This is a genomic window from Segatella copri (assembly GCF_019127135.1).
GTDB lineage: Bacteria > Bacteroidota > Bacteroidia > Bacteroidales > Bacteroidaceae > Prevotella.
Genome location: NZ_JAHOEA010000028.1, coordinates 1 through 52328, shown reverse-complemented (window position 1 = coordinate 52328; position 52328 = coordinate 1). Strand labels below are relative to the sequence as shown.

Annotated in this window: 38 protein-coding genes and 1 pseudogene; 23 read left to right on the top strand and 16 right to left on the bottom strand. The window is 45.5% G+C overall.

Translation table 11 applies throughout. From position 1 onward, the window contains the following. Positions 1–100 precede the first annotated feature (100 nt). The 8 genes from KSW37_RS08915 (at position 101) to KSW37_RS08880 (ending at position 9683) form a co-directional block, all read left to right on the top strand. A complete protein-coding gene (locus KSW37_RS08915) occupies positions 101–379 on the top strand; it encodes a hypothetical protein (RefSeq protein WP_217314164.1) in 279 nt (92 codons plus the stop codon). Positions 380–381: 2 nt separating this feature from the next. Continuing rightward, a complete protein-coding gene (locus KSW37_RS08910; RefSeq protein WP_217314165.1) occupies positions 382–723 on the top strand; it encodes a type II toxin-antitoxin system RelE/ParE family toxin in 342 nt (113 codons plus the stop codon). Between the two features lie 30 nt (positions 724–753). Next, complete coding sequence (locus tag KSW37_RS08905) at positions 754–987, top strand: dephospho-CoA kinase (RefSeq protein WP_217314166.1); 234 nt, start codon at positions 754–756, stop codon at positions 985–987. A 619-nt stretch (positions 988–1606) separates the two neighbouring features. After that, positions 1607–3427 carry a site-specific DNA-methyltransferase gene (locus KSW37_RS08900; protein ID WP_217314167.1) on the top strand — a complete coding sequence of 607 codons (1821 nt, stop codon included), beginning with the start codon at positions 1607–1609 and terminating at the stop codon, positions 3425–3427. Next, positions 3424–5778 (top strand): DEAD/DEAH box helicase, encoded by a 2355-nt coding sequence (locus tag KSW37_RS08895; RefSeq protein WP_217314168.1) that lies wholly within the window; start codon positions 3424–3426, stop codon positions 5776–5778. The genes KSW37_RS08900 and KSW37_RS08895 overlap by 4 nt, the downstream gene beginning before the upstream one ends. Before the next feature lie 38 nt (positions 5779–5816). After that, positions 5817–6032, top strand: coding sequence for a DNA modification system-associated small protein (locus KSW37_RS08890; protein ID WP_006848313.1), 216 nt, complete (start codon positions 5817–5819; stop codon positions 6030–6032). Positions 6033–6070: 38 nt separating this feature from the next. Next, on the top strand, positions 6071–8071 hold the full coding sequence (locus tag KSW37_RS08885) for an AAA family ATPase (protein ID WP_217314169.1): 2001 nt from the start codon (positions 6071–6073) through the stop codon (positions 8069–8071). Between the two features lie 28 nt (positions 8072–8099). Next, positions 8100–9683, top strand: coding sequence for an ATP-binding protein (locus KSW37_RS08880; RefSeq protein WP_217314170.1), 1584 nt, complete (start codon positions 8100–8102; stop codon positions 9681–9683). 163 nt (positions 9684–9846) lie between these two features. On the opposite strand, the gene KSW37_RS08875 is transcribed toward KSW37_RS08880, so the two are convergent. From KSW37_RS08875 to KSW37_RS08855, 5 genes are all read right to left on the bottom strand, one after another. Next, the gene (locus KSW37_RS08875; RefSeq protein ID WP_217314171.1) at positions 9847–10689 is read right to left on the bottom strand and encodes a CvfB family protein; all 843 of its coding nucleotides are present in this window, start codon (positions 10687–10689) and stop codon (positions 9847–9849) included. Between the two features lie 144 nt (positions 10690–10833). Beyond that, positions 10834–11583, bottom strand: a complete 750-nt coding sequence (locus KSW37_RS08870) for an ABC transporter ATP-binding protein (RefSeq protein WP_217314172.1) — start codon at positions 11581–11583, stop codon at positions 10834–10836. A 174-nt stretch (positions 11584–11757) separates the two neighbouring features. Then, positions 11758–13149, bottom strand: coding sequence for a rhamnogalacturonidase (locus KSW37_RS08865; RefSeq protein WP_217314173.1), 1392 nt, complete (start codon positions 13147–13149; stop codon positions 11758–11760). Between the two features lie 88 nt (positions 13150–13237). Beyond that, the gene (locus tag KSW37_RS08860) at positions 13238–14365 is read right to left on the bottom strand and encodes a glycoside hydrolase family 88/105 protein (RefSeq protein ID WP_217314174.1); all 1128 of its coding nucleotides are present in this window, start codon (positions 14363–14365) and stop codon (positions 13238–13240) included. 27 nt (positions 14366–14392) lie between these two features. Then, positions 14393–16969, bottom strand: a complete 2577-nt coding sequence (locus KSW37_RS08855; protein ID WP_217314194.1) for a glycosyl hydrolase — start codon at positions 16967–16969, stop codon at positions 14393–14395. 380 nt (positions 16970–17349) lie between these two features. Here KSW37_RS08855 and rhaD point away from each other — a divergent pair, with 380 nt between their 5' ends. Then, on the top strand, positions 17350–18159 hold the full coding sequence (gene rhaD, locus KSW37_RS08850) for a rhamnulose-1-phosphate aldolase (protein ID WP_118152199.1): 810 nt from the start codon (positions 17350–17352) through the stop codon (positions 18157–18159). Between the two features lie 128 nt (positions 18160–18287). Here the strand turns inward: rhaD and KSW37_RS08845 are convergent, their stop codons facing one another. The 4 genes from KSW37_RS08845 to KSW37_RS08830 all read right to left on the bottom strand — a co-directional run bounded on the left by KSW37_RS08845 (position 18288) and on the right by KSW37_RS08830 (position 23322). Further along, positions 18288–19319 (bottom strand): L-rhamnose/proton symporter RhaT, encoded by a 1032-nt coding sequence (locus KSW37_RS08845; RefSeq protein WP_217314175.1) that lies wholly within the window; start codon positions 19317–19319, stop codon positions 18288–18290. 100 nt (positions 19320–19419) lie between these two features. Further along, entirely contained in the window at positions 19420–20673 is a 1254-nt protein-coding gene (locus tag KSW37_RS08840; RefSeq protein ID WP_217314176.1) for an L-rhamnose isomerase, read from the bottom strand. Positions 20674–20840: 167 nt separating this feature from the next. After that, a complete protein-coding gene (gene rhaB, locus KSW37_RS08835; protein ID WP_217314177.1) occupies positions 20841–22340 on the bottom strand; it encodes a rhamnulokinase in 1500 nt (499 codons plus the stop codon). 106 nt (positions 22341–22446) lie between these two features. Continuing rightward, positions 22447–23322, bottom strand: a complete 876-nt coding sequence (locus tag KSW37_RS08830) for an AraC family transcriptional regulator (protein ID WP_217314178.1) — start codon at positions 23320–23322, stop codon at positions 22447–22449. Between the two features lie 799 nt (positions 23323–24121). Here KSW37_RS08830 and KSW37_RS08825 point away from each other — a divergent pair. After that, the gene (locus KSW37_RS08825; RefSeq protein ID WP_217314179.1) at positions 24122–27133 is read left to right on the top strand and encodes a DUF4450 domain-containing protein; all 3012 of its coding nucleotides are present in this window, start codon (positions 24122–24124) and stop codon (positions 27131–27133) included. Between the two features lie 110 nt (positions 27134–27243). After that, entirely contained in the window at positions 27244–29700 is a 2457-nt protein-coding gene (locus tag KSW37_RS08820) for a glycoside hydrolase family 2 TIM barrel-domain containing protein (RefSeq protein WP_217314180.1), read from the top strand. Positions 29701–30322: 622 nt separating this feature from the next. Here KSW37_RS08820 and KSW37_RS08815 read toward each other — a convergent pair. Further along, the gene (locus tag KSW37_RS08815) at positions 30323–30922 is read right to left on the bottom strand and encodes a hypothetical protein (RefSeq protein WP_217314181.1); all 600 of its coding nucleotides are present in this window, start codon (positions 30920–30922) and stop codon (positions 30323–30325) included. 140 nt (positions 30923–31062) lie between these two features. On the opposite strand from KSW37_RS08815, the gene ftsZ reads away from it, so the two are divergent. Next, positions 31063–32454, top strand: coding sequence for a cell division protein FtsZ (gene ftsZ, locus KSW37_RS08810; RefSeq protein ID WP_217314182.1), 1392 nt, complete (start codon positions 31063–31065; stop codon positions 32452–32454). A 131-nt stretch (positions 32455–32585) separates the two neighbouring features. Here ftsZ and KSW37_RS08805 read toward each other — a convergent pair whose 3' ends face one another. The 4 genes and pseudogenes from KSW37_RS08805 to KSW37_RS16000 form a co-directional block, all read right to left on the bottom strand. Next, positions 32586–34718, bottom strand: a complete 2133-nt coding sequence (locus KSW37_RS08805; RefSeq protein ID WP_217314183.1) for a cation:proton antiporter — start codon at positions 34716–34718, stop codon at positions 32586–32588. Positions 34719–34950: 232 nt separating this feature from the next. Further along, positions 34951–38103, bottom strand: coding sequence for an efflux RND transporter permease subunit (locus KSW37_RS08800; protein WP_217314184.1), 3153 nt, complete (start codon positions 38101–38103; stop codon positions 34951–34953). A gap of 20 nt (positions 38104–38123) precedes the next feature. Next, positions 38124–39179 carry an efflux RND transporter periplasmic adaptor subunit gene (locus KSW37_RS08795; RefSeq protein ID WP_218417509.1) on the bottom strand — a complete coding sequence of 352 codons (1056 nt, stop codon included), beginning with the start codon at positions 39177–39179 and terminating at the stop codon, positions 38124–38126. A 96-nt stretch (positions 39180–39275) separates the two neighbouring features. Next, positions 39276–39407 (bottom strand): annotated as a pseudogene (locus tag KSW37_RS16000) (IS1380 family transposase); the annotation flags it as partial. Positions 39408–39557: 150 nt separating this feature from the next. Here KSW37_RS16000 and KSW37_RS08790 point away from each other — a divergent pair. The 3 genes from KSW37_RS08790 to KSW37_RS08780 all read left to right on the top strand — a co-directional run bounded on the left by KSW37_RS08790 (position 39558) and on the right by KSW37_RS08780 (position 44100). After that, positions 39558–40685: an AraC family transcriptional regulator gene (locus tag KSW37_RS08790; RefSeq protein WP_217314185.1), complete on the top strand. Its 1128-nt coding sequence runs from the start codon at positions 39558–39560 to the stop codon at positions 40683–40685. Between the two features lie 444 nt (positions 40686–41129). Beyond that, positions 41130–42767 (top strand): hypothetical protein, encoded by a 1638-nt coding sequence (locus tag KSW37_RS08785; RefSeq protein WP_217314186.1) that lies wholly within the window; start codon positions 41130–41132, stop codon positions 42765–42767. A 46-nt stretch (positions 42768–42813) separates the two neighbouring features. Then, the gene (locus KSW37_RS08780; protein ID WP_153122299.1) at positions 42814–44100 is read left to right on the top strand and encodes a hypothetical protein; all 1287 of its coding nucleotides are present in this window, start codon (positions 42814–42816) and stop codon (positions 44098–44100) included. Between the two features lie 118 nt (positions 44101–44218). Here the strand turns inward: KSW37_RS08780 and KSW37_RS08775 are convergent, their stop codons facing one another. Then, positions 44219–44659, bottom strand: a complete 441-nt coding sequence (locus KSW37_RS08775) for an Hsp20/alpha crystallin family protein (RefSeq protein ID WP_153122300.1) — start codon at positions 44657–44659, stop codon at positions 44219–44221. 418 nt (positions 44660–45077) lie between these two features. Next, a complete protein-coding gene (locus tag KSW37_RS08770) occupies positions 45078–46289 on the bottom strand; it encodes a dicarboxylate/amino acid:cation symporter (protein WP_367397499.1) in 1212 nt (403 codons plus the stop codon). Positions 46290–46525: 236 nt separating this feature from the next. Between KSW37_RS08770 and KSW37_RS08765 the strand changes: the two genes are divergently transcribed. The 8 genes from KSW37_RS08765 to KSW37_RS08730 form a co-directional block, all read left to right on the top strand. Further along, a complete protein-coding gene (locus tag KSW37_RS08765; RefSeq protein ID WP_217314188.1) occupies positions 46526–48112 on the top strand; it encodes an ATP-binding protein in 1587 nt (528 codons plus the stop codon). Between the two features lie 453 nt (positions 48113–48565). After that, positions 48566–48865 (top strand): nucleotidyltransferase family protein, encoded by a 300-nt coding sequence (locus KSW37_RS08760; protein ID WP_022120702.1) that lies wholly within the window; start codon positions 48566–48568, stop codon positions 48863–48865. Between the two features lie 90 nt (positions 48866–48955). Continuing rightward, positions 48956–49111: a hypothetical protein gene (locus KSW37_RS08755; protein WP_006848289.1), complete on the top strand. Its 156-nt coding sequence runs from the start codon at positions 48956–48958 to the stop codon at positions 49109–49111. After that, on the top strand, positions 49105–49626 hold the full coding sequence (locus KSW37_RS08750; RefSeq protein ID WP_217314189.1) for a DUF6169 family protein: 522 nt from the start codon (positions 49105–49107) through the stop codon (positions 49624–49626). Before KSW37_RS08755 ends, KSW37_RS08750 begins: the two co-directional genes overlap by 7 nt. A gap of 161 nt (positions 49627–49787) precedes the next feature. Next, the gene (locus tag KSW37_RS08745) at positions 49788–50021 is read left to right on the top strand and encodes a type II toxin-antitoxin system HicB family antitoxin (RefSeq protein WP_217314190.1); all 234 of its coding nucleotides are present in this window, start codon (positions 49788–49790) and stop codon (positions 50019–50021) included. A 758-nt stretch (positions 50022–50779) separates the two neighbouring features. Beyond that, positions 50780–51130, top strand: a complete 351-nt coding sequence (locus tag KSW37_RS08740; protein ID WP_217314191.1) for a hypothetical protein — start codon at positions 50780–50782, stop codon at positions 51128–51130. Beyond that, a complete protein-coding gene (locus KSW37_RS08735; RefSeq protein ID WP_217314192.1) occupies positions 51127–51585 on the top strand; it encodes a hypothetical protein in 459 nt (152 codons plus the stop codon). The genes KSW37_RS08740 and KSW37_RS08735 overlap by 4 nt, the downstream gene beginning before the upstream one ends. A 13-nt stretch (positions 51586–51598) precedes the next feature. Further along, positions 51599–52328: DUF6175 family protein (locus KSW37_RS08730; RefSeq protein WP_217314193.1), on the top strand; the 730-nt coding region annotated here is incomplete at its 3' end.

Sequence of the window (52328 nt, the reverse complement as noted above, 5' to 3'; positions counted from 1 at the left end):
GGCTTTTTTGTGTCTTAAAGCGAAGAAAGTTGTTCTTTTCTTTGGCATTTCCAATTCTTTTCGTTAATTTTGTGGCGTTAATTTAAAAGAAAGGAATAAGATGGAAACGATTAATATTCAGTTTCAAGTACCTTCTACAGGTCAATATACGCTTGACGAATTTGTCGCCAAGCTCAAAGACTATGCAGAAAAATTAGCCGGTTCTATCTCCAAGTCAGGAAACAGTTACCAGGAAAGATTCATGAGCCAGGCAGAGCAGGAAGCCTATGTGGCAGAAAGCCTCAACCGTGCTCTTGATGAAATGGAAGCTCATAAGAAGAATGGGACTAAGCCGATGAGTTTTGATGATTTTATGGCTAAACTTGATGAGGAGGATTAGTTATGGAAGTTGAAATACGTGTTGGGAGTGAGTTCTTAATACAGTTTAAGCGTCTTTCTAAAAAATATCGTTCTTTAAAAAGCGATATTAAAGATTTGAAAGACTCTCTTGTAATTGATCCTTTTCAAGGTACTAGTCTTGGCAAAGGTGTCAGAAAGGTAAGAATGGCAATAGCTAGTAAGGGTAAAGGTAAGAGTGGTGGTGCAAGGGTCATCACTTATAATCTTTACCAGGAAGGAGATTCCATTATCATTGATTTGTTGACAATCTATGATAAAGGAGAAATCTCTAATATCTCTGATGAGTTTATCAGTTTTTTGCTTGATAAACGTAAAAATGGATAATACGCAGAAAAGAAATCTGGAAAAAAGAATATGGCAGCAACTGTTTTTAATCAAGCACAGCTTGAACTTTTAGATATGATGCAATGGGTAAAAAGCCCGGAGGTATTAGCTGAATTGAAGCAGGTTATTTCTGATTTCTTTGCCAAGAAGGGACAGGAAGAATTAGATGCAATGTGGGAGCGTGGGGAAATTACAGAAGAAAAGCTGAAGAGCTTTGAGACATTGCACGAAAGAACTCCTTATCGAGGATTAAGGAATTTGTAGATTATGTGATTGTGGAACTTTATTGTATTTCATAACGAGGATTGCCTTTTAGTATTTCAGATGCTGAAAGGCTTTTTTGTGTCTTAAAGCGAAGAAAGTTGTTCTTTTCTTTGGCATTTCCAATTCTTTTCGTTAATTTTGTAGCGTCATTTCCGAGATGGCTGGCAAAGGGATGCTGGCTGAGAAGTCTGGGGATTGGCTATATCTTTTAGAATTAGACGTTTACTACGTTTTGCTTCTGATACACTGAAACTTAGGAACTTTCAAATGGCATTCAGAGGAAAATGGCAGTGGACGCCTACTATAACGTGTATATATACACGGCACAAGTGCGCCCTTTCGTATAGGAAGGGTGTTCCTTGTGCTACATACATATATGCAATGTTGGCGTAGGTGTTGTCCTCTTGCTCCTGTCCTTGATGTTATCGGTTTCCTAAGGCCGCAGTGTACGGGGACATGAAAAGGAGTAATGACACCCCTGCGCCAATTCTTTTAGATAAATTTGTATCAACTTAGAAAGCAACAACTAACTTGTAACTTGTTGGTACAAAGACTAATTTAATCGGATTATATTTATCTGCTTTGGGGGTGAGCAAAGGGATGTAACGTCGTTATTCTTATGAACAAATACGAACTCGCAAAGAAGATAAATGAATTGGAGGGTCTTACGAATGATGAGAAATCGGAGTTAATCAAACTACTTCGTTCGCAAAAGAAGTATGGTTTGGTTTGGGAAGACAAGCCTGAGGATGCTGAGCAAAGAATGGTCAACGAACAGCCTGTGCTTGTTGAAGTGCCTGAACGTGCCATCCTCAGCGATGACGCTGAGGCTCCAAACCATATTCTTATTGAAGGCGATAACCTCGAAGCCCTTACAGCTCTTAGTTATACCCATGCAGGGAAGATTGATGTCATTTATATCGATCCTCCTTATAATACAGGTAATAAGGACTTTTCGTATAATGATACTTTTATAGATAGGGAAAATGGTTATAGACATTCTATGTGGTTGTCCTTTATGGATAAACGTTTGGAAATTTCCAAAAATTTACTCTCGTCAAGAGGTACTATATTTATTTCTATTGATGATAATGAATTGTCACAACTGAAACTGTTGTGTGATGAAATTTTTGGAGAGAGGAATTTTATTGCTTGCCCTGTTCGAAGACGTCGAAAATCTCAAGCGAATCTATCTAAAAACATTTCAACGATACATGAGTATGTATTAATTTACAGAAAGAATATAGAACATGAATTAAATAAAGTTGAGGCTAATTTGGATTTAGATAGCTTCAAAAATCCAGATAATGATCCAAGAGGTCCTTATACAACAATGCCATGTACTAATAGGGGAGGAACAAAATATAGTGTTGTGACACCAACGGGCAATGTTATAGAAGATGAATGGCGTTTTAAAAAGCAAACATATGATCAGTTGTTTGAGGATAATCGTATAGTCTTTCCGAGAGGAGGAAAAGGAAAACCTAGATATAAGTTGTTCTTGTCAGAGAAACAAAGAGGTGGTGTGATACCAAATAGTTGGTGGGATGAGTTAGAGTCTAATCAGGAAGGAGCTGCTTTGCTAAAGCAGATTTTGGGCGAGGATGCTTTTAGTAATCCTAAACCTGTTGGTTTAATAACTTTTATAGAAAAGCTTTCTACCTTAAAGGATTCTACCATCCTCGACTTCTTTGCAGGGTCAGGAACAACCTTGCATGCCACCATGCAACTCAATGCCGAAGATGGCGGTCATCGCCGTTGTATCTTGGCAACAAACAACGAGAATGGAATTTGTGAGAATGTAACTTATGAGCGAAACCGTCGAGTTATCCAAGGCTATATAACTCCTAAGGGAGAAAAAGTTCCAGGTTTAACCCGCAACAACCTTCGTTATTACAAGACAAAGTTTGTGCCTCGTGATAAGAGTCCGAAGAATCTGCGTAATTTGATGGCACTCTCTACAGATATGCTTTGCATTCACAACGATACATATATCGAGAAGCCATTTGTTGACAAGAACATTAATAATAAGATAGCTCGCTATTTCGAGAGCAATGATGGAAGTAAGCGAATGCTGGTGATTTATCGCGCTGAGGCTATTCAAGCCTTGGTAGAATTGATGAAGCAGGAATTCAAGAATGGCGAAAGTAAGGAGAACGGCAAACTCATGGTCTATGTCTTCTCGCCAAACGGCTATGCTTATGATGATGAGTTTGAGGATGTGGCAGATTACGTTTCGCTTTGTGCCATGCCTGATGCCGTATTGAATGCTTATCGCAGAGTTTTGCCAAAGAAGCGCCAAGCACAACTCCTGGATGATATTGCAGAAGAAACGGATTCAGAAGCGAGAACAGTCGAAGAATCGGATTTATTTCAAAGTCAAACATATACAATGGCAGCAAGTGAAATCAAAGATAACAGGGAAGGAGGTGACGAATGAAACAGATACAATATCAGCAGAAAGCAGTCAAGGAATTGGTAGATAAGACCATAGACCTACTTACTTATTCAGGTATGCGCCATACACTCGTATTCAAGGCTCCAACTGGTGCCGGCAAGACGGTGATGGCATCAGAAATGTTGCTCCGACTGAATGCTGAGTTGAGAGACCGTACGGATGTGCCTTATAAAGAATTGGCATATATTTGGATTGCTCCCAACAAGCTTCATGAACAGAGCTACTTTAAGATGAAATCCTTCTTTACGGAAGGACAGGAGTTGCATCCGGTCATCTATGACGACCTCGACCATTCTGCCGAAGGTTACATCCATCCGGGAGAAATCCTTTTCGTCAATTGGGAGAGTATCAATAAGGATAATGCCGTGATGATACGTGATACGGAGCAGAGTGCTTCGCTATATGATCTTACTCGCAGAACCCAGGAAGAACAGAATATTCCTATCGTCGTTATCATCGACGAAGAGCACATGTTTGCCAGCAAACTCGCCAACAAGACAGAGAAGGTGTTGAAGAACATCAATCCAAAAGTTGAGCTCCGTATTTCGGCAACCCCTGAGACAAAAGGCGATTTAGATGTGAAGATACCTAGAGAGGCTGTTGTTAGAGAAGGTATGATTAAACAGGGCGTGGTATTGAATCCTGCCTTGAACTTTACGGATCCGAATGGTTCTTTGAACCAGCATCTGGTGAGCCTTGCCTTGAAGAAACGTGAAGAGTTGGCTGAGGCTTATCGCAAGATAGGTGTTCATATCAATCCTCTGCTGCTTATTCAGTTGCCTAATGATAAGGATAAGATGGATAAGGATGATGAAAGCATCAAGGAAGAGGTGATGCAATATCTGGACACCATCAAGAATATCAATGTTGACAATGGCAAGTTGGCGATATGGCTCAGCAACGAAAAGGAGAATCTGGATGGTATAGAGAAACCGGATAATCTGACCGAAGTGTTGCTCTTCAAGCAGGCCATCGCTTTGGGATGGGACTGCCCTCGTGCCGCTGTGCTCCTCATCTTCCGAAAGATAGAGAGTTTTACTTTCACAGCTCAGACCGTGGGACGCATCCTTCGTATGCCTGAGCAGCATTTCTATGAGGACGACCGACTGAATTGGGGCTATGTATATACCAATCTCAGCAAAGACATCATCAAGATTGTGCAAGATGATATGGACTATATGTCGAATATTCATGCTGTTCGTCGAGAGAATCTATGCAATGTGGTGCTGCGTTCTGAATATTGTGAGCGTCCTGCCATTGCACGTAAGCGACTGGGACCAGATTTCAAGAAGGTACTTGCAAAAGTCTTTGAAGATATTCTTCTGGTTAAGAACCGCCAGTTATCTCTTTTCACGATAGATGACTTGGAGGGCAATGTGGATGAAGGAGATTCCGAAGATGTTGAGGCTGCAGAGAGCATTTATGCCAAAAACAGAAAGGCATGTGAGGATAAGATTACCTTTAAAGTAAGAAGCATTGGTATCGATTTGATAGAGGATGTCAGTATCACGGGCGAGACTGGTGAGACTCATGTGGATAAAAAGGCAAGATATGTCCGCACGATGCAGGAATTGAACAATTCATTCAATGCTTTCTGTGCCAAGTGTATCGGGTCGAAGTTTGAGAAGGTGAGTATCACTACATTGGCTTTTGCCTTGAAGGAACTGATGGAAGACCTGTTTGAACTCTTCGAGACGGATGCCGTGAAGGTGATTCTTTATCATGGTAATAAGGAGGTATTTGCAGATTTGATAGACCGTGCCTTGAATCGTTATCAGAAGATTCTTGAGGAACGACAGAATCAGCAGAATGCAAAGTTTTATAAAACTTATGACTGGGAGGTTCCAGTGGAACGACTCTATAAGGAAGAAAGTCATCACATCAAGGATAAGGTACGAGATCATGCTCTTCTGCCATTTGTAGAATTAAAGAATGCCTCTAAGCCTGAAGAGCGTTTCGAAGCTTTCCTGGAATCCAACAAGGAATATATTGACTGGTGGTATAAGAATGGTGATGCCGGCAGGCAGCATTATGCCATCAGTTACGAGAACAAGGAGGGGCATAAAGCCCTCTTCTATGTAGATTTCGTGATTCGCATGAAGAATGGTCAGGTTCTGCTCTTTGATACCAAGAGTGCAGGAAGTGATGTGGATGCAGTGGAAAAGCATAATGCCCTCATCGACTATATGGCGAGCGAAGAGAACAAGGACAAGCATCTGAAGGGTGGTATCATTATCGAGAGAAATAACAACTGGAAGTATTGTCCGCTGAAGATAGAAAACACTACAGACATCGTGGAGTGGGATAGCTTCTATCCGAAAGAATATAAATAAGTTATAAACGCTACATATTATAATAAGGTGTAATAACGATGGCAAAGGGACTAGATGGAAAATTCTTGCACTATGGCATCCGAAAGGAAGACCTCGATCTGATCAGGACGCTATGCGAGAAGCATGAGATTGACTTCGACTGGATGAGCGAGGAAATCCTGCGCAAATATCATGCAGCCAAGGTAGATAAGATAGAAATGAATGACGAGGATACTGAGAAGATTATCGCCGAGGCGATTTCTCAGATCAAGTAATGAATCAAGAATGAAGAACGAAGAGTGAAGAATAGATTATGATTATCAAGAGAATCAAAATCAAGAACTATAAGACTTATCTGAGTCTTGACTTGGATTTGTCGGTGAACCCCGATCAGCCCATCATCCTGATAGGTGGTATGAACGGTGGTGGTAAGACCACGCTGTTTGAGGCTATCTGCGGGGCTCTTTATGGACTGAAGATTCAGAACAAGGCTCATTTTCAGGAACTCTTGAACAATGGCGCCTTGGGAAAGGTGGAGCCTACCATCGTGCTTGAACTCTCTTTCGAAGGTATGGTGCTCGGACGCAAGCAGCAGTATCTGCTGCGTCGCACTTATAAGCTTAATCCTGCCAACAAGCCTGTGGAGAATGTGCTGCTCAATATGGATGGTACGCCTTTCTCCTATGGCACGGCTACGCCTCCGCAGCAGCGTGCCATCAACGAGCAGCAGGTGAATAAGATTATCAAGGCAAACCTGCCGCAGGAACTCAGCAAGTATTTCCTATTTGATGCCATGCAGTCGAGCGAGCTCTTGAAGGAGAATGTCTTTGCCCAAATCATCAAGGATAATATCCAGAATGTGATGGGATTCAACAAGTATCTGCAATTGAAAAATGCTGCCGAGCATCAGCAGCAGGAATGGGCGGCAAGGAGACTGGAGGCGCAAAAGGAGGCTGAAGAATATAATGGACTTTGCGAACAGCGCAACCAACTGGTGGCTTTGCAGGAGGAGAATACCAAGCACCAGGATGATAAGTACAAATATCTGGTTTCCATTCAGGCTGAATATGATGCCGCCAAGGAAGGTGCCAAGGATTCTGCCGAGACTGCACGAAAGATTCAGGATCTGGAGGCCAGCGTGAAGGATACGCAGGAGTTGTCAAAGCGATATAATGCCCAATTGAAGCAGGTGGTGGAGACCTTGGAAATCAACGTGTTCTTTCCGAAACTTGCACAGGGAATCACAAACGAGGTGAATGACATTATCCGACAGAAAGAAGCCTTGAAGCAGGAACGTGAAGGGGTGCTCTCCCTGGAGCAGATGCGTGAGGTAACTACCAAGATTCTTGGTTATCTGAAATCAAAGTGCCTCTGTCCGGATTCCGTGGAGGATGACGATGTGGTGGCTTACCTGAAGAGTCAGCAGGAAGCTTTGCAGCGCAAGGACGACTATGCTTTCCTGGATGAAAGCGAGTTTGATGCGCTCAAGAATCTGCTGGGTGCCAATGCTGTGAATGAGTTTGTCGCCCTTAATGACAGTCGTTATGATTTGGAAAAGCGGTTGGAGAACTATGATAATCAGCAGAGTCAGATTGCTCTGCTCCGTCGTAGCATGGTAAGCGGTAATACCGAAATCATCAAGGCATACGAGGAGGCTAGCCGTGAACTCGAAATCTTGAAGAAGGAGGCGGATGACAGAAAGGTGAGCATTGAGAAACTGGAGCGGAAGATTCACCAGTTTGATGTGCAGATACAGCAGGAACCTGATGTGAAATATGACATGCTGGTGAAACTGAAGCCTTTTTTTGAGGATGTTGCCGACACTCTGCTCAAGCGCAAAAAGGAGAAGATTGAGGAGGATATGAAGGAGCAACTCAACAAACTCCTCATTTCCTACAAGGGATGCATCGCCAAGGTAGAGCTATCAGACAGTATGGAGAATTTCACCATCCGTCTCTATCACAAGGCAGGAAATGAAATCTCACTCAACCAACTGAATGCAGCATCCAAGCAAATCTTTATCCAGGTGTTGCTGAAGGTGCTTCGAAATCTGGGCGACTATAATCCACCTGTGATGATAGACACCGTGATGGGTGTATTGGATGAGGAGAGCCGTGATGTGCTGATGGAAGAATACTTCCCGGGACTTGCCGAGCAAACCATCCTGCTCTGCACCACTTCGGAAATCAGAAAGGATAAGGATTACATGAAGCTGGAACCATTCCTCTCCCGTTCTTATACACTGGTAAGAAATGTGGAAAGTCAGAGCACCCACGTGGAGGAAGGATATTTTGGAGTAATGTGTAATGAATAATGTTTCTTATTGACGGAGCAATATAAATATGGAAGTAGCATTAGAGAATATACGACAGGCAGAAGGTATGGTAGAAGCCATCATGCCTTTGAAGGAGAAACTGGAGAAGCGTTTGAACCTTTCGCGGCAAGTGGAAGGGGAGAGGGATGCCATGCTAACCCTGAATAAGGTGATGCGAATCTGCCTGATAGCCAGTTTGAGCTTGGCGGAGAAGAGAAGTGTGGATGGTTTGGGAGATATCGTATTGTCGAAATCTTCTCAGCGCATCATGCCTAGTTTCTTTACCAAGGACAATAAGAAGTCGCTTTTTTCGGCTTTGTTGAAGTTGAGATATAGAGATTGTGAGGTGGATTGGCAGAATGCCAGTATCGTGGGTCGCATCGTGGCGAAGGAAATCTATCGGGGTATCGCTTATCTTTCGGAAGATGAGAATCTGAATGCTTTCCTCTTTGCGGCAAGCGACAGGCGACATGGCGGAAGTGGCATTCCTGCCCTGGAGTTGCTGATAGGCGAGTATGCAGAGGATATGGAAGCGAAACTGAATATCAACGGACGTTCGGTATCGAATGCACAGATTCTGGTGGCAGGTACCACGGGTTCGGGTAAGACCAATCTGCTGGCTGTGTTGATTCAGCAGTTTCGTAATCTCTCCACGGAAACGCCTTATCCCGTCAATTTCCTTTTGTTCGATTATAAGGGTGAATTCTCAGACCCGTCGAATGCCAGCTGGCTTGTTCACTTCGATGTAGATAGAAGTTGCATTCTCGATCCTGTGGTTGCGCCATTGCCTTTCACGCCGTTCAAGGATTTTACGGGTAGGACCATCAACGAAATCAATCTCTATTCCACGGAGATGGCTGGTGCACTCTGTGCTGTAGATCGTGCAACGGTGAGCGCATCCATGAGTAATCGACTGAGTGAAGCCATTGTTGAGGCTTATAAGCAGACGGCAGGCAAGCCTATCACTTTTGAGTTGATGCTGATGAAATATCAGCAGAGAATGCAGAATCCGGATAAGGATGATAGCATCACTTCGGTTTTGAAGCAGTTGATTCGCAATCATCTGTTTGCTTCTGAAGATAAGGTGAATCTGGTAGATGAGTGTTTTATCGTGAAGATGGATGCTTTCCCGAAAGATGGTCCGATAGCCAGGGCTATCGTGTATTTCATCATTTCTAAGCTCAACAATATCTATGAGCAGTTGCCGAAGCAAGCTGTGAATGAGGATTATGTACAGATTCGCCACTTCACGATTATTGATGAGGCTCACTATATGTTGGACTTCGATAATCAGCCGCTTCGCAATCTGATTGCTGTGGGTAGAAATAAGGGGTTGAGCATTATCTTTGCCACTCAAAACATGGATAGTTACAAGAGTAAGTTCTTCGATTTCTATGCCAATGCGCAGTATCCGCTCATCATGAAGCAGCAGACGATTTCGGACAGTATCATCAAGGATCTCTTTGGAGTGTCGGGTAAAGATTTTCAGGAAATCAAGTCGGCGATAGCTGGTTTGCAGAAAGGCGAGTTGATTATCAAGGATCATACGATGGCTGCCCTTGGTTTGGGTGGTAAACCGTATAAGAAAATAAAGGTGACGCATCTTATTTGATGCGCCACCTTTTTAAATGATATGCCTTGTTGCCCCTGATTTGCGACAAACTTTGGTCTAGTTGCCCCTGATTTGCAACAAAAACGACCTTTTTTTGCCACTGATTTGCGACAAATGCGTATGAATAATGCAAATACCTTATTATATATACATCTAATCTGTTTTATTCCGCCAGTCGGATGCTCATTGGGCTTACGGTGATGAGGCGCTTCTTGTATAAATCGCCCACGGCGCGCTTGTAAACCTTCTTGCTCACATGGAAACGCTCGTAGATGTCGTCGGCCTCGCTCTTGTCGCCAAGGTTGCACTCGCCGTCGTTGTCCAGAAGATACTGGTAGAGGGTCTCGGCGAAGTCGGCTGTCTGCTGGATGCCAGTCTTCTGCAGGGTGACGTCTATCTTTCCGTCAGGACGAACTCTTCCGATGTAGCCCTTCATCTTGTCACCGGTATGGATGTACTGGAAAATCTGGTCCTGATAGAGAAGACCCGGATACTGGTTGTCGATGATAACCTTGAAGCCGAGGTCGGTCTTCTGCCAGATGAGGAGATCTACCTCATCGCCATGCTTGTAGTGAGGATGGTCTTCGTTGAGATAACGCTCAATCTTGGCAGAGGCAACGATGCGATAGCTCTCCTCATCGATGTGGATATGCACGATGTAGGAGTTGCCGAGCACCATGCGCTTCTTCTGCTCACGGAATGGGCAGAAGATGTCCTTCATCAGCCCCCAGCCCAGGAAGGCTCCGTATTCGTTGACCCATTTCACTTCGAGATAGGCGAAATCGCCCACCTTAGCCAATGGGGTTTCGGTGGTAGCGATGAGGCGCTCTTCCTGGTCGAGATAGATGAAGACATCCAGCTCGTCGCCGATGCCGACATTCTCTGGGACGTAGCGGGAAGGAAGGAGGATTTCTCCCTCGTCACCACCATCGAGATACAGACCGAAATCAACTTTCTTTACGATGCGAAGGCGATTGTAATCGCCGAGTTTTATCTTTTTTGCCATATAATATTATTTTCGAGAATATAAAATGCTTTTGCCCTTACAGGGCGACAGTTTTGTGTCCGTAATTACCCAGGGTGTTGCCCTGGGCTAGGAGCTTCTGCCCTTTACCTTTCCCTTCGGCCGGTGACCATTGGTTCAGGGCGTTTAGATGCAATCTATGGATGAGTCTGGTTCTTCTGCAGAAACTTCTTTATTGTTATCAGCAGGTTCTTCCTGGCTATCAGCAGCTCCTGCTTCCACCGTCTTCTCAATCATTCCATCCTTGAGATGGATGGTGCGGTCGGTGATGGCAGCAAGACCTTCATCATGAGTTACGATGACGAAAGTCTGACCGAACTTGTCTCTGAGGTCGAAGAAGAGCTGGTGAAGCTCAGCCTTGTTCTTGGTGTCGAGACTTCCTGATGGCTCATCGGCAAGGATGACGGCAGGATTATTGACCAAAGCTCTCGCCACGGCTACACGCTGTTTCTCACCACCGGATAACTCGGCAGGCTTGTGACTGGCTCTATCGCTCAAGCCCATGAATTCCAATAACTCCTCGGCACGCTCCTTGGCTTCTTTTCGGCTCTTGCCTGCAATGAAGGCAGGAATCATGATGTTCTCCAGGGCGGTGAACTCTGGTAGAAGCTGATGGAACTGGAAGACGAAACCGAGATGCTGGTTGCGGAAATCGCTCAACTTCTTGGTGCTGAGGCTGCGCACATCCACGCCATCTACCTCAATGCTGCCACTATCAGGCTTGTCGAGGGTACCGATAATCTGGAGGAGAGTAGTCTTGCCGGCACCACTAGGACCGACGATACTAACCACTTCGCCCTTGTCAATATGCAGGTCGATGCCCTTGAGTACCTGCAGGGAGCCGAAGCTCTTTGTTATACCTTTTATATTAATCATTTTCTTACTCAAAATTATTTTGCAGGCAAAATTAAGCAAAATAATTGGAAAAGCCTAATTTTAAGAGATAAAAAGAAATAAGGAGGGATATAAAAAAACAAAACGAGCCTTATTCTTGCAAATAAAGCTCGTTTCAGTACTCAATTTTGTATTACTTTCTATAAAATGTAGGTGCTATTTCAACCCATCGGCATCACCGGTGGTCTTCAATCCGTTGCTTTTTTCTCTAGGGGTGATATTCACCTTCTTGGCTATGGTGTTCTCGATAAGGTTGGCATCAAAAGCCATCTTCTTATCGGTACAGTTGATGTTCTCGAAGGTGAAATCTACCAGACGGTATTTCTCGCTCTTGCCCACATCGAAGAAGTTGTCGCAATCCATCTGGATATTCTTCATCGTGATGTTGTTGCACTGGCTCAGCGGCATGTCCTTGCGATCGCCTGGCTTGAAGAACTGCTTCCATGGGCGGATGACGAGGAAGCTGCCTGTGGTGCCCTGGATGTTATCCACCGTTACGTATTCGTAATGCTGAGGAGTATCAGGGCGCATCTTCAACCAAAGCACGCGCTGTGCATTGCCCACCTTGGTGTTGCGTAATACGATGTTGCGGTCTTTCACGCTTTCGCTGCCGAGGGTTAAGCAGCCGTGCACTCTTCCGTAGTTACAGTTTTGGATGAGCACGTTATATACAGGACCATTCTCTGGTGCCTGGTCTGCCCAGGTGCCCTTACCGCCCTTGATGGCGATGGCATCATCGTTTACGCTCATGTAGCAGCCATCCACCAGCACATCGTGACATACATCGATGTCGATAGCATCGCTACTTGGTGCCCGCATGCCACTGGTAGGGGCGAAGATGGTGCAGCCCAGGAAGCGGACATGGTCGCAACGGTAGATGTGGTTGGTCCAGAACGGACTGTTCTGGATATGTACATCCTGCAAGGTTACGTTGCTTGAGTTGCTGATATAGACGAGACGGGGACGCTGTGCATCCTTGTTGGTGCATTCACGGTTCCAGGTGCGACGAATCCAGAACTCCTCCCAGTAGTGATAGCCATTACCATCGATGGTACCCGGCCCGGCGATGGTAAAGCCATCACATTTGTCGGCATTGATGAATGCCGAGAAGTATTTGCAGGTCTCGCCTTCGATGCGGGTTTCTACCACAGGGAAGTTGGCGATGCGATCGCTACCTTTCAGTTTTCCGCCTTCAGAAACATAGAGATGAGTCTTTGGACGGAAGAAGAGGGCACCGCTCTGATAGGTTCCGGCAGGCACCACGATAACGCCACCGCCATCTTGGGCAGCACGGTCGATAACAGCCTGGATGGCCTTGGTCTGAATCAGGGTGCTATCCGTTTTCACGCCATAGTCGGTGAGAATGTATTTCTTGCCCAGGGTATCCACGTTCACCTTCTGGGCGTTGCTGAACCAGGCATCCATCTTTGTGCCATCAGGCCAAAGTTCGGTTTGTGCCTTCTTTGCTTTCTTCTGTTTCTTTGCGGCGTTGGCGCTTAGTGGCGAAAACGCCACTAGGCAAGCCATCAGCCAGATATATTTCTTCATGATTTGTTCTTTTTTTACCTTTAAAACTTAGACTTGGGGACCAGCGATGGAATCGCTGGGAACGGTGGCGGAAGGGGGAGGTTCCTTTTTACTTTTTTACTTTTAAAAGCTTGTAATACTCTGCAGCACCAAGCAGGAGGCAACCTGTGCCGTAGTCCTCGAAATCAGGGACGGAGGTGAAGGTGACAGGCTGGCCAGCTGATGGCTCCTTTCCGGTGCCCTGGTTATAGCCGATGAAACCATCCTCGTGAACGGATGCGGCAAGAGCCTTCCATGCCTTGTCCATCGCCTTCTGATAGGTGGCTCTAGGAAGAATGCCCTGCTGAACACCCCATGCCATACCATAGAGGAAGAGACCTGTACCGGTCATCTCAGGACCGCCATAGTTGGCAGGACAGACGAGGCTTACGTTCCAGTAGCCATCCTTGCGCTGGCATTTCAGAATAGCCTGACTCATAGAGATGAAATCCTTCTTCAGATACTGATAGTACTTGTCGGTCTTTGGCAAAGTCTCCATCACGCGGACCAGGGCTGCATACACCCAGCCGTTGCCACGGCTCCAGTAGCAGTTGCTGCCATCCTTCTCCTTGTAAGGTGGCACGTAGTTCTTATCTCTCCACCAAAGTCCTTCTTTTTTGTTAAAGAGTCCATTAGCCAGGGTATCACGGCTCCATTTATAGGAATTCATCGCATAATCCAGATACTTGCGTTCGCCGGTAATCTTGGCATACTTGGCGTAGGCTGGCATCGCCATCTGGATAGCGTCAATCCAAGTCCAGTAGTTTACTCGGTTGGTGCTCATCTGATGGTCGAGGTTCTCCTTCACCTTGCTCAAGTCCTTCTTGCCGCCGGTCTGAACGTAGCGGTCCATGTAGGTCTGCTGGCAGCACTGGTTGTCGGCATCGGTATTGTTCACACTTCCACGTGCTGTCCACTTGTGATAATCTGCCCACTTGTCTGTGTAGTCGAGATAGCGCTGCTGAGGGTCAATCTCGTAAAGCGCCATCAATCCCTCGTAATATACGGCACGGGTCCAAAGGTTGCTGGTACGTTTTTTCTTCACGAAAGTGTCGATGGTTGGGTCACTGTACTTTGTCATGAAATAGTTGTTGGTGCGATGGGCTACCTCCAGAATTTCATTTTGCAATGCGGTCTGGGCAGACATTGAGGTCAAGCCCATGAGCATGCAGAGCGATGATAAGATCAGTTTCTTCATTTGTCTTGTTATTAATATTATGATTATTTACTTGATTTCCACGAGTTTCACGGTACTGTTAAGTCCGCTTGGCACAGGAGTCCAGTTCTCGTAGGTGGTCTTCTTGTAGTTGATATCCACCACGTTGATTTCCTTCATCTTGCGCCACTTTACCCCCTGACGGTCCATTTCTGCGATGCGGTTGGCTGGCAGGTTGGTTACCTCGATACGGATGGTGTTCTTGCCCTTGTTGAGCGCATCCTTGCAGTTGAGGATATATGGTACAGCCCAGGCGCAACCTACATATTTATTATTGATATAGACACGGGCACTCTCGCGAACATCACCCAGGTCGATGGTCCACTGCTTCTTGGCATCATCCTTCGACAACTTGATGGTAGTTTCATAGACACCTGTTCCCATCATCACCTTCGCCTTTTCACTGAGGCCTTCCCAAGACTTTACGCCCTTCAGGTTGAAGGTTTCGCCCACCTTAGGAGCATCTTCGGTGAATGACAGTTTCCAGGCATTCTCTGTCAGGTCGATGGTCTTGCTATCCGCTGCAGCGATGGCTTCCTTGCCGCCTACCTTCACCTTAGAACCGAGTTTCCACTCACCCACGGGTTTATTCGATGTGATGAGGATGCGGCTCTCGCCACTCTTCAGGTTCAGCTGGATACCCTTGTCGCCGATGGTTGCCTCGTGGTATTTGCCTGTCATAGGGTTGTACCAGATGCCATGCTTCTCGTTTACGGCCAAAGCCACGCTAGAAGCGATGTCCTTGCTGGTGAGATTAGCAATGAAGTAATGATGGCCGATGCTGTTGGCACGGCGAATCATCTTCAAGCCCAGGTCCTTTCTCATCAGTTCCGGTTTTGCCGCCTGTTCCATTGCCTTGATGTTGTCGCCTTTGATAATCTTGGCGCCTTGTGCCTTGAGAGCAGAGATGTGCTCAATCACGTCGCTTGGCATGATGTTGTTGCCAGGGATGATGATACCCTTGTATCGGGTTCCGGTAGCAGTCTCTACCATTCCATTCTTAAAGGTACACGTGCGGAGATACTTGTCGCTGATGTAGTCGCAGTCGAATCCTGCCTTGTCGATGTCGAGAATTACCTTGATAAACTCTGGCGCTTTCTTCGCCATGCTGTGTATGTCGAATTGCATTAGCCAGTTCTTGGTATCCTTGCGCCACATATCTCTTACAGGCAGATAAACCAGGAAATCATTGTCTGGCTGTCCCCACTGCAGATAGGTTTGGCAGTTGGTGATGTACTTCATCAGTTCCGGAGCATCGCGCCAGATGCTGTTGGTAGGACTCATATCTACTGAAGCATAGAATTTCCAGCCTGGCCATGTATCGTTTTTAGGCGAATAAGCGGTGCCATGGAAGAACATGTGGTTTACGCCGGCGCAGAACATCAGGTCCATATCCGGTTTCATCTGGCTCAGGGATGTGCGGAAGTGCTCGGTGAGCCAGGTGAAGGTTTCGCTGGATGTATATTTCTTTCCGGTGATGTGCGCAGCCGATGGGGCATATTTCAGCATACTGAGGTCGCTGAAGTTAGGACGGGTCTTGCCCGGATCCTTGCGCAGTCCCTTGATGCCGAAATCGGTCAGTCCGAAGCCTTCAATTTCCGGAATGTCAACGGCTGCATAGCAGTCGATGAGGTTGGCTGGTGAACCGTGTGCCTGGTTTCGGGTGATGGCACCACGCTTGTTTGCCCATTTGGTCCACTGCTCCGTGAAGTTATGGAGCAACATGTCGCCTAGGGTTTCACGGTAATCGCTTACCACCACAGCATCGCCATCGAGGAACTCCGGGAATTTATCCTGCAGTTTATATCCGTGATATTTCTCGAATTCTGTCAGGAGGTTAGGAGTCCAGTTGGCGCCATACACCTCGTAGCTGTCATTGAAGAAGGTATGCGGATATGGAGTCTTCGATGCTACGAAGGCGCTGTCGATGTGCTGCAGATAATTGGCCACAGCTGTAGAGTCAAAGTGGTCGATAACGTATCCTTCTCCTCCCGGAGCGGCACGCTTCACCTTCTGTCGGGTACGGCTCTCATAGAGGGCGATGACTCGTTTCTTATATTTTTCTCCTTCCACAGGGAAAGCCTTGATGAGTTTCAGCTTGGCGAAATCACGCTCTTTCTTCGGCACGTTGAATTCTATCTCCATCAGTTTCTGCTTCACATCCACGATGGTATCTACGAATACCGCCTTGCATGCCGCTTCGCTGATAGGCACCCAAGGACCTCCGAAAGGCCATCCTGTACCGGTTGCCATATCGGTTTCGATGCCCACCTGTTTGTTTTCCTTTTCCACGAACTTGAGCATGTCCATCCATTTTGGCGAGAGATAAGGGATATCATTCTTGTCGTTACCCTGCACACCATAGAGCGGTGTGATTTCCACGGCACCGATGCCCGCCTTGGCGTATTCGCCAAGGTTCCACTTCAGATTCTCTTGATCCACGGCAGATCCCATCCACCACCATCTTACGCCCGGTTTGGCTTTCTGCGTAGGGGTAGGGAGGAACTGAGCCTGGCAGTTGAGTGACGACAACAATGCCAAAGCAAAGGATAATCCTATGAATTTATGATTTCTTTTATTGTTCATCATATTGGGTTTATTAATTTGCTCTTAATTGTTTATTCTTCGTTTGCAAAGATAGCGAAAAATACCCAATAATAGCTGTATTATGATTCTTAAAAATGTAAAATCGTACAAATATGCTAGGTGTTTTGCCAAAAAGTCAAGGAAGTACATAAAAAAGAGCATAAATCTCATCTCATCAATAGAGTATGCATTCTCTATTGACTGTAGAATGAAAAAGGGCGGTTTTCTTGCGTGATGCAAGGAACCGCCTTCTGCATTTTTCTGGAATTTGAGGATTATGCCAAATGCTATAGCCCAAATATCAAAAGAATAGGGTGGATATGGGCGGAAATGATTACTTTTGCAGCAGAAATTTTAAACAAGCTAATAACAAGATTAATATGAATAGTGTTTTAGAAGGTCGTCCTGCCTTGAAAAAGGAGGTCGAGAAGATTGCTGAAGTTGCCGGTTATCTCTGGCAGAATGGTTGGGCTGAGCGTAATGGTGGTAACATCACCGTGAACATCACCGACTTGGTAGATGACGAAATCAAGGCTCTGCCTGCTATCAGCGAAGTAAAGCAGATTGGTACAGCATTGCCTGCATTGAAGGGCTGCTATTTCTTCTGCAAGGGAACAGGCAAGCGCATGCGCGACTTGGCTCGCTGGCCTATGGAGAATGGTTCTATCATCCGCATCCTGGACGATTGCGCCAGCTATGTTATCATCGCTGATAATCCTGTAATGCCAACATCTGAGTTGCCAAGCCACTTGAGCGTTCATGCCCGTCTCATCGAGAAGGGTTCTAACTACAAGGCTACCGTTCATACTCATCCTATCGAGCTTATCGCAATGAGCCACAACAAGAAGTTCATGGGCAAGGATGTGTTGAGCAATCTGCTTTGGAGTATGATTCCAGAAACCAAGGCGTTCTGTCCACTCGGCTTGGGTATTGTTCCTTATCAGTTGCCAGGCAGTTTGAAACTTGCTGAGGAGACCTTGAAGGAGTTGGAGGATTATGATGTAGTGATGTGGGAGAAGCATGGCGTCTTTGCCAAGGGCTTGGATGTGATGGATGCCTTCGACCAGATTGACGTACTCTCTAAGAGCGCCAAAATCTACATTGATTCCAAGTGTATGGGATTTGAGCCTGATGGTATGAGCCAGGAGGAAATGGCAGAGATGACCAAGGCTTTCAATTTACCAAGATAAATAGATTTATAGATAAAATATAAGTTATTAGTTTTAAAGATTGTTTTCTATAAGAATTTTTGGTTTAGATAATTAAGTTTAGTGAAAAGACCCCGAGCATTGTGAAATACTCGGGGTCCTCTTTTTTGTTATATAAGTTGTGGCAAGAAACTTGAGATGATCAAGACGATGATGCCGACGATTAATACGGCGATGGTCTTCTTTGAGCAGCCCTTCCATTCCTTTAGGATGATGCCCCATACATTAGAGAATACTACGTTGAGCGCCATCAGAATGCAGAACGAAAGCGTCATGAGGGTAGGAGATTCGGTAAGGAACCCTTTGCCCAGTGACAGTCCGAAGAACTGACTGTACCACAAGGCACCTGCCAAGGCACAATAGAGAATGTTATTGCTCCAAACCTCCTGGTTCTTGTAATCGCTCCAGGTATGATTCTTGGTGTTCTGATAGAAACAGTAGATGGCGTTGGTGATGAAACCGCCCAGGGTAACCAGGAAGGTGGCAGGCAAAGTCTTGTACATATCGGGAGTGAATGTACCGAAATGGATGTCGGAACCGAAGGCAAGGCCAACGTTGAAACATCCGCTCATGAAACCAGCCAGCAAGGCGATGGCAAGACCCTTAGGGAAGTTGAAGTCCTTTACTGCTGCCTTCTTCTCTTCTTCTGAGAGTGATGAAGCCTTCATACTGCCAGCTACTCCGATGATAGCGATACCGAGCAGGGTAACCACTACGCCGAGTATCACGCTGAAGGTGAGCGATGAAAGGGCGTTCATTTCAGGAAAGAAGATGTTGAGCAATACAGGTCCCATGATGGTGCCTAGACCTGCACAAGTTCCCAGGGCGATGCTCTGTCCCAATGCTACACCCAGGTAACGCATGGAAAGACCGAAGGTCAGTCCGCCTACGCCCCAGAGTACACCGAAGAGCATGGTCATCGCTACGTTGAAGCCATAACCGTCGAATAATTCAAAGAAGGAATGGCCGCTTGGTACAGCGAGCATTGCGCCTAAGAAAGGCAAAATAAGCCATGCGAACACACCCTGAACTACCCAGTATGATTCCCAACTCCAATCTTTTATCTTGTTGATAGGAACGTAGCAGCTGGACTGGCAGAATGCGCCGATGGCTATGATTAAAAGTCCTATTAATATTTCCATAATAATATGTATTAGAGAGAAGAATGAAGAGTGAAGAATTCAAATGCTTTTTTAGCCATAAGACAATTGAATTCTTCGTTCTTCACCCTTCGTTCTTCACTTACTTGCGGTTAGCAAGTACTTCCGCTTCGTACTTCTCTATGTCAGCGATGTACTCTTCGCCAACAGGGATGTTGTTCTTCAGGTTGAAGTAATCGTATACAGCACCGAATGGCAATGTCTTCTCTTCCTCCAAGAGAGCTAGACGCTGGAAGAGCTTGCCCTCGTCCTCGTACTTGCGGAGGGTATCCAGTGGCTCAAGGAATGCCTGCAACAATGACTTCTGGGCTGCACGTACACCGATGATGTAAGCACCGATGCGGTTGATAGAACCGTCGAAGTAGTCGAGACCGATGTGAGCACGGTCGAGTGCGTTGGCACGAACCAACTCTGAGAAGAGGTTGCGGGTATTGTCGTCGAAGAGGGTTACGTGGTCTGAATCCCAGTGCATTGGGCGAGATACGTGGAGCATCAACTCTGGAACGAAGAGCAGGAGTGCAGAAACAGCATCTGATACGTTCTCTGTTGGCTCATAGTGACCTGTATCGAGAGTGTACATCACGTTGTTCTTAGCGCAGTAGCCAGCGTAGAAGTCGTGAGAACCTACGGTATATGCCTCCAAGCCGATACCGAAGAGCTTAGCCTCCAGGCAAGACTTCATGTTAGGCAACTCCTCTGCCAGAATCTCATCAAGAGAGTTTTTCAAGATCTCGCGATAGCGACCCTTCTCTACGGTGATGTCCTTGGAACCATCATGTACCCAGATGTTCATGATACATGGGTCGTTCTGGAACTTACCCATAGCGTCTGCAATACGGCGGCAACGCTTGGTGTGCTCAATCCAGAACTCGCGGATAGCTGGGTCAGGATTTGACAATGTGAGACTTCCGCTCAATGGGTGAGAGAAAGAAGTAGAGTTGAAGTCGAGCTTCATGTTCTGCTCCTTAGCCCACTGCATCCAACCTGTAAACTGATCTACGGTTACCTCGTTGCGGTCAATCTGCTTGCCACCGAACTCACCGTAAATTTCGTGGAGGTTGAGGCGGAAAGTACCAGCCAGGAGAGAGTTTACTTTCTCGATATCCTGACGGAGTTCATCGATGTTGCGAGCCTTGCCAGGATAGTTACCTGTGCTCTGGATACCACCAGAAGCAGCCTCGCCGCGCTCGAAGCCAACCACATCGTCAGCCTGCCAGCAGTGCAGAGAGATTGGAGTCTTCTCCAAAGTCTCAATAGCCTTGTCTGTATCTACACCCAGAGCAGCATAGCGCTCCTTAGCAATCTCATAATTCTTTAAAATCAAATCTGCTTTCATTGTTTTTTATGTATTTTGTTTGTTATTGTTTGTTTTTTTTAAGCTTTTGCCTTTTTTCATTTAAGATTAAGGCAGGGGACCAGCGATGGAATCGCTGGGAACGGGGACGACCGGGGCAAGGTTCTTTTTACCTCTTTTCCCTTTTCCCTTTTTACCCTTTTACCTTTTTACCCTTTTACCTTTAAATACTTTTCGTAAGCCGCATCCCATGCCTCTTTGTCTTGTGGCTCGAATTTCTTGAGCTCCAGCGAGTTGGCGATGATCTGACGCATCTCCCAGATATCCTTAACCAAACCAGAAGCCTTCGCTTGGAGCATGATGTTGCCGATGGCGGTGCCTTCCTGAGGACCTGCCAATACGGTTACACCACAACTGTTGGCTGTAAACTGGTTGAGATATTGGTTGAGTGAACCGCCACCGATGATGTGGAGCACGTTGAGGTCGAAGTCGGCAAAATCCTTCAGCCAGGTGAAAATCTGACGATAACGGAGCGCGAGGCTCTCGAAGATGCAGCGGCAGAATTCGCCATAGCTCTGAGGAACGCGCTGACCGGTCTTTTCGCAATACTGCTTGATGGCTTCTACCATGCTCGATGGGTTGGCAAAGCATGCATCGTCCGGATTGATGATGCTTTGGAAGGCAGGCTGCTTCATGGCTTCAGCTATCAGTTCTGCATGGCCCAGGCAAGTCATATCCTTCTGGTTGGCAGCAGCTTCGTCTTTCCATTCCTTGCGGCAACGCTCGTAAATCCACATGCCGCAGATGTTCTTCAGAAATCGGGTAGTGCCCTCAATGCCGCCCTCGTTAGTGAAGTTGAGCTTGTAGCTCTTCTCGTTGATAATGGCATTCTTGGTCTCGATACCCATCAGACTCCAGGTACCGGAACTCAGATAGGCAAACTCCTCGTTTTTGGCTGGTACGGCAGCTACGGCGCTGGCGGTATCGTGTCCTGCTACGGCGATGACAGGAACGGCATTCAGTCCTGTTATCTTCTGTATCTCTTCGGTCAGTGTGCCGATAATGGTAGCCGGATGGGTCATCTTGCCAAACTGCTCTCTCTTCAATCCGAGACTCTCTATTAATTCATTGTCCAGATCGCCTGTCACCGGATTCAGAATCTGAGAAGTTGATGCTACGGTATATTCGCAGATGGCGTTGCCGGTGAGCATATAGCTCAGGGCATCAGGGATGAAGAGAATCTTGTCAGCGTTCTCCAAAGCCACGTTGCCTGCCTTGCGCATGGCATACATCTGGAACAATGAGTTGAAGTTCATAAACTGGATGCCGGTCTTTTCGTAAACCTTCTCCTTGCTGATTTTCTCGTCAAAGTATTTCTCCATCATGCCCACGGTATGAGGGTCGCGGTAAGCCATCGGGTTGCGGAGGATATCTCCGTTTTTGTCTACATATACAAAGTCGCATCCCCAGGTGTCAATACCGATGCTCTGGATGTGGATGCCACGCTGCGCTACGAGTTTCAAACCTTTGATAATCTCAAAGTAGAGTGCGTAGATATCCCAATAGAAGTGACCGCCTGTTTCGATAAGGTTGTTGTCGAAGCGGGTCAGCTCCTCTAAGTCAAACTTGCCATCTGACAAGCTTCCTACGATGGTTCTTCCGCTAGTAGCGCCTAAATCTACGGCGAAAAAGTATTTCTTTTGTTCCATTATGAAAATGTGTCTTTAAGTTGCTGTTATTTGTTCACGTTTGCAAAGGTAGACCAAAAAAAGGATATGGAACAAGAGAAATTGATTTTAGAGCCTTATTTTTTGACTATCTCGTCATATTTCTGAAATCTGATGGTTTCATACCGGTCTGATTCTTGAATTTTGCCGAGAAGTAGTCAGGTGATTCGAAATTGAGGCGGTAGGCAATTCCCTTGATGCTCTCGTCGGTGGTAGATAGCAGTTCTTTGGCTCTCTGCAGTTTCAGATTCTGCTGATAGAGGGCGGGAGCGAATCCGGTATGCTCCTTGAAGAGTTTACGGAAAGAAGAGTAGCTGATGCCCAGTTCCTGCGCAATCTCCTGGATGGTGAGCGTATCTTCCAGCGTTTCGCGGATACGCAAACGGGCTTTATTAATCATGTCAACATGCTTGGCATCCTTGCTCAATACGATATTTCTTTCCAGAGAATACATTTTGCCTATCAGATGGTTTACGATACCCGCCATAGTCTGCTGTGCAAAAGCAGCCTCTTCCTGTGCGGTTTTGTAAGCCTCTTCGTAGAGAGCGATAATCTCGTTACTGTAACCTACATGGTAGATTGGCCTTTCAGGAGAAAGAAAACCTGCCTTCACGCGGTCGTCGATGTTCTTGCCCTTGAAGCCGATCCAATAGCTTTTCCATCCCTTGGTGCCTGATGGATGATAGCTATGCCATTCACCGGGAAAGAGTAGGAAGATATCTCCAGCCTTGATCTTTGTTTCTGGAAGATGGGCAGAACTGAACACTCCTTCACCTTCTGGCTGGTAAAGCAGTTGGTATTCGTCGAGTATTCTTCCCTTCTGAAGATCGAAGTAATATCCGTCAGCATGTCCTTTTGTTGGATAGGCTTCTCCTGGGGCGATTTCTTCTCGTCCCACGGTGCTGATGGTGAGTCCCCATTCGGCATCTCTTTCTGTTGCTAATAGGTATTTACTTGTTTGCATATTGTTTCTGTTTTATGATTTTCATCTGCAAAATTACGCTGAATAATTCTAACTTCCAAATTTTTATGTCGTTTTTTTCAGGAATCCAGCATTTCAGCGTTACTTTTGATTGACGTTGCAAAGATACAACATTTCCGTTTCCTACCTATGCGATTTGTGCGATTTGCGTGGATTCGGGAAATAAAGTGCGGAAAAATCCATGGAATCTTTCTAAAGAATATCTCCGAAAGATAAGAAATTTACTCCGAAAGATAGCAGAATATCTCCGAAAGATAGCAGAATATCTCCGAAGGATAAGAAAATATCTTCGATAAAGAAGACTTGGAAGCTGTGTTGGGGTGACGAGGTGAAGGGTGAAGGGTATATTTTAAATCTTTATATTATATTCTTTTTAGGGCTTTTTCGATTTTTGGCCCTAGGGTACTTTTTTGATTTTACCCTTTTTCCCTTTACCCACGCGTACATATATAAATAGAGTTTTCAAACCTTCACCCTTCACCTTTTTATTTAACAATCTGTAAATCAATTTATTAAAGGTGAAGGGTGTGAAGGGTGGTTTCCTGTTTTTCTTAAACATATTTTAAGAATCCAAATGGGCGTTTACATTTTTTAAGGGCTTGCTTTGGATGCAAAATAGGGGTCTTTATAGCCCGGCACAATGCAAGGTGTGTGGCTAAGGGGTTGAAGAAGATGAAGAGTCCATTGGCAAAATATTTGAAATAAGAAAAACCGGAGTCGTGATAAAATAAAATGCCCGTTTTCGAGTTTATAAATATAAAAACAAAAGCTTGAAAACGTTATGAACAATAAGATTTCTAAAATAGGAATGCTCAGTGCGCTGGCGTTATCTTGTACTCTCACGATGGGAGCGCGAGATATCTTACAGCGCACTGCTCATTATATGCCCGAAGGTAATGCCTTCGTCTGTGTGAATGGCAGCAGCCGTTATACCCGTGCTCTCTATGGCAGTACGGCTGAATGGCGGTTAGAAACCAGCGACCGCCCTGTCTTTGCCACCTACAAGAAGAACCAGACGGGCAATATCCGTTTTCGGATTTCGAATGGGGAACAGATGATGTGGCTCGATGAGGCTGAATACTGCAAGGCGAGTTATGAGGCAGGACGCCGTAACTATCTCCTGAAAGACAGGCGATGGGGAAAGGGTGAACTCGATATTTCCGTCCTGGCTTTTCCTGATACAGAAGGAGCTGTCTGGCGTTTTACTGTTCGTGGATTCGATAACAGAAAACTGAAGGTAGAGGCAGTCTTGAGCCAGACCGCTGTTCCTAAACCAGTCCGTTCGGGTGACATCGGAAGTTTCCTGAAACCTGGAACCTTTGAACCTGCCACATCAGAAACGTCAGTTCTCGGGTCTGTATCCAGGCTTTCTCCCGGTTCCATCTTTTATTTCTCGGTAGATGGAGAAAACCAGCTTTCTACTGCAGAAAATGCGAAGATGCAGTCCCGGTATGATGCAGCAGAGCAATGGCGTAACAAACTTGCTTCATCTGTCGTCTTCCATACCCCCGATGCCTATATCAATCCGATAGGTGGCGCTCTGGTCATGGCTGCCGATGGTGCCTGGGACGGGAAGGTTTGGCAGCATGGAGCTGTGGGCTGGCGCATGTCTTTGCCCGGCTGGCGAGGTGCCTATATGGGCGATTTCCTCGGCATGCAGGATAGACAGCGTATCCATTTTGATGCATACGCCAAAAGTCAGGTAACCGATGTGCCGGTTACCGAACCGCATCTCATGGACGAGAAGAACAACCTGGCGCGCGGTACCTATAAATGGGGTACTCCTATGTATAGTAACGGCTATATCTGCAGAAATCCGGAGAAGAACAACCAGTTTCATCATTACGACATGAACCTGGTTTATATAGATGAATTGCTTTGGCATTTCCAGTTTGATGCAGATACGGCTTATATGCGCAAGATGTGGCCTGTCATCAAGAGTCATCTAGCTTGGGAAAAGCAGGCTTGGGATCCCGACAATGATGGCCTTTATGATGCTTATTGCTGTATCTGGGCAAGTGATGCCCTGCAATACAACAGCGGTGCCGTGACCCATTCTTCCGCCTATAACTATCGGGCTAATCTTCTGGCAGCTCGCATCGCCGGAATCATCGGTGAGAATCCGGGGCCTTATCAGGAGGAAGCTGATAGAATTCTGAAAGCCATGAACGAAAGATTATGGCTGAAGGATGCCGGACATTGGGCAGAATATCAGGATTTCATGGGATTGAAGCGGGTGCATCGCGATGCGGCTCTTTGGAGCATCTATACCCCGATAGACTGTGGGGCGGGAACGCCGGAACAGAACTTTTGGGCTACCAGATATGTTGACCGGCATATTCCGCACATCCCTTATATATATAATAATGTGGAATATCAGACCCTGAGCACTTCAGACTGGGCTCCTTACGAATGGAGTATCAACAATGTGGCGATGGCTGAAGTGATGCATACCGTTCTGGCTTACTATCAGGCGGGCAGAACGGAAGAGGCTTATCAGTTGCTGAAGGCAAATATTCTCGACTTCATGTATCTTGGCAGCAGTCCTGCCAACTTCGGACAGTTATCGAAGATGGATGTTGCCACAGGTGAAGGCTATCGTGATTTTGCTGATGTTACCGGCATTTCTTCGCGTGCCCTTATCCAAGGTCTGTATGGTATAACGCCGAATGCTCTGGAGGGTGAGTGTATCCTCCGTCCGGGCTTTCCTGCTGCCTGGGATAGTGCTTCGGTGCATACTCCTTATCTCGATTATTCGTTTAAGCGGGTGAACGGGAAGGATGTGTTCGATGTTATCCAGAACTTCAAGCGACCTTTGAAACTAGTGATTCGCCAGAACCTGGGAGGCGGCAAGTATAAGGATACTGCTTTCTCTACAGATAAGGTGCAGCATATCGAGATGCCTACCATTACGCCGAAGAAAGATGAAAAGGAGAAGGTTGGAAAATATCCATTGGCAGAAAGCATTGCTGAGCAAGCTGTGGATGCCTGGGCTTCTACCAAGGGCGTGGGCAATGACTTTGCCGAAGTAAACCCGAAGGAGTGCCGAGAGGTGAACATGGATAAGGCGTTTAATGCAAACGTGAGCGACATCTTCAAGAACCTGTATCTTTCGCCTCGTTCACCATACACCACACTCTGTGTTCCAACCCAAGGCATCGGTGACTGGTGTTCTACCAAGAAAACGGCAAACATCGATGATACAAAGTTCCGAAGCCTTATCAGGGATGGGGTGTTTATGGCGAAAATAGATGGAAATTTGCCGTTCCGTTCTCCGAAAGAAGGAAAGAATATCGCCTATACTTCTCTCTGGGACAACTATCCTGACAGCATCTCCGTCATGTTGAGAGGCAAGGCTTCTCATGTCTATCTCCTGTTGGCGGGTTCTACCAATCCGATGCAGTATGCTATAGAAAATGCAGTGGTAAGAGTTGAATATGCTGATGGAACCAGTGAAGAACTGATGCTGACTCCACCGGTTAACTGGTGCCCGATAGAGCAGGATTTCCTGGAGAATGCCACGGCCTTCCCTCAGCCGCAACTTCGTCCTTATCGCATAGGATTGGCATCGGGAAAGGTGAGCCGTCATCTCTTCCGTGATCTTCATTTGGAAGTTAACAGAAATATGGCTGATGTGCCTGGATTCAAGAAAGCTGTGGCTGAGATTGATGGTGGAGCGGCAATCTTGCTCGATATGCCGTTAGACGGAAAGAAGAAACTGCGACGCCTGACTTTGAGAACGCTCAGTAATGAAGTGGTAGTAGGATTAATGGGTATCACCCTGCAGAAATAGGCGTGAATGGGTAATAGATGAACAATAGATAGGCCTGAAGCAGCTCAATCTGCCCATCCGTAAACCAGGATGTGACCAAGCCAGACGGTAATTTAAAAAATAAATTAGAAATGAAAAAGAAGACAATACTTTTCGCCTCGTTGCTGCTGGGTGGGTTTTCGTTGATGGGAACCTTACCGGCTGCTGCAGCGGTGCGCGATACCATCAGCATCAACTGCGGATGGCAGTTCCATCGCGGAGATGTGAAGAATATCTCTGAGTTGAAATCAACCCAGGGCGGAGATGATGTGGTGAATCTGCCACACGATTTTCTGATAGGACAGAATTGGGTGGCTCCGGATGCCAGCGAACGGCCTGATAACAGCGATGCGGGCAGCAATGTACGCAGCCGATTGAGTCCACGTGGCTTTAAGGAGATGGGCATCGGCTGGTATCGCTATGAGCTTACTCCCAAGGCTGAATGGAAGGGAAAGCGCATCGTGCTCGACTTCCAGGGTATCATGCTGGTGGGCGATGTCTATCTTAATGGGCAGCGTGTCGGTGGTACCGATTATGGCTACCTGGGTTTTGACATCGACCTGAGCAAACTTCTGAAGTGGGGGCAGGTGAATGAAATTATTGTAAAGGCGGATACCGGCAAGCCTAATAATTCCCGTTGGTATACGGGTGGCGGTCTCTTCCGTGATGTCAACCTCATCGTTACAGACAAGAATCTTTACTTCCCGCGTCATCCGCTCTTTATCCGTACAGTAAACAATAAAGAGATCAAGATTCGGACGAATATCCTGAATCTGCAGAAGACGAAAAAGCCGCAGATTCCGGTGGAAGTCAAGATCCTGAATGCAGAAGGCAAGGTGGTGGCTCAGCAGAAGAGCGACCTCCACTTCAATGCCAAATGGAGAGACCGGGAGTATGAATTGCCTTCTATCTCTTTGGAAGATGCTAAGTTGTGGTCGCCGGATTCACCTTATTTATATACTGCCGAAGTGACGCTTTATGACAATGAGGGGAATATTGCCGACCAAATCAGGGAGCCGTTCGGTATTCGTACCATCGAAATGAATCCGGAGAAGGGCTTGCTCGTGAATGGCAAGAAGGTCTTGCTGAAGGGGTATGCCAACCATCATACCCTCGGTGCCTTGGGTGCTGCTGCTTATCCGCGTGCCATCGAGAAGCGACTGAAACTGATGAAAGAATTCGGAATGAACCATATCCGCACCTCTCATAATCCCTATAGTGAGGACTTTCTGAAACTCTGCGATAAGTATGGCATCTTGGTGGTGGATGAACTTTATGATAAGTGGCTCACCCAGTATGCCGGAGGCAGAGTGGAATGGGAGAGCCTCTGGCAGAAGGATATTCCGGAGTGGGTGAAGCGAGACAGAAATCATCCGTCAGTCATCCTCTGGAGTCTGGGAAATGAATTGCAGCAATACAGCAACCTGCCTTTTAATGATTGGGGCGTGACGGCTTATAAACTCCAAAAGGAATTGCTGCACCGTTATGACGATACCCGACTCACCACCGTGGCGATGCATCCCCGTTATCGCAACCTGGAGACTGATTCGATTCCTGCCGACCTGGCTGTGGCAACAGAAGTGAATTCTTACAACTACCGCTATATGTACTTCCCTGGTGATATGAAGCGTTATCCTGAAAAGACCTTCTATCAGAGTGAGGCGAGCGTGGCAGCTATGGGACCAAATTTCTATGAGATGGACCGCGATAAGGTACTCGGATTGGCCTATTGGGGAGCCATCGATTATCTCGGTGAGAGTATGGGATGGCCTGTAAAAGGATGGAACCAGGGTGTGTTCGATCTTTCTCTCCAGCCAAAGCCGGATGCTTATTTCGTGAAGAGTATGTTCTCTGAAGAACCTGTCGTGCATATCGGAATCATCGAAAAGTCGGGTGGTAACATCCAGTGGAATGGCATCAATGTTTCTGCCGGAAAGCTTTCTGAAAACTGGAACCGTGAGGCAGGCGAGAAGGTTTCGCTCTACACTTATACCAATGCAGATGAGGTGGAACTCTTCCTGAACGGTAAGAGTCTGGGAGTGAAGAAGAACAGCAACGACCCTAAGCTCCGTGCCCGAATCAAGTGGGACAACATCGCCTATGCTCCAGGCACACTTGTGGCTGTAGCTAAGAAAAACGGCAAGGTGGTGGCTCGTCATCAGATAGTGACTACGGGCGAGGCTGTTGCCTTGAAGTTGTTGCCTGATGCTGAAAACTGGCATGCTGACGGTAAGGATCTGATGCACGTTCGTGTCTATGCCGTGGACAAGAAGGGTAGAAGAGTGCTGAACGTGAAGGATGCCAAGGCTTTCGATAAGTTGACCTTCCAGGTGAAGGGCGATGCGAATATCGTGGCGGTGGATAATGGAAACATCACATCTGATGAACTTCATATCGGAAAGACCCAGTTGGAGAAGACCATTCAGCGCAATCTCTTCCAGGGTTCTGCCCTCGTGATATTGCGAGTAGGTGATAAGCCGGGAAAGATAGAACTCTCGGTAGAGGGAGAAAAAATGAAAGCTAAGAAGTTGGTTTTGAATACGAAATAAATATGAAAAAAGGTCGCCAGAATGCTGGCGACCTTTTTAGCATCATGACACACTTTTCGATATCATCCGCTATAATTAGTTGTTTTCCCTATAAAACTCGTCATTTTTTGACGGGTTCAAAATGATATTCCGCTATAATCGTGACGAATTCGCTATAATTTCGCTATAAATAGTTTCCGTAGTATTGGCAGAAGTTTCCGTAGTTACAGAGGGTGTTTCCGTAGTTGTTTCTGTAGTTACCGTTAAAATAATTATGCTTCGACTTAGTTTTGGGGCACTGTTTTTTTTATCGCTATATCCGTCGAAATACTACGTAACTGATATAGTTTCGACGGATTGGCTTAAGTTTCGACGGAAATGTATTGCTTTTCGTCGAAATTCGATGGATTATTACTGAGTCCACTTTAAAAAGTCATTTTTGATAATTTCTTCAAATGTAACCATCTGATAATCAAATGGCGTTTTGTAGGATAAAGAACCCAAAACTACTTTTTAAAGTGGACTCATTATTGAATTTTCGCATGTAAAGTTCCACTCGCCCTGAAAAGGCAGAAACTCCTAGGCCAGGAGCTTCTGCCCGTACTTGAACCACTCGCAAAACTTGACTTATGAATAATTCTGGCTAAAAATCATCTACTCTGTAGATGACAAGTTCCCTTGGGAGATTGATGATTTTCAACCTCTCGAACCAGAGCTTCATGGAAGAGCCTTGGTGGCGCTTTATATGGCTATTGATGATATAATAGTCGGCCTGGTATTCGTCCATCAGGTCAGAGAAAGCTGCCTTGATGCGCGAACACTTCTCGTTGATGGCATTATCAAGAGGGTTCGTCAGGCGATTCACTGTTTCTGTGATTTTATCGGGATCGATTCTGTTGCCGATTTTTCGGTAGAGGGCAAACAGTTCCTCACGATGATCCACCAGGTTCTTGAACTCTATTCCTTCCGGGTGATTCAGAAAGAGCAGATAGAGGGCCTTGTGGATGGGACTGAGCTGTACTTCCCTGTTTCCGTAGTCAGGGAGCAAGAAACGGTAATCTTCCGTGATGACCAGAGGACTGAGGGTTGCCCTTGCTGCCTCGATACGGAGCTGTTCCAATATGGGCACACTGATGGCTTTTAACAAAAGATCGGTTCTACCTTCTGCTAAAAGCTGGGTGGAAAGCGTCTTTACCTGAGCGGCTTTCTCCTCTGGGGTCATATTTCTTGTTTCTTCTTGCATACTGGTTGCAAAAGTACAAAAAGAATGAGAAAAATCGTTTCTCATCAAGAAAAAATCTTCTTTTGCAAGGCTTGCGTTTGATTTTTTATCGGGAATCTGATTCTTTATATGTATCTTTGTGCCCAAATTGAAATATAGAAATGATGAAAGAAGATTGGACTCCTATAGATTTCGGGCAGACAGAAGACACTACCAAGAACATCATCAAGGTGATTGGTGTGGGTGGTGGCGGATGCAATGCCGTTAAGAATATGTATGCAGAGGGTATAGTAAATGTGAGTTTTGCCGTCTGCAATACGGATAGTCAATCACTATCCAAGTCGCCTGTGCCGGTAAAGATCATGCTCGGAAAGAGTGGTTTGGGTGCAGGGGCAAATCCCGAAGTGGGAAGAAGTGAGGCTCAGAATACCCAGGAAGACATCAAGAAACTGCTGGACGACGGAACTAAGATGGTTTTTGTTACAGCCGGAATGGGTGGTGGAACGGGTACGGGTGCCGCACCTGTCATTGCCGGTATTGCCAAAGGGATGGGCATCCTTACCGTTGGTATCATCACCATACCTTTCTACTTCGAGAAGCGAAAGAAAATTGTCAAGGCTCTGCAGGGTGTAGAAGAAATGCGCAAGAACGTGGATGCCTTGCTTATCGTCAACAACGAGCGTCTCTGCGATGTTTATGCCGACTCCGAAATTACCGTAAAGGATGCCTTCAAACTGGCAGACAAGGTACTGAGCGATGCCACCAAGAGTATCTCGGAACTCATCACCGTGGAGGGAACCATCAATCTTGACTTCCGTGACATCGAGACTACCATCAAGAGCGGTGGTGGTGCTATCATGGCCATGGGTAGAGCCAGTGGTGAAGGAAGGGTTCAGAGTGCCATCAAGAATGCGTTAGACTCTCCTCTGCTCTATGGCAGCGATATCAGTAATGCCCAGCGCATCCTTTTCAATATCTACACTTCCAGCAAGCACCCTATCTTTGTGAGGGAGATGAGAGAAATTGATGCCTTCTTTGATGAACTGAACCCAGACATCAAGGTGATTTGGGGCCTTTCTGATGATGACAGTCTGGATGAGGATGCCAAAGTCACTATTCTGGCAACTGGTCTGAACAATGAGTTGGCCGAGGATATTCCTGAAAGTTCTTCTGTATCGAAGGATGAGGAAGACTATCAGAGAATCATCGACAAGCTCTATCATCCTATCAGAGACAACTTCCAGATGCTAGCAAATAAAACTGGGCAAAAGCAAGAAGCAGAATCTATAGATAACATCAATCATGATGCTACCGAGAAGGAAGCTACTATTGCCCATCAAGAAGAAGAGTCAGGAAATGAGTCTGGAGAAGAGCCTGCTAAGGTTTGGGTGGAAGACAATCCTCCTACAGCAGAAAACTCAAGAGAAGTTCTTGCTGAACCGCCTGTCAATAAGCCAAAGGCATGGACATTAGGCGGAAGAATTAAAAATGGGCTGAAGAAAATAGCAGAAGATCTGGACATCATCACCTACGATGACGAAAACTACAAGTAGTTGATTTCCCAATAGTCGTTGTTCTTCTGTCTTGATTTGATTAATCCGAATCGTTTTGAATACGAAATAAATACTAAAAAAGGTCGCCAGCATTTTGGCGACCTTTTTTAGTAGTATCCTTTGTTTTCTCTTTATTTTCTGAACTTCTTCTTAAACCATTGCAGGAATGATTCGTAAGCACTGATCTCTTCCTGATGCTGAGGCTCAGCGAAGGTAAGCTGGTCGCCGTAGGAATCACCATGCTGGTCGGGGAAGATAATCATCAGGTTGGTACCTGAGAAGTATTTCGTGATTTCTTCCGGCAAATGCTCCAGTGCTGTCTTGTAAGATACGGTTCCCTTACGGGCGGTTACTACCACGAACAGGTGGTCTGGAGATATCTGCGAAGCCAGCTGTGGCAACTCGTTCCAGTGAATCATCTGGGTATAATCGGCACGCACTTCCGAATGCCGGTTCTTGATATATTCATTGATGAGCGCCAGACTCTCTTCTCTGCCATGAAACTGGATGCGGCAGTCGAGATTGCCGGCAAGTCGGGCTAGGCGTTCCAACCAGCGGTAGAAACCCGGCTCAAACTCTGCTCTCGAAGGTACGGCTACCTGTATTCTTCTCAATGTATTCAACGGCTGTCTGATGCGTGCCATGATGATCTGTCGGCTCAATCCGTTGAAGAGACTCTGGTGGAATTCTCCCCAGAACTTCGGCGAAACCTCAGGATGCATGTGCATTCCGATGATAATCTCAGAACATTGGAACTCGTTGAAGGCATGCTTGATGCCGTTGGCGATGTTGGCTGCAATACGAACCTGGGTCTGCGTCATCACATCGGTGGCAGCAGCCAGCTGACTGCAATGTTCCAGAAGCCGTCTTCCCTGTTCCTGGTTGTATCGCATATCCTTGTCTTCATATACCACATTCAGGCAGATGAGTCCCCTGTTCAGTTTCTGGTTTCTCACCAGAAACGCCAGACTCATCAGGTTGTCGGCATATTCAGGATATTTCACCGGAACCAGAATCTTCTCATCGCTCACCTTCTTGTCGTCTTCCGCATCAGGCAGCTCCTTGTCTCTCAGGATAATCTTCTGCGAAGACCGGTCGGTAAGGATGGATGAGATGATGCAGGTAATCAGAATCATCATAACCACACCATTGAGCATATCATCGTTGACGAGGTAAGTGCCCGGTGCTACGAGCAGATGCATACCCACCATCACCATGGCGATACTTCCGGCAGCATGAGCCGAAGTGAGTCCGAACATCATGTGACCCGAAGAAAGTGGCAACCGGAAACCCAGACAGGCGATATAGGCTGCGATGGCTTTGCCCAGGGTTCCGAAGAAGGCGATGCAGAACACGACCCATAGAATATGACTGCCCTGAAACAGCAGATTGATATTGATTAGCATGCCCACACCTATCAGGAAATAAGGAATGAAGAGGGCATTGCCGATAAACTCGAGGCGGTTCATCAGTGGCGAAACATGCGGAATATATCTGTTTAATATCAGACCGGCGAAGAAAGCACCGAAAACGCCTTCGATGCCCACTATCTGCGAAAGTGCCGCACTCATAAAGAGCATTGAAAGTACGAAGATAAATTGCATCACCGCATCGCTGTATCTTCGCAAGAACCATCTTGTAAGTCGGGGAATCAGCATGATCATCACGCCACAATAGGCGGCAAACTTGAGGGTGAAGAATACCCAGAACAGTACGCCGTCATGCTTGCTGAACGATGCTACCAGTCCGGCAAGCATTATCAGGGCTATGAGCAGCGAAATCATGCTCGACCCCACACTCAGCGTAACGCTCGGTTTCTGTTGCAGTCCGTATCTCGAAACGATAGGATAGGCAATCAGCGTATTGGATGCCATGATGCAGCTCAGCAGGAAGGAAGCCTTGGCAGAGTAGTGGAGCAGCCAGATGCTCATGCCATAGGTGAGGAAGAACGGTATAAAACAGGTGAGCAGGCCATAGATAAGCAGTCGCGACTTGTTCTTTTTCATGCCTTCCATATCCATCTCCAGGGCAGCGAGGAACATGATGTAATAGAGTCCCACCTTTCCGAAGAGCTCAAACGAAGAGTCGCGCTCCAGGATATTCAGTCCGTATTTGCCTATGAGCACACCTGCCAGCACCATACCGATGATGTGCGGGATACGGAGTTTACCCATGATGATAGGGGCAAAGAGGATGATGAGGAGCACTACGAAGAATATCAACGTAGGGTCTGTGATAGGGAAGTATTGAGCGATATGGAACATAGGCTTTCTCCTTTTTTGTTATACTTAAAGAGGGATTTCTGCATCAGCATTCATCCCTCCCTTTCTGTTTTTGACTGCAAAAGTACGAATAAATCTTGAAAGCACAAAGTTTTTCTGCCCTTATCCTACAATCATGGTGATATTTTTGCAATTTGTGAACCCGAAAACGGGTGCACCGATGCCTATTGGCATCACAACCGATGAGAACGAAGTGTTTAATACACAGGGGTGGTTACTGCTTCCTCAAACTATACTTGCCGTGCTTGTCGAACACGAGCCAATAGAGCACTGGCAGGATGGTGGCGATGAGTACCATCGAGATAAGCGTACCGAAGAAGATAACGGCTCCCATTGGCGACCACAGCGTATTGTTCTCTACCATCATAGGCAGTACGCCTACCGAGGCGGCTGCCGATGTAAGGAAGATAGGGCGCATGCGGCGCTCGCCAGCCTGGAAGGCGGCTTCCTTTACCGATAACCCCTTGTCGCGGCGCAGTTCCTCGGCATAGTCGAGCATGATGATGCCGTTTCTTACCAGGATACCCATCAGGCTCACAATGCCTAATATGCAGGTAAGACTCACGTCGAAACCCGTAACCAGAAGGCCTATCGCTGCACCGAAGATGCAGAGCGACATGGACGAGAGATTCACCAGTGCCAGACTGATGCGCTTGAAATGGAAGAGCAGGATGAAGAAGATGATCAAGGCTGCAATCATCACGCCCGATGTAACCTGAGGAAGGGTTTCGGCATCCTTTTCTGCCATACCGCCAATCTCCCAATCAAGACTGGAATCTAGCGGGAGTTTGGATACTTCCTGCTTCAGTTCGTTGGCCAATCGGTTGGCATTGAATCCCCTTAAAGGTTCACCTATGATAGAGATGGTACGCACGCCGTTTCTGCGTATGATGCTGCCGTCGTGCCAGTCGGGCGAAATCTTAGCCAGCTGGCGGAGTGGAACGCTCGATGTTCCTCCCATCACGGGGATGTATTCATTGGCAAGGTCGCTGTCGTTTTCCGATTTCAGAACCATCTTCACCGGATAGTCGCCTTCCCAAAGGGTGGCCATCGGGATGCCATCGCCAAAATGAATGGCAAGGTCGGCAGAGAGTATGGTCTTGTTCACACCCAGCCGGTTGGCCTCGGTGGCATCTGGAGTTACCCTGATGCCAGGCAGGGGCTCTTCGTAGTTGGTACGAATCAGGTTGATGCCTTCTATCTTGTGCATGCAGGCTTCTATCTTCCTGGCGGCAGCCTTCAGGTCGCCCATGCTGTCGCCGCTCACTCTTACTTCGATAGGGTAGGTGGCGTTGTTGTAATCCATCTGCTTGAAGCGGATGTAGCAGTCGGGAAAATAGTTGGAGTATCGGTCGACATATCGGTCGAGTACCTCTTCTGTGGCATCGTTATCTACCGTATTCACGATAAACTGTGCAAAGTTCTCACCGCCAATCTGTGGCGCATAGGTGGTGTGGAAACGGGGTGAACCCTGACCAACAAACGTGGTTACGGCTGTTACCTGCGGGTCGCGCTGCAGAATGTGGGCCATAGAATCTGCCACCTGTGCGGTTCTTGCAGCGGTGGTTCCGCTAGGCAGATAGAACTCTACGGCAAACTGGTTTCTCTCGGCGATAGGCATCATTCTCTGCGGAAGATGTACGAAGATGATGGCTCCGGTGCTCACCAGCATGATGCCCACGGCGAGGGTGGTGCGTGGAAAGGCAAAACAGCGTTTCAGCAACCAGGTGTACCCCATCTGCAGATAGTCGAGTGGCTTTTTGCGTGCGTTGGGCTTGTGCTGGCTGCTGATGCCCTGGTGAATCACCATATACTGTAAATAAGGTGTGAGCAGCAGCGAAACCATGAGCGAGATGCTCAGGATGATGAACATGGCCCAGGGGAATGATTTTACGAAATCGCCCATGTCGCCATGCATGGTAAAGAGGAATGGGAAGAAGGTGAGCGAGATGCTGAGCGTGGCAGAAAGCACCGACATGAAGAACTCTCTAGGAGCGGCGATGGCTGCATGCCAGCGTGACATGCCATGGCCCAGCTTCTCCATGTAGTTGTCGATGATAACCACGGAATCATCCACCACCATACCCAGTGTTACTATGAGGGCAGCCAGTGTAACGGTGTTCAGCTCCATGCCGAAAAGATAGAATATGCCCAACGACGAGAAGATGGTGATAGGGATGCTGAGGGCTGATACCTCTGCCACGCGGCGCGGCATGAGCAGGATGACCACGATGATGACGGAGATGACCGATATGAGCAGCTCGCGCAGGAAGTTTAGCACCGATTCGCTTACCACCTTGCTCTGGTCGGTAATGGTATTGATGTGTACATCGTCTGGCAGGGACTGTTCAAAATCATCCATCATCTTGTGTACGTCTCTTCCCATCTTCACGATGTCGTTTCCCGGTCGCATTTCAATGGATAGGAGCACGCATTTGTTGCCGTTGCTCTTGATGTATTTATTCAGTTTCGGATATTCTCTTTTAATCTGTGCGATGTCCTTCAGGCGCACGATGTTGCCCTTGGGGTCGGAATATACGATTTGTTCTGCCACATCCCGCTCGTTGTTGTAGGAGTCGGTGATGTGGATGGGCAGGTTGAGGTTGCCCATCTCCAGGTTTCCGCTCACGGTGGTGAAGCCCTGCAGGGCAAGGTCGTTCAGAATCTTATAGGGGCCGATGCCGTATTTGGCCAGTTTGTTCTGGTCCAGGCAGATACTTATCTGTTCGTTTTCCAGTCCGTAGGTTCGCAGGTTCGAGATGGCATCAATGCGGCGCAGTCTGTCCTTCAGCTGGTCTATGTATGTATTCAGTTCCCTATAGGTTTTCTGCTTGCTTTCCATCGTGATGAGCAGGGCAGAGGTATCGGCGATGTCATCCACAGCCTGCAGGGCAAGGACACCCGTAGGAAGGGAGCTCTTGAAGGCCTGCAGGCCATGCTTGAACTTGCTCCAGAAGGCATCCCGGTCCTCCACGTCGTCGTTGAGTTCCAGGAACACGATCAGCATGCCGTCCTTACTCTGGGTATAGGTCTTTTTCTTGTTCACCTCCTTGTATCCGAAGATGAAGTTCTCCAGCGGTTTAGCCACCCGTTCTTCCACCTCTCCGGATGTAGCGCCCGGATATACGGCTACGCAGGCACCCTGCCTGATGGTGAATTGCGGCATCTCCTGCTTGGGCATGATGCAGATGCCGAGTATGCCTAGAAATACGAGCATGCCCATCAGAAGTATCACGATGTTGTGGTTGCACATCGCCGACTCGATGAACGAGCGCTTGATGATGCGGTTGGGCTTCCTGGTGATGCGTGCCTTGATGTGGTCGCGAAGGGCGGTGTCTCTCTCCGGCTTGTTTGTCTCTTGATTCATATCTTTTCCCTCCACTTTTTTTATCGGTTATCGCTTTTTGCTGTATCTACATTCATTCCTTCCGAAACTTTCTGCTGGCCATTGATGATAACCTGGTCGCCAGCCTTCAGTCCCGAAAGGATGACGATGCCGTCGCCTTCGAAATCGCCGGTAGTTACGGGTTGCTGATGTGCCTTTCCGTTTACCACGGTCCATACGAATCGGGAGTTATCTACATCCAGTTCAATGCTTTGTGGCGGAACGGTGATGTGGGATGGGGTAGCAGCGCTACCCTGCACCTGGGCGTTGCATACCATGCCTGGGAGCAGACGGCCCTGCGGATTGGTGATGCCCACCTTGACATCGTAGGTATGCGAGATGGGGTTGGCATCGATGCCTTTTTCTGAAATCGTTCCCCGGAAAATGGCACCCGAAAGAGCGGCTACCGTCAGTTTCACCTTGTCGCCCACGTGCAGATGAGATATTTCAGCTTCGGGTACGGATACCTTGGCGTTGACTTGTGCCACATTGGCGAGTTTCAGCACAGGCTGTCCGGGGAGCACGTAGGTTCCCAAGTCCACGTTCTTGGCAGCGATGACACCTGCAAAAGGAGCTGTGAGGGTAGAGTGGGAGAGTTGCTGGCGGGCGATGCTTTCAGCCGCCTTTGCCTGTTCCAGTTTGCTTTCTATCTCCACCCATTTCATATCCGAGATGGTTCCCGACTGGTGCAGGGGCAGGAATCTTCTGTAGGCATCCTGCGCCTGTTTCAGGGTGGTGAGTGTTGCCCGGTGAGCCTCCTTCACGGTGGTAGGGTTGATGGTGGCGAGCAGCTGTCCCTTGCTCACTCTATCTCCTTCTTCCACCCGTATGGAAGTGATGTTCCCGGCTATCTCGAAGCTGAGTGTAGATCCCATCTTTTCCTCGATGGTTCCCACATAGTCTTTCGTTCCCCCCAGATTTGTATTCCCCACGGAGATAGTCTCAACTTTCACGTTTTTCTTCTCTAGCTTCCTGGATTTTTCGGTGCATCCCGCCAGCATCATACAGCTGATAATGAATGCGACAAGCCATCCCGTTATAACATCTTTCTGTTTCATATTGATTACATTTTGTTGTTTTTTGAAAAGATAATGCAAAGGTATGAATTTTAGCTGAATGCATAGGAAAAATAGGATTAAAAAAATAAAAAAACAACCGAACAATCTACACCTTAGACCGAGGGTTGAGTCGATTACAGAAGACAATGTGGAGTCAAATTGCTCCATGACCCGAAAAAATCCTCCAAAAGGAGTGAGTTTCTCAGATTTAATTTGTATCTTTGCCATGTTATGTCAGAGTTTTGCTTGTTTTCTTTTCGCAACACTAAGATAAGTGAAAATTCTCACATGGCAAAATCCTGAGCAACTTTTTGTTGTTCTGGGGCTTAAAAGGTTTGATTTATAATAGTGTTGTGGAATTAAGGTTATAACAATATTATGACATCGTTATTCATATTGCAACTTGTATGTTGCGTCATTACAGCCATGCTGGCATTGCAATTAGCCATGGCAAGTTTGCAGGTGAGATGGAAGGTGTGGCGCTACGAAATATCAAGATGGCTTCTTGTTGCATCCATGCTATTCTTCTCCGTCCACTACCTCTTGCAGATGGTTCATGGACTCCGTGCACAAGGTACCGATGTGGGCGCAGCATTCAACATACTGTTCTATACCCCAGTGGCATTTGCCATCACTCTCTCCATCATCAACATAGAGAGTACAGGCAGCAAAGTGCGCCGTCATTGTTTGCGTAGTATGATGGCATATATACTCATCGCCCTAGTTTTCGTCATTGGCATATTCCAAAATCGTAGTTTGCACATTGGCAATATGCTCTATGTGATGCTCGGTCTTTTTGTGGCTAGCATGGCATATTTTATTTTTGTCATTCGCAAAGAAACAAATACCCAAAGGCAGAAGCTCATGGAAAATTTCGGAAGTGACTTGATTCCATACGTGCGCTATTCGCAAGCCAGCATCATTTTGCTATACCTCACTGCTGGACTCCTGCCTGTAGCAATCCTCTTCAATACCTTATTATATATAATAGGTCCCTTGATGTTACTCTCTGTCATCTTTTTCGTCCACACTTTCATTGCTATGGGCTATTACATCACACCCAAAGGAGTCATTTCTGATGAAAATGATGCAGAGGCAAAAGTCACGGAAGCAGAAGACATAAATGACGATAAGAACACTCATAGCACAAATATCTTGACAGCTAATAGAAAGATGGAAATAGAATTAGCCCTCAAGAAATGGTGTGAAGAGGGATGTTATAAGGACTATGAAGTTAGCATCTATTCGTTAGCTACCAAGTTGGGATACAAGAAAATCGAATTGACAGAATACTTCAATCAGTCAGAATACACCAATTTTAGAACCTGGCTTAGCGACATTCGCTTTAATGAGGCAGTTCGCATGATGAAAGCCAACCCCGAATATAGCATTGACGCTATTTCCACAGAGTGCGGTTTCTCATCCCACACATGGATTTATCGTATATTCAAACAGAAAACGGGCATGTCACCTAGCCAATGGCGCCAACAGTTTGCCTCCATCTAAATATGAATTTTTGTAATTTTACATTAAATACTATTTAAAAAGTAGTAGTTTTCCTAGGAAAGCTACTACTTTTTTTGTGGAAAAGCTACAACTACCATAGGAAAGCTACTATCACTTTCAAAATAAAAAAGCTATTTTTGCAATCGAATCAATAACATAACAGATAATGAAAATGACAAGAGCAGAACCAACCATTTCAATTTCAGATGAAAATCTCATCATGATTGTTGTAGTGATCGTGACTGTGATTATCATAGTGTTCATCCTTGTGATGATACGCGACTACCGTCTCTATCTTGGGAATCATTGGAAAAAAAAAATCAGTTTCGCTGATTTCGTCAAGCAAGAACAATTCTATATTTATATACTGTTGTTCTTCCTTCTTTTGGTAGGTTCGGAATTGTTGTTACAAAACGAGTATTCATTTTAAAACAATAAATAATTATGAAAAAATCGTATCTATCATTATTCATCCTCGCAATAGGAGCGGCGATGTTTACTGCTTGTTCAGACGATGACAACAATGGGGAAAACGGAAATCCCAACATTCCTCTGGCAGAACTATCCAAGCCAAAGGCAAACCCTTGGCTGGCACAAGAGGAATACAGCATCACCCATTTCAATTCGGCTCAGACCGATGCTTTCACTGCAAAAGTAAAGGACGGCACGTTCTATGCCGACCTGACGAAATGCAAGACAACAAGCAGCGGTCCTGTGAACCTCATGACGCTCGCATCCACTTCCCCAAAATATATGTGGGGAATGAGCAGCGACAGAGTGTCTATCATAGACGTATCCAACGGCAATTTTGAAAGACTCGCAGAAGCTGGTTTGCCTGGAATAACAATGAAGAATCAAGAACAGCTCAATATCTTGACATCCAGCTACTCGTCTTACTCAGAACTTGCAACAGCCGTAACCGGAGTGCTAGGTGCTGCCCCACAGATGTCTATAGCCAATGGAAACTATGTGTTGTGCGACAAGGACAACTATGTATATACCAATGCTGGACATATCATGGCAAGATACAAGCTGAAGAACCCAAATAATCCGAAGGATGGCATAGAACTAGACAGTCAGATTAAGCTCACACCGTATATCAACAACTCTTACACGCTGGTGGGAGCTACCATGACATACGATGGACATTTGCTCGTGGCGGCACAGAATGCTCTTGTTGTACTCAACCGTGAGTTGACCACGGTAGAAGATACCTACCCACTGGCAAGCACCCAAATATTGACGAACTCAATAGCAGTGGATGAGAACGGCGGGGTATATGTGGCAAGCAACGCCAAGGAGGCCAACGGCAAGGGACTCATGCAAAAGCTGATATGCAAGAATGGAAAGTTCTCTGACAGCGAGAGCGATGGAGCATGGAAAGCCGAGTATGACGGAGGTCCAATGGCACCATGTATCAAGCTCGGATATGGTACAGGAGCAACCCCTACACTAATGGGATTTGGCAACGACGAGGACAAACTCGTAGTGCTAACAGACGGAGCAAAGAGAATGAAACTCGTAGCTTTCTGGCGTGACGCCATACCTGCCGATGCCAAGCCTGTAGATTCCGGCAACAAACGTTTGGCAGGAACGTTCGACATAACGTGCGGATTACCAGCCTCTACCGAATGGGTACAGTCGGAGCAATCCGTAGTAACCGCAGGATACGACGCTTTTGTGGTGAACAATATCAGCCAGACAACGGAAAAGATAAACGACAAGATTATAGGCGTGCTGGCAATCGGTCCTACCATAGAGACTCCTAGAGGTGTTGAATGCGTGAGCTGGAACACAAAGGAGAACAAGTGGGAGGCTAAGTGGACACGTGCTGACGTCAGTTCACCAAGCATGATTCCTGCTGTAAGCACATCGTCTGAAATGGTATTCGTAAGTGGATGGAACGATGCCACAGGATGGGAAGTAACCGGACTCGACTGGCGCACCGGCACCACACGCCACCGCACAATCCTAGGCAAAGACAATCGGGCCAATGGAGCATATGCCATCATACAGTTCTTTGACAATGGTGACTTACTCTACAACTCGGTATCTGGACCGTTCAGAGTGGAAATCAAGTAAAACAGAGTGAGAACAAAAAGTATATTAATTTAAAAAAACAGGAAGTATGAAAATCAAGCAAATTATCATGACCTCATTGCTAAGTTTTATCACGGCAATGACATTCATCGCATGTTCCGATGACGACAGCAACAACGATATAAAAATCCCTACCGTGTCACCTAAGGAGCAATGGGGCGCAACCCTGAAAGGTGATGGTGAAGTTCTCGGAGCATACCCGGACTTATATTCCAATTATTGGGAATACACCTATGAGATAGATAAAAACAGTGACAAGATTCTATGCCTGAAAGGAGAATATCCTCATTGCAGATATTTCAGCATATCACTATACAATGATAAGACAGGAGACGTTTTTGCAGGCATCGATGACCAGGACATCTCGGCAGATAACGGAAGCACGAATCCTTTCGTCGCAACCACTTCTGGAAAGAACTATTTCACCCTCTATGTGGTGCCAAACGGAACGTCACAAAGCGTAATAGACAAACTTGGAGAGAATGTGGTGAAAGTTAAAGAAGGTGTGAACAAAGTAGCTGTAGTTCTCAGACATTACCTGGGCACTACTGCCGATGGAAGCCAAAAAGATGAATACGCAGGAGTAGAACTGCCAGCCATCACTGCACTCGACATGAACTTGCATGAGACCTACGTGCCAGAACACGTTGTATCAAATGTCTATAAGATAACATCGAAGGTGTTTACACAGAAATCCGACGAAAACAGGGAGATGCCATTCTTCCTTGCTCCAGTTAGCATGTACTATCCAAACAACTCCACGGCATACCTTTATGGAAGAACGCACTTGCGCGAGGACTCTGTGCTCACATTCTCCTTCATACCGGCCACAGTGCCAACAAAGCCTGAGGAATACAGAAAAGCTGTGACACGTTACTGGTCTATCTGCATTGGCTCAGCAAGCGACACACGCTCATATATGTCTATATATGATGCGAAGGCTCGCTATGCCGATGGCAAGAAAGCAACATTTGTGGTTTGCCTGAAAAAGAATCCTAAGCTATCAGCCATACAGAGCAAGGTGAACGAAATGAATGCCAACGGAGAATATGTCAATCTCTTCGTTTGGGACAGTGAGAAAAAGAACATAGACGGCAATCCTATCGGAGAGATTGTGGCTGTCATGTACAGGAACATTCTTCCAGACAGGAAATGGATACACTCCATCGCAACCATGACACCTACTGCTTACAAGGATAAGACTGGCGAACCTATCGACCATGTGACCGATCCCGACAAGCAGCTTGCTCACAAAGCTCTTGGCGACTATGGACCACTTGGTGTAAAGGTAAGCAACGATGATTTCTTGCAGTAATGACCCCAAAGGCACAAAAAAAGGGCTAGCCCATTATCAGGACTAGCCCTCCGTTTTAATTATTTTCTAGGGTGCAATGAAATGTCATCCCGAAAGCTGCTTAGCACGTTATGAGTGATTACTTTACCTCAATGTGCTTAACATCGTCTTTCTTCTCCTCCTTGGCTACCTTAGGAATCTCAATCTTCAAGACACCATCGCTGACCTCAGCAGAAATCTTCTCGTGATTGGCATCCTCTGGTAAAGCATAGCTCTGAGAGTAGCTGCTGTAAGAGAATTCACGACGCAGGTAATGCTCTTCCTTCTTTTCCTCCTTCTTCTCGTTCTTGTTCTCGATAGATACATTCAGATAACCATCCTTATCAATGTTCATCTTGACCATATCCTTCTTCAAACCAGGTGCAGCAATCTCCATGGTGTAAGCTGTAGCATCCTCCTTGACGTTGACTGCAGGAGCAGTGGCGTTCATGTGTGGCATCAATTCAGTATCGAAGAAGTTGTCATTAAACCAACTATTCAACCAATTTGAAACACTATTATTTCTACGAGCTAACAACATAATGTAAAACCTCCAAATTATATTTTTCTCGTCCTCTCTTCGCCTTCTGGCTCTGTCGGGATTTCTAATTGTTTATTAATTTATCCTTTTTCTTAATGAACGCTTCGGCTTTCAGGACTCAAGGATTTCGAGAAACCCTCAAATGCCATTGCTTAGGGTTCTTAACGTTCCCCTTGCCCTTTCGGCTTCCGCTTTCATCTTAGGTATTAGCAAGTTATGTGCCAGGTGAATTTTTATATCAGGAGTGAACGGTTTTTGCCAGAACTGGCAATAAATGCTGCAAAAGTGGCATGAAAGTATAATTAATTTAATCATTTCTGCCAAAATATTCCGTTTTCCCTCCTCAGTTGTTCCCGTCTGTTGCTTGAAGAACGAATGTATGTTAAACTTTTAATGAGAATACTTTTTCAAGTGGACTCTATCCTTTCAAGTCCTTATCCACCATGGCGCAGACACAGGAGTCTGACCATACATTCTCTGCCGTCTCTACCATGTCGATAATGGTATAGATTGGCAGGATGATACCCATGATGCCGATAGGAGCATTGATGCCGGACATCAGAGATAGGGTCAAGAAATAACATCCCATCGGCACTCCTGCATTACCCACTGCTGAGATAACTGAAATGAAGAGCCAGAGAATCATCGTAGTCCAAGGTAAAGGCATTCCTCCATTCTGCATCAGGAATAAAGAGGTTACGAGGATAAACGCAGCGCAACCATTCATGTTGATGGTAGTACAGATAGGCAATACGAAGCGGGAAACCTGATTGGAAACTCCCAGTCTGTCTTCTGCCGTCTGCATCGTCACCGGCAACGTAGCAGCAGAACTCTTTGTAAACAGAGCCATTAATACTGCCGGCATCATCTTTCCCAATGTACGCACAGGATTCAAGCCTCTTGCCAAGAGGAAGAACGGAAGGATGATGAAGAATTGAATGACATTACCTCCCAGGATAACAGCTACGTACTTTCCTAGAGAAGCCATCACGATACCCGCAGAGAACTGGGCTGAGAGTTGTGCTGCAAAGGCAACGATACCCAGAGGCAGAGCCCAGATTAATCCATGAATGAGCATGAAAAGCAGATCCTGTAATCCAAACAATCCCTTCATCACGACTTCTTTCTTATCGCTTGATGGCATTTTGGTTAAAGCAATACCTGCAGCTGCAGCCAAAATCAGGATGGAGAGTACATTTCCGTCGGCAAACGGCTTGATGATATTGTTGGGTATTACCCCAAGAATATGGTCATAATAGCTGGTTTCTCCCAGCTTTTGGGGAACATCTGCCATACCGCTCTGTACCAAGGCTGTAGGTAAATTGCCTGGAGAAACGATGTTGTAGAGCACCAGTCCCACTGCTGCAGCTGCTATCGTCGTGAGTAGGGTGTAGGTGATGGCGTGGCGGAATATCTTACCGGTATCTGCCTGGTTGCCCAAGGATGCCAGGGTTGTGATGACTGCCAAGGCTATGGTTGGTACTGCCAGAAGCTGGAATAAGCGGGTATAGACCGTGGCGATGAAATTCATCAGGCCATCCAGCCAGCTGATGCCGAACATACCTAAGATTGCGCCTACTATCAAAGCGCCAATCCATAGTGCCAACTGTCGGGTTTGCTTATTTTTCACTCCTTTTTGCTTACTGCAGCCAGCATTGCTATCCGGCTGTCTATTTCCAATATTATTCATTGTTTCTACCATGATTTTAAACTATTATTTTCAAAAGGCAAAGGTATTATTTTTTTTCCTTGTCAGCAATCCCACAAATATGGTATTTTGCAATCTCGTTATTTTTTTCGGGCTATTCCTTTGCTTGTATCATTATTTTTTGTAACTTTGCCGAAAGATTTTAAAAAGGCAGCAATATGAAATATCCTATCGGCATACAGAGTTTCGAACAAATCATAGAAGATGATTATGTTTATCTCGATAAGACGGCATTGGTCTATGACTTAGTGACTAATGGTAAAATATACTTTCTGAGTCGTCCTCGACGATTTGGAAAGTCATTGCTCGTATCTACCTTGAAATGCTATTTCGAGGGTAAGAAGGAACTGTTCAAGGGGCTTGCCATCGACAAGCTGGAGAAGGAATGGAAGCAATATCCTGTATTTCATCTTGACTTTAATGGTAATAATTTCACTAATCCTGGAGAACTTGAGGTCATATTAGAAAACTTTGTTGCATCGCAAGAGATGATATATGGTAAAAGTCCTTTCAGGGATTCCTTAGGAGGCCGTTTTGAATATGTATTGAAAGCTGCTCATGAGAAAACAGGACTTCGTGCCGTGGTTTTAATTGATGAGTATGATAAGCCAATATTGGATGTGCTTGATACACAAATCAAAACATCAATAAAGGGTGAAGAACGGTTGTTAGAAGATTGGAATCGTGAGGTCTTGAAAGGTTTCTATAGTGTCTTCAAGGCTGCCGATGCTAATCTACAGTTTGTCTTGCTCACGGGTGTCACCAAGTTCTCGCAAGTAAGCGTGTTCAGTGGTTTCAATCAGCCTAACGACATCAGTATGGACGAGCATTACGAGGCACTTTGTGGAATTACGGAAGATGAATTGTATTCTACCTTTGATGAACAAATCAAGGCGATGGCCGTGAGATACAAGACGACGGAGGAAGGGATGAAATACAAACTGAAGAGGAAGTTTGATGGTTATCACTTCAGTCCTAATATGCTTGATATCTATAATCCTTTCAGTATCTTGAATGCTTTGAGCAAGAAGATTCTGGCAGATTATTGGTTCCGCACCGGTTCGCCAACCTATCTTGTTCGCCTATTGTCTCATTTTGATGAGAACATCAATGAGATGGTGAACAGGTTTTATCCTACGAGTAGTTTCATCGATTACAAGGCGGATGTGGAAGCACCGTTGCCGATGATTTATCAGAGCGGTTATCTTACCATTAAAGATTGGAATATGGATACCGATTCCTATCTCCTGGATTTCCCGAATGATGAAGTGAGGAGCGGTTTCCTGACGCTGGTAGCTTCCAGTTATCTGAAGCCATCGAAGTCAACGGATGCCTGGGTTATTCTGGTAATAGATGTGATGTCGAAGGGAGATTGCCATCAGTTGGAGAATCTGATGACATCCTTCTTTGCTAGCATTCCTTATAACCAGCGTCGTAAGGACGATGAGCGAGAGAAGGAGCGTTATTTTCAATACACCTTCTATCTCGTATTGAGAATGATCAGCTGTTTCACGGTGTTCATCGAAAAGCAGCAAAGCGAAGGTAGGGTAGATTGTGTGGTTGAGACCCAGAACTATATCTACATCTTCGAATTCAAGCGTGATGGTTCGGCTGAAGAAGCCCTGAAGCAGATAGAGGATATGGGCTATGCCAGGGAATATGCAGCAGATGGCAGAAAGATTTATCAGATAGGCTGCAACTTCTCGTCGAAGACGGGAACCATTGATGGGTGGAAGATGAAGTAGGTAATCTGTAAGAATAGCCCGAAGATGTAGTGATGTGGCGTTGTTAAGAATGAAACTTTTTTACATTAGCTTGCCTGAGATTCTCGTATTTTCAGACGCTTATTGTTTCTTTGAGAATATCGCAAATATGAAGAAGAATAGAAACTTATTGATAATCAGATGCTTGTAATTTCTTAACAAGAAGATGCCGTTGAGGAAAATCTATAGTTGTACGACTATAACCCCTATAGTTGTACAACCATAACTCTGCAGTCGTACAACCATAGCATGTATAGTCGTACAACTGTAACTTTATAGTCGTACAACTATAGGTCTTGTTCTTAATATAGAGCAGAAAACAAGGAATCCCAGCCTCTCAATCCTCTTGTTTTTATCGCTAGATTCCAAACTTGTAGGTATATGAATTTTGGTTATAAATATTGACGGGAGGTATGATGTTAAAAGATAAGTGTTATGAGAACAGTTCAAGATTATATAGCAATAATAAGGCAAAATAGTTCCAAGATTACTAAAGATTTTGGAATCAAGACCTTGCGCATTTTTGGTTCCGTATCACGAAATGAGCAAACAGAGCAAAGCGATTTGGATATTTGTGTAGAAACAGAAACTCCTAATCCTTTTTTATTGGCCGACTTGAAAGAATTCTTAGAGGGATTGTTCAAGTGCTCAGTTGATGTAGTGCGTATTCACAAAAACATGAATCCTTTCTTTAAATCAAGAATTGAACGGGATGGAATCTATGTAATACGATAAAATAAAGATTTTCTCTTATTTCTTTGGCGTTTACACTAGAATGTTGTATCTTTGCAGCTGTAATTTGAACTAAAAATGGAGGAATAAAGAATGAATACAACAAAGTTAACAAGAGAAGAAGCGTTGCGTCGTTGGAATGCTTCTAAGGAAACCAAACGTAAAATGGTTGAAAAGCTAGAAACCTTGGTAAGGAATAGTTGTCTTGAACGTACAGGTAAAGAACCTATTGGGATAGAAGTATGGTAGTCGAAACTTTGTCTCTAGACACGATAAATGCCAATTCTCCTTATGAGGTCAAGTTGGCAGATGCTGGTGATACGTTGTGTTTCATTACAGATTACGATGCAGAAATCTTTGTAACATTTGAGAGAGACGAATTGCTTCATGAAGGTTTGGTTTACCAGTTTGGTATCTCAAATCCTAAGAGAGTAAAGTCGCCTCGTGACCCAAAAGTGCGAGAGACTATTCTTGCTATCGTTGAAGAATTCTTTGCTAAGAATCAAGCTGCATTTCTTTATATCTGTGATACGAGTGGTGGAATGCAGAAGATGCGTAATCGCTTATTTCAATATTGGTTTGGAATTTATGGAGAACGCGAGGAATATGTTTTTCTACCTCAGACGATAACAGATGAAGAGGGGAATGATAATTATGCAGCTCTAATAATTCGTAAGGATAATCCTCAGTTTGCGAATTTGGTAAGCGAGTTTATGGCGACTGTCAATTTGCTGAATGCTAAACCTGAGGAGTACGAAGAATGATTTGTTGGCAATAAGGCTGTATAAGGCAGATGAGTCACCGTTTTCGATAATTTATCAGAGCGGTTATCTCATCATATGTTGCATATATCTCTGCACAGTTTGTATGGTTTGCTTCTAATATACTGAGTTTGTGGGGAGATTTGCAAAATCTAAAGTAGCACATGATGGAAAAGATTATTGTTGACGTTGTGTGGTGCGACAGAAATTATGGCGGTTCTCTTGGTAGTAATGTACCTGGAGCGGTGGTTTTTACAGCGCCAAACTTTGATGCTTTGCAAAAAGAAGCAAAGGATAGTTTGGAGTTTCATATTGAAGGTCTTGTGGAAAATGGGGAAGATGTTCCCGAATGGCTGAAGAATGGCGATTATGAGTTCGTGTATAATATTATAAGGTAAGATTAGTTGTGTGTCCTATTTTTGTAAAACGGATGCTTGATGAATATTGTCAAGCATCCGTTTCCAGTCTCAAAGGAGTAGAATTTGATCAACTATGGATAGTGGATGCTTTGTATATAGTCTAATTATACACTTATATAATAAAAGAACCATTCTAGTTAGCTGTTTAGACGAGAGGGGTGGCAGATTCTGTTGATGTAAAAGTAGGAAGTTTCTGTCAATGATGCCTCTTTTTTAGTAGAATATCCTAAATCAAAGGGAGTATTTGGGTTATTTTAGCCCAAATTAGCAGTCTGAATACATTTTTTTAGAAGTTCTTTCTCTTATTTGATGGAAAATATGTATCTTTGCAGCGTCGTGGACCACGTTGTGTCATCTTAAAAGAATGCGCTATTGGTTTGGACACTACATAATGTAAAAGCGTCATCGATGCTTTGTCTTTAGGCTTCTTGAACCTAGGAAATTCAAATCGCTTGCTGAGGACAATGTCAGAAATGAATGTTACGGGTATGCAAAATAACAATGTATCCCGGGGTGTGTGCGTGAGGGTATATTATATCCTCAAGGCACACTTTTTCCGGAGGTATATGCTACATACTAGCGTAGGCAGACATTCTACAAGTCAGCAAGCAGGTTTTCCTAGGACCGAAGAGCCAGACGAGTAGTGATGGAAGCCTACGTTTTTCGTTTTGTAGTTATCATTAATTTAAGTTTTATTCTTTTCTGAGGTTTCGAGAAGGTATTTAAGGACATATAAAATGGAGAATACCAAGATGGAAAATCCTTTCACAATCAACGTAACATACAGCTATAAATCTATTGTTCGTTCATTTCTTCTTTCAGAAGAAAGCTATCTTTATAAATACTTTGTTATGCACAATCATGTAATAACCCGAAATAATAAGCTGTGTAGAGAAGGCGACACTCAGTTAGATGAGCAAATTAAAAAACTAGTCCAGAGTAATATCGAGAAACAAAATGATTATAAGCATGATGGACACCCAATGGATATTATAGTTTGGAGAAATGATAAACCAGTATATTTCATGAAGAATTATTTTTCAGAAAATGAGATACAAGAAATAATAACTAAAATATTAAAAAAATGAAAAGGTTATCATCTTTGTTGCTTGCGTTATGGATTACTTCTATCTGTTTCGCAAAATCAGCCCTCCCAAACTACGAATACGATATAGTAGGAGTAGCGATAGCGAAGGAAGGATATTACTTAGTAGAGGTATCTGCATTGGTAGATAAAAAGAAGGAAGCAACGATTGATGTTGCGAAGAAGTGCGCTATCCTCGGTTGCTTGTTTAAAGGATTTGCTGTGGAACGATTTTTCCAAAAGCCAATCATTTCTTCTCCGTCTCAAGCTGAAGAACATTGTGAATACTTTGACAAACTGATAAGCGAACAATTCGATACATATACGAACACAACTCAACCCATTCAGATAGTTAAAGTGGGAAAGCGTTTTCGTGTAAAGGCTATTGTTGTAGTCGCCAAGGAAGCGTTAAGAAAAAATCTCGAAAATGCTGGTATTGTAAGAAAGTTAGGTTTATAAAAAACTAGGAGATATGAAATTAAGACTCATTTATACATTCTTAATGTTCGTAGTGGCATGCACTGTTTTTGCCCAAGGTAAGAACCCGAAAATCATGGTCGTTCCAATGGATACATGGTGTCAAGAGCGCGGTTTTTGGAATGTGTATGAAAATCAAGGAGAAATTAAAGGAGCACCTAATTATGAGCAAGCCGTGCAGGATAGCAGGGAACTCATGTTGGTAATCTCTAAAATCAACTCTCTCATGTCTGATCGTGGTTTCCCTCTTGCGGATTTGTCACAAACAATCAAGAATAATATAAGACGGACTGCAAGGAATACTCTTACAACATCGAAAACTTCAGGTAGTTCTTTGGTTGTTACGGCTCTTGATGAGCTTAACCGACAGGCAAAAGCAGATATTCTTATCGAAGTTGATTTTTCCTACAATACTGTAGGACCGAAGCATAGCGTAACATACAATTTACGAGCACTAGATGCTTATACGGGCAAACAAGTTGCGGGTGTAGATGGTACTGGTACTCCAACATTTACCTCGGAAATCCCCGTATTGCTGGAGGAGGCAGTAGTGGGTCATATGGACAACTTTATTTCAAGGTTGCAAGCTTATTTTGACGACTGTAGAGAAAATGGACGAGAGGTCGTTATTGAAATTGGAGTATTTGATAACGGATCTGGGATTAATCTTGAGAGCGAATATGGTGGTTCTGAACTTTCAGAAGTTATTGAAAATTGGATGGCTG

Bases quoted from the DNA above. Each gene is read 5' to 3' on its own strand.
- KSW37_RS08885 (WP_217314169.1), top strand. From the start codon at position 6,071: ATGATTATCAAGAGAATCAAAATCAAGAACTATAAGACTTATCTGAGT.
- KSW37_RS08755 (WP_006848289.1), top strand. From the start codon at position 48,956: ATGAATACAACAAAGTTAACAAGAGAAGAAGCGTTGCGTCGTTGGAAT.
- KSW37_RS08910 (WP_217314165.1), top strand. From the start codon at position 382: ATGGAAGTTGAAATACGTGTTGGGAGTGAGTTCTTAATACAGTTTAAG.
- KSW37_RS08905 (WP_217314166.1), top strand. From the start codon at position 754: ATGGCAGCAACTGTTTTTAATCAAGCACAGCTTGAACTTTTAGATATG.
- KSW37_RS08875 (WP_217314171.1), bottom strand. From the start codon at position 10,689: ATGGCAAAAAAGATAAAACTCGGCGATTACAATCGCCTTCGCATCGTA.
- rhaD (WP_118152199.1), top strand. From the start codon at position 17,350: ATGAATAGTGTTTTAGAAGGTCGTCCTGCCTTGAAAAAGGAGGTCGAG.
- KSW37_RS08890 (WP_006848313.1), top strand. From the start codon at position 5,817: ATGGCAAAGGGACTAGATGGAAAATTCTTGCACTATGGCATCCGAAAG.
- KSW37_RS08765 (WP_217314188.1), top strand. From the start codon at position 46,526: ATGAAATATCCTATCGGCATACAGAGTTTCGAACAAATCATAGAAGAT.
- KSW37_RS08845 (WP_217314175.1), bottom strand. From the start codon at position 19,319: ATGGAAATATTAATAGGACTTTTAATCATAGCCATCGGCGCATTCTGC.
- KSW37_RS08825 (WP_217314179.1), top strand. From the start codon at position 24,122: ATGAACAATAAGATTTCTAAAATAGGAATGCTCAGTGCGCTGGCGTTA.
- KSW37_RS08895 (WP_217314168.1), top strand. From the start codon at position 3,424: ATGAAACAGATACAATATCAGCAGAAAGCAGTCAAGGAATTGGTAGAT.
- KSW37_RS08760 (WP_022120702.1), top strand. From the start codon at position 48,566: ATGAGAACAGTTCAAGATTATATAGCAATAATAAGGCAAAATAGTTCC.
- KSW37_RS08780 (WP_153122299.1), top strand. From the start codon at position 42,814: ATGAAAATCAAGCAAATTATCATGACCTCATTGCTAAGTTTTATCACG.
- KSW37_RS08795 (WP_218417509.1), bottom strand. From the start codon at position 39,179: ATGAAACAGAAAGATGTTATAACGGGATGGCTTGTCGCATTCATTATC.
- KSW37_RS08815 (WP_217314181.1), bottom strand. From the start codon at position 30,922: ATGCAAGAAGAAACAAGAAATATGACCCCAGAGGAGAAAGCCGCTCAG.
- KSW37_RS08800 (WP_217314184.1), bottom strand. From the start codon at position 38,103: ATGAATCAAGAGACAAACAAGCCGGAGAGAGACACCGCCCTTCGCGAC.
- KSW37_RS08820 (WP_217314180.1), top strand. From the start codon at position 27,244: ATGAAAAAGAAGACAATACTTTTCGCCTCGTTGCTGCTGGGTGGGTTT.
- KSW37_RS08855 (WP_217314194.1), bottom strand. From the start codon at position 16,969: ATGAACAATAAAAGAAATCATAAATTCATAGGATTATCCTTTGCTTTG.
- KSW37_RS08750 (WP_217314189.1), top strand. From the start codon at position 49,105: ATGGTAGTCGAAACTTTGTCTCTAGACACGATAAATGCCAATTCTCCT.
- KSW37_RS08735 (WP_217314192.1), top strand. From the start codon at position 51,127: ATGAAAAGGTTATCATCTTTGTTGCTTGCGTTATGGATTACTTCTATC.
- KSW37_RS08830 (WP_217314178.1), bottom strand. From the start codon at position 23,322: ATGCAAACAAGTAAATACCTATTAGCAACAGAAAGAGATGCCGAATGG.
- KSW37_RS08880 (WP_217314170.1), top strand. From the start codon at position 8,100: ATGGAAGTAGCATTAGAGAATATACGACAGGCAGAAGGTATGGTAGAA.
- KSW37_RS08805 (WP_217314183.1), bottom strand. From the start codon at position 34,718: ATGTTCCATATCGCTCAATACTTCCCTATCACAGACCCTACGTTGATA.
- KSW37_RS08740 (WP_217314191.1), top strand. From the start codon at position 50,780: ATGGAGAATACCAAGATGGAAAATCCTTTCACAATCAACGTAACATAC.
- KSW37_RS08775 (WP_153122300.1), bottom strand. From the start codon at position 44,659: ATGTTGTTAGCTCGTAGAAATAATAGTGTTTCAAATTGGTTGAATAGT.
- KSW37_RS08745 (WP_217314190.1), top strand. From the start codon at position 49,788: ATGATGGAAAAGATTATTGTTGACGTTGTGTGGTGCGACAGAAATTAT.
- KSW37_RS08870 (WP_217314172.1), bottom strand. From the start codon at position 11,583: ATGATTAATATAAAAGGTATAACAAAGAGCTTCGGCTCCCTGCAGGTA.
- KSW37_RS08860 (WP_217314174.1), bottom strand. From the start codon at position 14,365: ATGAAGAAACTGATCTTATCATCGCTCTGCATGCTCATGGGCTTGACC.
- KSW37_RS08840 (WP_217314176.1), bottom strand. From the start codon at position 20,673: ATGAAAGCAGATTTGATTTTAAAGAATTATGAGATTGCTAAGGAGCGC.
- ftsZ (WP_217314182.1), top strand. From the start codon at position 31,063: ATGATGAAAGAAGATTGGACTCCTATAGATTTCGGGCAGACAGAAGAC.
- KSW37_RS08915 (WP_217314164.1), top strand. From the start codon at position 101: ATGGAAACGATTAATATTCAGTTTCAAGTACCTTCTACAGGTCAATAT.
- KSW37_RS08900 (WP_217314167.1), top strand. From the start codon at position 1,607: ATGAACAAATACGAACTCGCAAAGAAGATAAATGAATTGGAGGGTCTT.
- KSW37_RS08790 (WP_217314185.1), top strand. From the start codon at position 39,558: ATGACATCGTTATTCATATTGCAACTTGTATGTTGCGTCATTACAGCC.
- KSW37_RS08865 (WP_217314173.1), bottom strand. From the start codon at position 13,149: ATGAAGAAATATATCTGGCTGATGGCTTGCCTAGTGGCGTTTTCGCCA.
- rhaB (WP_217314177.1), bottom strand. From the start codon at position 22,340: ATGGAACAAAAGAAATACTTTTTCGCCGTAGATTTAGGCGCTACTAGC.
- KSW37_RS08785 (WP_217314186.1), top strand. From the start codon at position 41,130: ATGAAAAAATCGTATCTATCATTATTCATCCTCGCAATAGGAGCGGCG.